This is a genomic window from Anabaena sp. AL93, assembly GCF_001672085.1.
Taxonomy (GTDB): Bacteria; Cyanobacteriota; Cyanobacteriia; order Cyanobacteriales; family Nostocaceae; genus Dolichospermum; species Dolichospermum heterosporum.
This window is the reverse complement of sequence record NZ_LJOU01000008.1, coordinates 1-57671: the sequence shown is the minus strand read 5'-3', so window position 1 is coordinate 57671 and position 57671 is coordinate 1. Positions and strand designations below refer to the sequence as shown.

General features: G+C 39.2%; 44 protein-coding genes and 2 pseudogenes (1 of these 46 running past the window's edge). 25 read left to right on the top strand and 21 right to left on the bottom strand.

Features of this window, described 5'->3' with window-relative positions:
* A protein-coding gene (locus tag AN486_RS03505) for a TOMM precursor leader peptide-binding protein (protein ID WP_053538871.1) crosses the window boundary here: on the bottom strand, positions 1–619 show its 5' portion. 536 nt of this gene lie to the left of the window's left edge; 619 of the gene's 1155 nt are visible here — the first part of the coding sequence; its start codon is at positions 617–619; its stop codon lies off the left edge, out of view.
* Between the two features lie 191 nt (positions 620–810).
* Positions 811–1158: a hypothetical protein gene (locus tag AN486_RS03500; RefSeq protein WP_053538870.1), complete on the bottom strand. Its 348-nt coding sequence runs from the start codon at positions 1156–1158 to the stop codon at positions 811–813.
* A gap of 1033 nt (positions 1159–2191) precedes the next feature.
* Here AN486_RS03500 and AN486_RS03495 point away from each other — a divergent pair.
* From AN486_RS03495 to AN486_RS03485, 3 genes are all read left to right on the top strand, one after another.
* On the top strand, positions 2192–4003 hold the full coding sequence (locus AN486_RS03495; protein ID WP_290599309.1) for an ABC transporter ATP-binding protein: 1812 nt from the start codon (positions 2192–2194) through the stop codon (positions 4001–4003).
* A gap of 97 nt (positions 4004–4100) precedes the next feature.
* On the top strand, positions 4101–5423 hold the full coding sequence (locus AN486_RS03490) for an efflux RND transporter periplasmic adaptor subunit (protein ID WP_290599307.1): 1323 nt from the start codon (positions 4101–4103) through the stop codon (positions 5421–5423).
* A 171-nt stretch (positions 5424–5594) separates the two neighbouring features.
* Positions 5595–6800: an ABC transporter permease gene (locus AN486_RS03485; protein WP_027401440.1), complete on the top strand. Its 1206-nt coding sequence runs from the start codon at positions 5595–5597 to the stop codon at positions 6798–6800.
* On the opposite strand, the gene AN486_RS03480 is transcribed toward AN486_RS03485, so the two are convergent.
* Together AN486_RS03480 and pheA are read right to left on the bottom strand one after the other, a co-directional pair.
* Entirely contained in the window at positions 6801–7538 is a 738-nt protein-coding gene (locus AN486_RS03480; protein WP_053538867.1) for a GDSL-type esterase/lipase family protein, read from the bottom strand.
* A 114-nt stretch (positions 7539–7652) separates the two neighbouring features.
* Positions 7653–8516 (bottom strand): prephenate dehydratase, encoded by an 864-nt coding sequence (gene pheA / locus AN486_RS03475; RefSeq protein ID WP_053538866.1) that lies wholly within the window; start codon positions 8514–8516, stop codon positions 7653–7655.
* Positions 8517–8624: 108 nt separating this feature from the next.
* On the opposite strand from pheA, the gene AN486_RS03470 reads away from it, so the two are divergent.
* Positions 8625–9236, top strand: a complete 612-nt coding sequence (locus AN486_RS03470) for a DUF1997 domain-containing protein (protein WP_053538865.1) — start codon at positions 8625–8627, stop codon at positions 9234–9236.
* 79 nt (positions 9237–9315) lie between these two features.
* Here AN486_RS03470 and AN486_RS03465 read toward each other — a convergent pair whose 3' ends face one another.
* The 3 genes from AN486_RS03465 to AN486_RS03455 form a co-directional block, all read right to left on the bottom strand.
* Positions 9316–9957 (bottom strand): ribonuclease HII, encoded by a 642-nt coding sequence (locus AN486_RS03465; protein ID WP_053538864.1) that lies wholly within the window; start codon positions 9955–9957, stop codon positions 9316–9318.
* A 155-nt stretch (positions 9958–10112) separates the two neighbouring features.
* A complete protein-coding gene (locus AN486_RS03460) occupies positions 10113–12281 on the bottom strand; it encodes an Rne/Rng family ribonuclease (RefSeq protein ID WP_053538863.1) in 2169 nt (722 codons plus the stop codon).
* A 1538-nt stretch (positions 12282–13819) separates the two neighbouring features.
* Positions 13820–16441: a TIGR03960 family B12-binding radical SAM protein gene (locus AN486_RS03455; protein WP_290599302.1), complete on the bottom strand. Its 2622-nt coding sequence runs from the start codon at positions 16439–16441 to the stop codon at positions 13820–13822.
* Between the two features lie 653 nt (positions 16442–17094).
* Here AN486_RS03455 and AN486_RS03450 point away from each other — a divergent pair.
* Positions 17095–17292, top strand: a complete 198-nt coding sequence (locus AN486_RS03450; protein WP_015078743.1) for a hypothetical protein — start codon at positions 17095–17097, stop codon at positions 17290–17292.
* Positions 17293–17367: 75 nt separating this feature from the next.
* Here the strand turns inward: AN486_RS03450 and AN486_RS03445 are convergent, their stop codons facing one another.
* Positions 17368–17724, bottom strand: a complete 357-nt coding sequence (locus AN486_RS03445) for a hypothetical protein (RefSeq protein ID WP_199924416.1) — start codon at positions 17722–17724, stop codon at positions 17368–17370.
* A 272-nt stretch (positions 17725–17996) separates the two neighbouring features.
* Here AN486_RS03445 and clpS point away from each other — a divergent pair, with 272 nt between their 5' ends.
* Together clpS and AN486_RS03435 are read left to right on the top strand one after the other, a co-directional pair.
* Positions 17997–18278 carry an ATP-dependent Clp protease adapter ClpS gene (gene clpS / locus AN486_RS03440; RefSeq protein ID WP_027401430.1) on the top strand — a complete coding sequence of 94 codons (282 nt, stop codon included), beginning with the start codon at positions 17997–17999 and terminating at the stop codon, positions 18276–18278.
* A gap of 64 nt (positions 18279–18342) precedes the next feature.
* Positions 18343–19197 (top strand): type II CAAX endopeptidase family protein, encoded by an 855-nt coding sequence (locus AN486_RS03435; protein ID WP_053538861.1) that lies wholly within the window; start codon positions 18343–18345, stop codon positions 19195–19197.
* Positions 19198–19614: 417 nt separating this feature from the next.
* On the opposite strand, the gene AN486_RS03430 is transcribed toward AN486_RS03435, so the two are convergent.
* Together AN486_RS03430 and AN486_RS03425 are read right to left on the bottom strand one after the other, a co-directional pair.
* The gene (locus tag AN486_RS03430) at positions 19615–19857 is read right to left on the bottom strand and encodes a hypothetical protein (RefSeq protein ID WP_053538860.1); all 243 of its coding nucleotides are present in this window, start codon (positions 19855–19857) and stop codon (positions 19615–19617) included.
* Between the two features lie 419 nt (positions 19858–20276).
* On the bottom strand, positions 20277–20735 hold the full coding sequence (locus tag AN486_RS03425; RefSeq protein WP_053538859.1) for a DUF4079 domain-containing protein: 459 nt from the start codon (positions 20733–20735) through the stop codon (positions 20277–20279).
* Between the two features lie 173 nt (positions 20736–20908).
* On the opposite strand from AN486_RS03425, the gene AN486_RS03420 reads away from it, so the two are divergent.
* The 3 genes from AN486_RS03420 (at position 20909) to AN486_RS03410 (ending at position 27614) form a co-directional block, all read left to right on the top strand.
* A complete protein-coding gene (locus tag AN486_RS03420) occupies positions 20909–21514 on the top strand; it encodes a TIGR02466 family protein (RefSeq protein WP_168636135.1) in 606 nt (201 codons plus the stop codon).
* Positions 21515–21700: 186 nt separating this feature from the next.
* Complete coding sequence (locus tag AN486_RS03415) at positions 21701–25114, top strand: alkaline phosphatase PhoX (RefSeq protein ID WP_290599291.1); 3414 nt, start codon at positions 21701–21703, stop codon at positions 25112–25114.
* Positions 25115–25292: 178 nt separating this feature from the next.
* Positions 25293–27614 (top strand): alkaline phosphatase, encoded by a 2322-nt coding sequence (locus AN486_RS03410; RefSeq protein WP_190383969.1) that lies wholly within the window; start codon positions 25293–25295, stop codon positions 27612–27614.
* 209 nt (positions 27615–27823) lie between these two features.
* On the opposite strand, the gene AN486_RS03405 is transcribed toward AN486_RS03410, so the two are convergent.
* Complete coding sequence (locus tag AN486_RS03405) at positions 27824–28024, bottom strand: hypothetical protein (RefSeq protein WP_053538854.1); 201 nt, start codon at positions 28022–28024, stop codon at positions 27824–27826.
* A gap of 46 nt (positions 28025–28070) precedes the next feature.
* On the opposite strand from AN486_RS03405, the gene AN486_RS03400 reads away from it, so the two are divergent.
* The 3 genes from AN486_RS03400 (at position 28071) to AN486_RS03390 (ending at position 28724) form a co-directional block, all read left to right on the top strand.
* The gene (locus AN486_RS03400) at positions 28071–28226 is read left to right on the top strand and encodes a hypothetical protein (protein WP_190383967.1); all 156 of its coding nucleotides are present in this window, start codon (positions 28071–28073) and stop codon (positions 28224–28226) included.
* An 83-nt stretch (positions 28227–28309) separates the two neighbouring features.
* Positions 28310–28591 carry a type II toxin-antitoxin system ParD family antitoxin gene (locus AN486_RS03395; protein ID WP_053538853.1) on the top strand — a complete coding sequence of 94 codons (282 nt, stop codon included), beginning with the start codon at positions 28310–28312 and terminating at the stop codon, positions 28589–28591.
* A 4-nt stretch (positions 28592–28595) separates the two neighbouring features.
* Positions 28596–28724, top strand: a complete 129-nt coding sequence (locus AN486_RS03390; protein ID WP_257720901.1) for a hypothetical protein — start codon at positions 28596–28598, stop codon at positions 28722–28724.
* A gap of 193 nt (positions 28725–28917) precedes the next feature.
* On the opposite strand, the gene AN486_RS03385 is transcribed toward AN486_RS03390, so the two are convergent.
* From AN486_RS03385 to AN486_RS03365, 5 genes are all read right to left on the bottom strand, one after another.
* Positions 28918–29610, bottom strand: coding sequence for a Uma2 family endonuclease (locus AN486_RS03385; protein WP_290599286.1), 693 nt, complete (start codon positions 29608–29610; stop codon positions 28918–28920).
* Between the two features lie 142 nt (positions 29611–29752).
* Positions 29753–30874: a hypothetical protein gene (locus tag AN486_RS03380; RefSeq protein ID WP_290599284.1), complete on the bottom strand. Its 1122-nt coding sequence runs from the start codon at positions 30872–30874 to the stop codon at positions 29753–29755.
* Positions 30875–30942: 68 nt separating this feature from the next.
* Positions 30943–34356: a molecular chaperone gene (locus AN486_RS03375; protein ID WP_290599282.1), complete on the bottom strand. Its 3414-nt coding sequence runs from the start codon at positions 34354–34356 to the stop codon at positions 30943–30945.
* A 341-nt stretch (positions 34357–34697) separates the two neighbouring features.
* Positions 34698–37256, bottom strand: a complete 2559-nt coding sequence (locus tag AN486_RS03370; protein WP_053538849.1) for a dynamin family protein — start codon at positions 37254–37256, stop codon at positions 34698–34700.
* A 321-nt stretch (positions 37257–37577) separates the two neighbouring features.
* Positions 37578–38303, bottom strand: a complete 726-nt coding sequence (locus tag AN486_RS03365) for a cytochrome b/b6 domain-containing protein (RefSeq protein WP_053538848.1) — start codon at positions 38301–38303, stop codon at positions 37578–37580.
* Between the two features lie 266 nt (positions 38304–38569).
* On the opposite strand from AN486_RS03365, the gene AN486_RS03360 reads away from it, so the two are divergent.
* Positions 38570–39409, top strand: coding sequence for a DNA adenine methylase (locus AN486_RS03360; RefSeq protein WP_053538847.1), 840 nt, complete (start codon positions 38570–38572; stop codon positions 39407–39409).
* A gap of 49 nt (positions 39410–39458) precedes the next feature.
* A complete protein-coding gene (gene trpD / locus AN486_RS03355; RefSeq protein WP_053538846.1) occupies positions 39459–40505 on the top strand; it encodes an anthranilate phosphoribosyltransferase in 1047 nt (348 codons plus the stop codon).
* On the opposite strand, the gene AN486_RS03350 is transcribed toward trpD, so the two are convergent.
* Positions 40435–41493 (bottom strand): retropepsin-like aspartic protease, encoded by a 1059-nt coding sequence (locus AN486_RS03350; protein ID WP_053538845.1) that lies wholly within the window; start codon positions 41491–41493, stop codon positions 40435–40437. The two genes, trpD and AN486_RS03350, sit on opposite strands and share 71 nt — an antisense overlap.
* Before the next feature lie 303 nt (positions 41494–41796).
* On the opposite strand from AN486_RS03350, the gene AN486_RS03345 reads away from it, so the two are divergent.
* The 7 genes and pseudogenes from AN486_RS03345 to AN486_RS03315 all read left to right on the top strand — a co-directional run bounded on the left by AN486_RS03345 (position 41797) and on the right by AN486_RS03315 (position 47844).
* Positions 41797–42279 (top strand): hypothetical protein, encoded by a 483-nt coding sequence (locus tag AN486_RS03345; protein WP_053538844.1) that lies wholly within the window; start codon positions 41797–41799, stop codon positions 42277–42279.
* On the top strand, positions 42266–42661 hold the full coding sequence (locus AN486_RS03340; protein WP_199308551.1) for a hypothetical protein: 396 nt from the start codon (positions 42266–42268) through the stop codon (positions 42659–42661). Before AN486_RS03345 ends, AN486_RS03340 begins: the two co-directional genes overlap by 14 nt.
* Positions 42662–42757: 96 nt before the next feature.
* Positions 42758–43903 carry a glutamine-hydrolyzing carbamoyl-phosphate synthase small subunit gene (gene carA, locus AN486_RS03335; RefSeq protein WP_053538842.1) on the top strand — a complete coding sequence of 382 codons (1146 nt, stop codon included), beginning with the start codon at positions 42758–42760 and terminating at the stop codon, positions 43901–43903.
* A gap of 747 nt (positions 43904–44650) precedes the next feature.
* Positions 44651–45004: an STAS domain-containing protein gene (locus AN486_RS03330; protein ID WP_053538841.1), complete on the top strand. Its 354-nt coding sequence runs from the start codon at positions 44651–44653 to the stop codon at positions 45002–45004.
* Positions 45005–45267: 263 nt separating this feature from the next.
* Positions 45268–45747: a ribonuclease III domain-containing protein gene (locus AN486_RS03325; RefSeq protein WP_053538840.1), complete on the top strand. Its 480-nt coding sequence runs from the start codon at positions 45268–45270 to the stop codon at positions 45745–45747.
* Between the two features lie 896 nt (positions 45748–46643).
* A pseudogene (rlmB, locus tag AN486_RS03320) lies at positions 46644–47429 on the top strand (23S rRNA (guanosine(2251)-2'-O)-methyltransferase RlmB); the annotation flags it as partial.
* A 112-nt stretch (positions 47430–47541) separates the two neighbouring features.
* Positions 47542–47844 (top strand): DUF1816 domain-containing protein, encoded by a 303-nt coding sequence (locus AN486_RS03315; protein WP_027401408.1) that lies wholly within the window; start codon positions 47542–47544, stop codon positions 47842–47844.
* Between the two features lie 66 nt (positions 47845–47910).
* Here AN486_RS03315 and AN486_RS03310 read toward each other — a convergent pair.
* From AN486_RS03310 to AN486_RS03295, 4 genes and pseudogenes are all read right to left on the bottom strand, one after another.
* Positions 47911–48758, bottom strand: a pseudogene (locus AN486_RS03310) (alpha/beta fold hydrolase).
* A 122-nt stretch (positions 48759–48880) separates the two neighbouring features.
* Positions 48881–49459: a CAP domain-containing protein gene (locus AN486_RS03305; RefSeq protein ID WP_053538838.1), complete on the bottom strand. Its 579-nt coding sequence runs from the start codon at positions 49457–49459 to the stop codon at positions 48881–48883.
* A gap of 75 nt (positions 49460–49534) precedes the next feature.
* Positions 49535–50230: a CAP domain-containing protein gene (locus AN486_RS03300; protein ID WP_053538837.1), complete on the bottom strand. Its 696-nt coding sequence runs from the start codon at positions 50228–50230 to the stop codon at positions 49535–49537.
* 654 nt (positions 50231–50884) lie between these two features.
* Positions 50885–51631 (bottom strand): DsbA family protein, encoded by a 747-nt coding sequence (locus AN486_RS03295; RefSeq protein ID WP_168636147.1) that lies wholly within the window; start codon positions 51629–51631, stop codon positions 50885–50887.
* Between the two features lie 217 nt (positions 51632–51848).
* On the opposite strand from AN486_RS03295, the gene AN486_RS03290 reads away from it, so the two are divergent.
* The 3 genes from AN486_RS03290 to AN486_RS03280 all read left to right on the top strand — a co-directional run.
* Positions 51849–52619, top strand: coding sequence for a pentapeptide repeat-containing protein (locus tag AN486_RS03290; RefSeq protein ID WP_290599266.1), 771 nt, complete (start codon positions 51849–51851; stop codon positions 52617–52619).
* A gap of 114 nt (positions 52620–52733) precedes the next feature.
* Positions 52734–54077, top strand: a complete 1344-nt coding sequence (locus tag AN486_RS03285) for an ATP-binding protein (RefSeq protein ID WP_290599264.1) — start codon at positions 52734–52736, stop codon at positions 54075–54077.
* A 220-nt stretch (positions 54078–54297) separates the two neighbouring features.
* On the top strand, positions 54298–57671 hold a 3374-nt coding region (locus tag AN486_RS03280; RefSeq protein ID WP_290599262.1), incomplete at its 3' end, for a ribosome assembly protein 4.

Below are 57671 nucleotides of genomic sequence, written 5' to 3'. Positions count from 1 at the left end.
TAACAATCTCAGTTTGAGTAACTCCACCAATGGCTTCAATTTGTCGAGCCGCTTCCACACCCCGAAAAGCACCAATTTTATTCAATACTGAGCCTGACATCATCAAGGAATCCGACGGCAGGATACAGGCATCATCGCACAAACGGACAAAACCAATACCAGCAGTAGCCAGATTAATTGCTGCTATCAGTCCCGAACCTCCCAGTCCAAAAACAGCAATCCTGGCATTAGCTAAGTGTTTCCGAGCATCTTTTTGGTTAAAGCCTAATTCATGATAAAGACTAATTTGAGGCAGTAAATAAGCACGACTATCTAAATCATCTGGATTTTCCAAAGACTCTTCCACTAGGCGATTGTCCATCAAAAACTCTAAACATTGATTTAGAGAAGAATCGGTCAATTGTTCGCCAATAGCATCGCGGATTTCTCCTATTGTGCGAGAGCCGTCTAGTAAAGGTAAAACAATTTTTTCTACATTATGCAAAGCGTGACCCTGTACTCTCAGGGTTCGCCGTGTCGTATTAAATATCATACTTTCTTCGCCACTGCAATCTGCCGGCATTACATTAATGACAACGTGTTCTAGTAGCCGGAGCCGCTTACCATCATTTAATTTCATAGACTTTATTGCAAAAATTGAATCCTGCTATCAATAGCAATTAAAAGAATTAAAAACCCTGTTTTTGCTAACAAAAAATATTGAGAAAAAACAGGGTTTTTATTACGCTTTTTCAGCCAGATGTTGGGTATCTAAACTCAAAAAACTCGGTTTCTTGAATTACTGAATTGCTGTTCTATCTCTAGGTTTAGTTAGTATCCAAATCCAAGTTCATCAGTGTCTTCCAACACACTTGATACTGTTGCATGACATCCTCCACAACCACCACAAGGTCTACCACAACCACCGCAAGGTCTACCACATCCACCACAAGGTCTACCACATCCACCACAAGGTCTACCACATCCACCGCATCCACCACAGCCACCGCAATGAGCAAACCATCTTTGGGTGGTTTCAGAGTCAAATACTCCCGACATTGCTAATTTTTCTAAAGTTGCTATTTCCTCCTCAGACAACAGAAGTTTCTCTAATTTGTCGGCTTGATCTACCAAACGCATTTCTATTGTTGGTTGATTCAGTGTTTTTTCTGCCAGCATTGTCACTTACTCCTTTTAAATTGAATTCAATAACCTGTTTGCACATCTGTATTTGAGTTTATGAAAAGCTGTGATGATTTTTTGAGTCATTCAGTATTCACAAGTTTGAAGAATAATCAAAAAATCAAGCAATCACTAATGCCTAACTATTATCCCGATACAGATATAGTTAAAAAGCATGAAGACTCATTCTTAAGATTTCACTAGTCCACAAAAGAGCAAAACCAATTTATAATCAATGCGGGGAAGTATCAGATGAGATTTATATTTCGTAAAACCTTGTCTTTTAGGAAAATTGCTCTTGTCAGAATTGCCAATTATGTCTTCATTTGCTTATCCAACTTCTACAAGAATATCTTTTTCTAGACAATTTTCTTCTTTCTTGAGTAGTATTATTTTATCTCTTAATAGATTCAGGCTCAATTTATAAAATTGTGCTAATGATGAATCAAATTCTTATAATTCAAAGTAATTTTGTAGTTAAAGCCAATTTAAAATAATGCTCATAGGTAGGTGAACACAATAAAATCAAAGTGTGTAAAGAAAAGTAAAATCGCCCAAAGCTTCTTCACTCTTGCATGATTGCCTCTTGCCTTCCCATAACGACAATTTTCAATGCTAACCTACTTAGCTGATTTAAAAGCGTAGTTCTATTTCTTTATAGTTACTCCTTTAGTAAGATTGTCAGACAGCATACAGTTGAAAAATTTTAAAATATTCATCCTTAAGAAGTGGAGAACAAAAATTTTCAAAAGTAAGATATTAAGTTAATAGACAGCAAAATCCGAAAAATCTCTGATAAATTTGCTAGTAAATGATTAAACTTCTCCGGTAAAGATTGTAGAGACGTTCCATGGAACGTCTCTACAAGGGTTTCAAACTACGCACTAAAAGGGATGAAATTTGATCACTGCATATTTTATTTTTGAAGAATCTCTCCCAAGTAATAAATCTAGTTATTACTTAGAAAATATCAAACTTTTGGAAATCAGGGAATTATCTAACAGCTTATAAAAAAAATCAGGGTTAATTAATGAGTGATTTAAGAGTTTGGGTGGAAGATTATAGTAGAGTTTTATGGCGTTCCTTACCCTTGTTATGGACAGCAGCACCTCAAGAAATGGTGTTTTTGATTGCTGTAACCTTATTGCAAGGGTTTCTTCCTGGGGTTAGTGTTTGGATTACCAAACTAGTGGTAGATACTGTCGCTACAGCCTTAACAACTGGTAAAGCATTAGATGATTCAATTTTGTGGCTTTTAGTAGCAGCATGGGTGGGAGCTTTGCTATTAGAAAACCTTCTCTATCCTTGGATATTGGCACTTCAAGGAAATCTCAATGATAAATTAGCGGCTCACATTAGTTTATTATTAATGCGAAAAGCTGATAGTTTTTCGGACTTGAGCCGATTTGAAGATCCTGAATTTTATGATGAGTTACAAATTCTTCAACAACAAGTTAGCTATAAACCCTTAAACTTAGTTGAAAATTTGGTGGAATTAAGCCGCTCATTGATTACTTTAATCGTGGTAATTGGGCTATTAATTCCCCTGGCTGTTTGGATACCATTGGTAATTGCGATCGCCACTATACCCCAGATCGTAGTTTCTTCCCAATATGGTAGAGAGATTTGGATCACTTTATTTGAAAACAGTCCCCAATCTCGGAAAATGCAGTATTACACGACAGTAATGCTCACTGATACCTATGCCAAAGAAATCAGGTTGTTTCAGCTAGGTACATTTTTTATGCAGCTTTACGGGCAAGCATTTCAATCTTTACATCAATCTATGCGTCATCTGCGAGGTAAACAAGCATTTTGGTCATCTAGTTTAGCTATTCTCAGTACATTAGGAAACGGATTTTCTTTCTATTGGGTAGTCAAGCAAGCTTTTAGAGGACAGTTAAGCCCAGGAAGTGTCCTTTTATTCGTACAATCATTAACTTACTTCCAGAATAATTTAGAAAGATTTGTCAGTCATTGGTTGGATTTATTCGAGAATATTATCTATATGCAGCAGTTTTTCAACTTTCTCGACAGTCCCACCCCAATGGTATTGAACATACCTGGAGAAAAAATCCCCACTCCGATTCGTGCAGGTATTACCTTTGATCAAGTTGATTTTCACTACCCAGATGGTAGATTAGCACTCAAGGATATTTCCTTTACCCTTTACCCAGGACAAACAGTAGCCATAGTTGGAGAAAATGGCGCAGGTAAAACCACTCTAGTTAAGCTATTAACCAGGCTCTACGACCCCACCACAGGACGGATTATCGTTGATGGTATAGACCTGAGAGATTTGAACTTAGAGCAGTGGCGGCAGCAAATTGCGGGGGTTTTCCAAGACTTTGGACATTACTCGCTCACCCTGGGAGAAAATATCGCATTAGGAAACCTAGCCGCCCTAGAAAATCGAGAAATTCTCAGATATGCAGTAGAAAAAGCCGATATCGTCAAACTAGTGGATGATTTTCCCAGTGGAGAAGATACACAATTGGGTAAACAGTTTGGCGGTACAGAACTTTCTGGAGGACAGTGGCAAAAATTAGCTCTAGCTCGTGCCTTTGTCCGCCAAGAAGCCCAACTACTCCTTCTAGATGAGCCTACCGCAGCACTAGACCCCCGCAGCGAGTGTGATTTTTACCTACGCTTTGTGGAACTAGCGGAAGGGAAAACTACCATCCTGATTACCCACAGATTAGCCTCAGTGCGAATGGCTGACCGCATCTTAGTCCTCAAAGATGGTCATTTAATTGAAGATGGCACTCACCAAGAACTTTTACAACTGGGAGGCGAATATACCGCCCTCTGGAATATGCAGGTAGAACAGTACGGAGTGTAATACAAAAAAACTTAATTCTAGGACTTACGCAGAAATCATCTTCCACTCTCATTTCTCTGTGTCCTCTGCGCCTCTGTGGTTCGTTATTCCATCAGTCATGAACATCAAAAATCCGATTCCTTGGCTCATTGGGCTGACTGCATTTGGTTTATCTGGAATGGGTATTGCTTACTTCAGCCATTGGTATCAACCCAGCAAAAAAGATATTACAGATTTAACAGTCCCTGTGACTACCAGCAACTTAAACATTAAAATCAAAACCAATGGAGTCGTGCAACCAGTTCGCAAAATTAACATTAGCCCAAGAGAAGCCGGTCGAATTGCCAAACTCTATGTAGATGAAGGTAGTTCTGTCCAAAAAGGACAATTAATCGCAGAAATGGAGCGTCAAGCCTTTCAAGCCCAGGTGAATCAGTATCGAGCGCTGTTATGGAAGGCAAAAGCCGAATTACAAGAAAAGCGTAAGGGTTATAGACCAGAAGAAATTGCGATCGCTCAAGCTGATGTACGTAAGTATACAGCCCAAGTCCGGGAAGCTGAATCTCGCTTGGTATTAGCCTCTCAACGAGTTAAGCGTAGGCAATATCCTGTATCTCAAGGAGCAATCTCCCGTGATGAACTAGATGCGGCTTTAAATGAAGAAAAGAGTGCTAAAGATAACTTAGAACAAGCTAAATTTAGTCTGATATCTGCCCAACAACAACTGAAAAAACTACTTTCCGGTTATCAAACTGAGGAAATTACCAAAGCTGGTGCTGAAGTAGCTCAAGCAACTGCCCAATTACAATTTTACGAAAATCAGTTAGAAAATACTTTCATTCGCGCTCCTTTCGCTGGCTTAATCACCCGGCGTTTTGCCCAAGCGGGGGACTTTGTAACTCCAAATACTTCTGTTTCTACTAATGAAGGGGGAACTAGCGCCTCCATTGCTGAATTATCCAGTGGTTTGGAAATAGAAGCTAAAGTTCCCGAAGTAAATATGGCGCAGATTCAGAAAAATCAGCCTGTAGAAATTCGCCTTGATGCTTTTCCTGATCAAGTTTTTCAAGGGAAAGTCCGTTTGATTGCCCCCAGAGGAGTTAAGGAAGAAAATGTCACATTTATGCGAGTCAAGATTGCTTTGGCAACGGGTCAAGATAAACTCAAGGTAGGGCTAAATGTGAAGTTAACTTTTCTAGTAAATGACATTCGCAATGCTTTGGTAGTTCCTTCGGCTGCTGTGGTTTCTGGTAAAGAGGGGCAAGTGGGTGTATTGTTACCAGACAAGGATAATCAAGCCAAATTTCATCCGATACAGGTAGGAATTACTTCTGGTGATAAAACGCAAATTTTGGGCGGACTTTCTGAGGGTGAACGGGTTTTTATCCAACCACCAGCTAATCAATTAATTGATGGTGTTGATCGTCCTATGGGATCTTAGGGATTTCTAATTAAAAAAATACTTAAATAAACGAACCACAGAGACACAGAGAACACGGAGGAATGAGAGTTTAAGAAATTTTTTGCTTTAGGTGGTTGGGTGTTTTTTATTTGCAGGTTTCTTGGTGTAAGGAGTCAGCAGAAGAAATTTATCTTTTTATCGTTTTAAATTATGAATTTGCTAGAAAGTGTGAACATGGCTTTTGCAACTCTCGCTGCTAATAAACTCCGTAGCGGACTAACTATGCTGGGAATAATTATTGGCAATGCTTCTGTTATTAGTATGATTGGGATTGGACAGGGCGCACAAAATCTTGTATTGGGCAAACTTGAGGCTTTTGGCGCAAATCAACTCACGGTATATAGTAATTTTGAAGATGATGAAGGCATGAAATTTCCTGATGCCCAATTGGTGTTATCAGACGCAGAAGCAATTAAAGCTCAAGTTCCTAGTGTTAGCAAAGTTGCTCCTATAGATGAGCAGAAAATGCCAATTAGCTTTAATAATAAATTAACATCCACAACTGTTAAAGGAACTACGTCTGATTTGCTCGCTGTGCAAAATCTTGTTCTTGCCACTGGTAGAATGTTTAATCAAAAACAACAGCAACAACAGGCTCAAGTCACTGTTTTGGGTGCAGAAACTAGCCGCAAGTTGTTCGGTGATGAAAATCCTGTGGGACAAGAAGTGATGATTAATAATATCTCGTTTCAAGTTATTGGTTTATTGCAATCAAAGGGTGCATTTGCTGGGGAGAATTTGGATCAAACTGCAATTGTCCCACTGACAACATTTGCTAATAGATTAGTTGGACGTAGATCAATATCTGATATTCCTCTCAGTTATATTTTAGTGACTGCCAAAAATAGAGATAGTGTTCGCGCGGCAGGTTTTCAAATTACTAATATTCTGGCTCGACTACATGGTAAAAAAGATGTGGCTGTTTTCGCAAATAAAAAGTTTCAAGAATTGGTAGTTCAGGTGACTAGTATTTTATCTTTATTATTAGCTTTAATTGCTGCCATTTCTTTGTTAGTAGGTGGAATTGGTATTATGAATATTATGTTAGTTTCTGTGACTGAACGCACTCAAGAAATTGGTTTACGCAAGGCAGTTGGGGCAACTCAGAATGATATTTTAGCGCAGTTTTTAATTGAGGCAATTATTCTCTCTCTTTCTGGCTGTTTGCTGGGGATAATTTTAGGAGTTGGGGGAACTATCCCCTTGGCATTTTTCACGCCTTTAACTCCTCAATTTCCTCTATATGCGATCGCTGTGGCTGTGACAATATCTGGTAGCATAGGCTTAGTTTTCGGTGTCTTTCCCGCCCGACAAGCTGCTATGTTAGACCCCATTGTCGCCCTCAGAAGTGGCTGATTATCTTAACTCCTGCTGTAATTCTGCCCGATAATCAGCTTGACAATGATATTGGGATAATTCTTTCCAGTTGAGTACGGCTTCTAACAAGTCCTGATAACCCAGTGTGTTGGGGTGCAGTCCGTCACTGGTGAGGCGATCGCTTCTCCATCCTTGACTCCGCTGCATCCATTGATCAAAAATATCTAAATAGGGAATTTGTCTTTGTTCACAAGCTTGTCGTGTTGCTTCTTTGTAGCGGTATTGGTCGGCATGATTATAGAATAAACAATCAAGGAAGGGCATTTTGCTTTCGTCTACGGGAACCATCCCCACAAACAGCACGGGGCAGAGTTTTTGAGATTGATCCAGCAATGTAGCGATTTCTGATTCAAACTGACTAAAATCTGTGTAATTTCTGCCGTTAGGACTTCTTAACCGAGGTGTATCGTTAACACCCACAGACAAAATAATCAAGTCAGGAACACGATTGCGGATTTCTCCCCGGTGACGAAATTCTGCTTCTAAACGTTGGCATATTTGTTGTGTGCGATCGCCCCTTACCCCCAAATTATAAAGCACATGACCCACACTGTCCGGTAACATCCACCACCGTCGCAATTGTTCCACCCAACCGCCTTTCTCTGGATCACCGTATCCATATACTAGGCTATCCCCCAAGGCGACAATCTTTAAAGGTTGACAAAGTTTTGGCGCTACAGATATTTGCATTAAGGTAGAAGTCGGAAAACTTGGCATTTCAAAAAGTAATGTAATGGATATTTCCAGAATATTCTATATATTTTTACACTATTACCACAAAGTAGGGGCGCAGGGCCTGCGCCCAATCATTGATTTTTTGCATTTCCCCAATTATAAATTAATTGGTAACACACTATAACTACCAAAAATTTTCAAAATTTCCGTATAATTTCGCAACTCTTCCAAAGCAGATTTCATAATTTGTGCATTTACATCTGCTTCAATATCCAAATAGAATAAATATTCCCCTAAAGAACGTTTTGTCGGACGCGATTCAATCCGACTCAGATTAATACCCAAATGAGCAAATACTGACAATACTTTCATTAATGCACCTGGTACATTGGCTGGCACGCTAAAGGCTAAAGATGTATGAGTACAATCAACGGGATGATTTTCTTCCCTGCTTACTACCCAAAACCGAGTGCAGTTTTCTGGATAATCATTAATCCCTCTGGCAAGAATAGGTAAATTATACAATTGTGCCGCCCGACTAGAAGATATAGCTGCTGTAGTGACCTCTTCTTCTAATCCCTGTAGTGCTTCAGTGGTTGAATTTCGGGGAATTAAATTGACATTTGGCAAGAACTGTGATATCCATTCTTGACATTGCGCTAACGCTTGAGGATGAGAATAGACAGTTTTAATATTATCTAAACTTGTGGCATAGGAAATTAATGTATGTTGGATTGGTAAAACTAAAGCTAATTGAATTTTTAAATTTCCTAATTGCCATAAGCTATCCATTGTCATGTTGACACTACCCTCAATAGAATTTTCCACCGGAACAACAGCTATGGCTGCTCGTTTATCGGCGATTGCTTGTAGGGACTGAGCAATGGTAGAATATGGACATAATTCAAAGCTTCTTTGAGAATTAATATCCGAATGGGCTTTTAACCAGTTGAGATAAAAAAAAGCCGCTTGTTCGGCATAAGTTCCTGGCGGACCTAAATGAGCGATTTTCTGGTTCATGCTGTTAAATTTGGCGAATTTGATGAATAATAAATTAAAAGTTAGATTTTTGGCAATTCAAATTGTTAAAAAATATTACAATTAAAAAACAAATGGTTTAATTTGCTCATGGTTACTAAGTTTATTGCCTCTCAATCGGTGGAAATTTCCCTTCCTAAGCAATCTATTCCTATTCAACACTACCTGCGGCAGCCTCAACGTTTAGTCAATGCCTTAGCTGATAATACAAGAATTCAACAACTTTCTGAAGAAGGTTTTCGATTAAAAATGCGTCCTCTGTCTTTTATGTCACTGAGTATTCAGCCGACTGTAGACATGAGAGTCTGGGCAGATGCCAGCGGTACAGTTTATTTGCGATCGCTCGGTTGTGAGATATTGGGTTTTGAGTATATTAACGAAAGGTTTGCACTGAATTTAAAAGGCTATTTGTCACCAGTTCAACTCAATGGTGAAACTTACTTGCAAGGGAAAGCTGATTTGGAAGTTTTAGTAGACATACCGCAACCATTTTCCTTTACACCCAAATCAATTTTAGAAACTACAGGGAATGGATTGCTCAAAAGTGTATTACTAACAATTAAGCAAAGATTGTTACATCACCTCTTAGCAGATTATCGTCATTGGGTAATCTCACAAACTCAAAATAACGAAACTGATCATAACATCACTGATAGCGGTAGTGTGGCGCAAGCCATATTACCAAGTTTAAATTTTGAGTAGTTTATGGAAAAATAAGGCAAATTTGGCAATTGTTCTCAAAAACTGGAAATCCAAAATCTCAAATCCAAAATCTCAAATCTCAAATTATTTGGCAGGGACGAAAAGAGCGACGATGTAAAGATGAAGGTCCGTATTTTTGAAGTGCGAGTAAATGACGCGGACTTCCATAACCTTTATTTTTTTCTAGATCATACAGGGAATATTTTAACGCTAACCGTTGCAGCAAATCATCACGCCAAACCTTTGCCATGATACTAGCTGCGGCAATATTAAGCGATCGCTCATCACCTTTGACAACTGTTTCTTGAGGTATTGGCAAATTCTTCACCAACTGATTACCATCAATCAAAAACAGTTCCGGCTTTACCCGCAACTTCAAAACAGCCCGCTTCATAGCCAAAAGAGTCGCCTGTAAAATATTCAACTCATCTATTTCCTTCGTTGTAGCATAACCAATTCTCCAATCTACAGCCAACGTGGCAATTTTTTGAGCCAGTTTAGTTCTCCGAGAACTAGACAACTTTTTACTATCCTTAATGTTATCTAACATCAGTATTGATAAAGCGTCTACTGGTAATATAACTGCCGCCGCTACCACAGGACCAAATAAAGCGCCCCTACCTACCTCATCTACACCCCCAACTGCACCCTGCATATTTGAGTAAGTAGAAAACTCTAACCAACTCGAATTATCCCAGGATGCAGGTTTAATGTCTGCCATTGTCTAAACTATGATTTGTTTGATTTATTTGATGTAGATGATTAATCGGAACTATGATTTATCTCATTGATTTGATTTACCTGATTGATTCATTAATCAATCAATTAATTAATCAATTAATTAATCAATCACAAAAATCACACAAATCATGAAAATCACAGTCCAAAACCATCTGTATCTAAGGCTGATGAACGACGACGACGACGACGATTAGGAATAGAACTACTATTACTATCAGATTCTATTTCTTTTTCAATTTCCGTTTTTTCTTCAACTTTAGTTTCTTTCTCAGGTTCTATTTTTCCTTCAGCTTTAGTTGCTTTTTCTCCAAGAATTTCTGTCAATTCTGGAAATATTACTAATGGTGGAAAGGATGAATCTTCTTCTATCTCAAATTTTGATGTCGGTAGTTTAATAGCGACAACTTCAGGAAGTGTTTTTTCAGTAACAATTGGTTCAGGAACAACTTCAGATTCTTCAATAGGTGATTGTCCTGGTTGCACAACATTGATAATCACCGATCTAGGATTTTTTCCCTCCCGATCTAACTTGAGTAAAGGAGAAATTCCCATTTCAGCATAAGTATCCTGTTCCTTTGCTGACATTTCCACCGTAATCACCTCTGGTGGTTCTACCTTAATCGGGTCTAATTTTACCTTTGTCCGTTCTGGTCTTTCCGTCCAACCTGATTTATTAATAGTTGGGGGAGAGATTTCTGGTATTGGTAATTCAGGTTCTTCTAAGTCTAAATCTGGATCATTAACAAAAGCTAGAGGATTACTAGGTAAGCGGGATTCATCCTTACCGTTACCACCATTCACACTAATGCGGCTACGGCGGGTCCGGGTACGACGCTTATCATTTAATTCTTGGTAACTAGGATGATTGATCAGATGCAGAGAACTAAATTCCGGTTCAGTTTCAAATCCATCACCAAAGCCATCATAGACATCTTTTGGTGTCACTTGTGGCACACTACCGATATCAGGTATGCGAGTAGTGGGTGCAGGTGGACGAGATTCCCTTTGAGGCATGGGTACAAATCGCTCTGGGATGTCCGCAGCCGGGATAGGCAGACGGTTTTCTAGTTCTCCAGGTAATCTGACGGTATGTCCTAAGCCGCCACAAGTAGGACAAGTTTCGCCAAACAATTCATAAATGTTTTGACCTTGACGCTTACGAGTAAGTTCCACCAAACCTAGTTCAGTCAGTTGGGCAATTTGGGGACGGGCTTTATCAGCTTTAAGAGCTTTGTTAAAGTGTTCTAAAACTTGCATTTGATCACGTCGGGATTCCATATCAATGAAATCAACCACAATCACACCTGCAATGTTCCGCAACCGTAACTGACGAGCAATTTCCGCTGCTGCTTCGCAGTTTGTCCACAGCACTGTTTCTCTAGCAGTTGCCGAACGGGTGAATGAACCGGAGTTCACGTCTATGACTGTTAAAGCTTCCGTTGGTTGGATGATCACATAACCGCCTGATGGTAAATCTACCCTCGGTCTGAGGGCTTCACGGACAGCGGCATTGATGCGGAAATATTCTAAAATGGGTGAGCGATCGCGGTGATGATCAATTAACAGTCCTTGGGGTGTTTGTCCACCACTCCAGTTTTGTAAATACTGCTTCACTCGTTTTAAACCAGTGCTGGAATCAACAACTATGCGATTCACATCACTACCATACATATCTCTAAGAACGCGCTGAATAAAGTCATCATCACGATTCAGTAGAGCTGGCGCACGGGAAGTCACTGCTTCTTGCTGGACAATTTCCCACTGCTTTTGCAGCACTTCCAAATCTTCAATAATGGCTTCTTCTGGCTTACCTTCTGCTTCTGTGCGTACCAGTAACCCCATCCCTGCTGGTTTCACTAAAATAGCCAAAGCTCTGAGGCGGTTACGTTCACTTTCGCTTTTAATCCGTCTCGATAAATTTACCCCTCGTCCATAGGGCATTAACACTACATAACGTCCAGGTAATGTGATATTACCTGTGAGCCTGGGACCTTTTGATCCGGTTGGCTCTTTCATCACCTGCACTAAGGTTTTTTGTTGTGGTGTCAACAGTTCTGTGATTGCTGCTGCACTACGTTTCAGCCTTAATGGACCTAAATCAGTGACGTGAATAAATCCGTTGCGTTCTGGATCGCCGATATTGACAAAAGCCGCATCTATCCCAGGTAATACATTTTCTACTACACCCAGATAGATATCACCAATTTGGTGATGACCCGTAGCTACAACTAGTTCTTGTATTTGATCTTCTGAAAATACAGCAGCAATTTGATACTGCTCCGCGATGATAATTTGTTTTGGCATTCAATTTCCTCAAAAATTGGCAGCACCGCTGGGAATTACCAGGAATTTCTTTGTTATCCCGCTTGTCCTAACGGTCGCTGCTACAAGACGCTACTAGTAATAAAAAATTTCAACTTGAGTAGCTCTGCAAAGTTATGAAGAGCTAGTGATACTGTGATTGCGTTTACACGCCGGATTATTCCTGGATAACTGCATATAGTTTAAGAACTTCCATCAACCGCCCTTGGCTGATTTCCCCTACTATACGCTGCTATTTAAACTTTGGATATCCGTAGATATCTGTTTCAAAGTTAAGATTCATTAAGTAAAGCTGACCATATCTAAATATAGCAACACACAAGGTAGTTAGGACATCAATTAATCATGAAACTCATCCCCAACCAGGGTTTTACTCCTGACTCGCTGACTCCTGACTTCTGACATAACACACGCGTGGTAAAAAACCTCTGCGTCTAGACACGGTATCTCTTTGGGTTTACCATCTGCCGATGTAGGGAAATCTGCCTTAATCACTGGATTCACTATCCGTGTTTTTACTAGAAAGTCTAGCTAGGTGCAGATAACTCATGTGGTCATCCTTGTAAGAATTATGGCAGGGTTGTAATCTCTGTCAATACTTGTGTTGTACTTTTACAATTTAACACACTTGCATTCATAGCAATTGCTTAAAAGCCCGCAATAAAAGCAAGTCTTATTTAAGAGATGGACTTGGATCGGTCAATGGAGAAGTTAACGAAAGCTATTGTTATTGACACTCTGCGGTCTGAAGACACGCGGATTCTTTAAGACTTGCTTAAAAGGGACAGTCAAGTATCCCTTAGACACTCAAAACAATTACTAGTACGACAGGTATTGCAATTGTGCTTACTTTTAGATTGATTTAGTGCTTTCCGATGCCATCAGTTTTTAGTGTTAAACGCTCCATGCTTCACCATTGCTTGTTTACCCAGGCTACGGCTATGCCGAGACGAGATAAATCAGGGGTTTCTCCTTAATAAAACACTTCTTTGCGTTGATAGTTACTCCTACTAGCTCATTAATTCTATCATGTCACTGCGAATAAATTCGCCGTTGGCACTTCCTCCATTGTCTAAAGCCAAATGGCTTCCGTGCCATTCGTTATTTCTTGTGATTTGTAATCAGCAGTAGAGTTTCTCTGGGATACAATCTTAGAAGTGACATTCTTACAGCAGAATTCACCGAGTCAGGAGTAAAACTGGCTTGCTGTCCGGCTTTGAATTTAGATCCTGTACCTCATTAATTTGCAATCTACTGTATATCTTTGCCTTCGTTCCTGTGATGATCGCAGGTAGTGAATCAAGTCATTCAATGCAGTGCCAGAAAATTTCTCTTGATCATCATTCTAACGCAACCTTGCCAAAAATCAATTCCTACAATGTTCTAATTTTTGACAACTACTAGCAAGTTAGCCAATAACTAGAAGTTCGTCAAATTTATTTTGACGGGTAATGAGCGGAAAAAACTTCTGTTCTTCCCTCCCCTGCCCCCCCTTGCCTCTCTTCTCCCCCTGCTTGCCTTCACCCGTCATTTTCGGGTTGACAGACTACTAGACGCTGGCGGTGGATATGCAAGATGTGAAATTCTACATTTGCCACTGTTTCCAGCATAGACAAGATTTGCTCAGGACGCAAGATTACTCCATCAGGACGACAGCTACCCAAGTAACGCACAACGGCTATTGAGTCCAATTCTTGGTGAGAGACTGAAATTAATTCTATCTCCCACAGGCGATCGCGCAGATTTATTAATTGCTGTTTACCGGATTTGGTTGTATGTGCCGATAAAATCTCCTCTTGATGTTTAATAGTCTCAATCCAGTTTTGCCATTGTGCCGATTGTCCCTCGCTTTGGGCTGTAGACAATGTGAGTAAATACTCGGCTGCTTCTAGCTTTTGGGTAGCGGAGGGAGACTTAATGTCTATTTCTACCACATTATACACAGGAATGTCAGTAGGTAGTTGTTTAACCAATTGGGTATGAAAAGTTGCCACATCAATTGGTTCAGTCAACTCAAAATCAACTATTTCTCCACTACTGGTAGCACCTAAACTTAAAGCACTGGCTAAAGCAATCCTCGGTCCAGGATGAAAACCACCTGTGAAGGTGATGGGTAAACCAGCACGGCGCATAACTCGATCAAATAGACGCATCAAATCTAAGTGACTGACTAAAGCCATATTTCCTTGTTTACCAAAGCATACTCGCAATCGTTGGGCTTTGGTGGTGTTGGGGACAAAATCGCCGGCAAAGCTGGGAATGGGTGGTGCAGCCATAACCACATTATGACCGAAATCAGTGCCACAGACTCCACAATGAGAACAACCTTCAAAAGAGCAGTCAGGGACAATTGCAGCTTCTAGAGCGCGTTGTAGGTCTTGTTGCAGCCACTTTTTATCAATGCCAGTATCAATATGATCCCAAGGTAAGGGAGTATCCAGAGGTGATAGAGTTTCTTGTTCGTTGTTGCTGACAGCAAACAGATTCCATTCGCCATTTTCCACTTGACGGTATTTCCAGTCTAGACCGGCTTCGGTAATGGCTGTTCCCCAAGCTGTAAAGGCTTTATCTACATTATCAAACCAAGCATCCATGCCTGCACCCAATTTCCAAGCCCGATGTAACACTTTCCCCAGAGTGCGATCGCCTCTACCAATAAAGTCTTCCATCGCCGAGATCCGAAAATCCGTGAAATTTACTTTCACATTCCGCATTCCCCGAAATTCTTCTCTGAGTAGGTTTTGCTTTCTCGCAAACTCAGTTGTGGAAACTGAATGCCATTGAAAGGGAGTATGGGGTTTGGGGGTAAAATTGGAAATGGTCAAAGTGAAGTTTAAGGATCTTCTGCCCTTTTCCCAACATTCTTGCTTTAACCATCTTACCGTTTCCACAATGCCAATCACATCGGCATCTGTTTCACCGGGTAAACCAATCATAAAATACAGCTTAATTTTATCCCAACCTTGTGACCACGCTGTTTTTACACCCCGCAATAACTCTTCATTTGTCAAACCCTTATTAACAATATCCCGCATTCTTTGTGTACCCGCTTCTGGGGCAAAGGTTAACCCACCTTGGCGCGTACCTCCCAGGATATTGGCAATATTTTCATCAAACCTATCTACTCTTTGACTAGGTAAGGTGAGGGAAATGTTGTCATTTTTTAAGCGATTTTTTATTTCCATCCCCACCGCTGGTAGGGCTAAATAATCTGAACAACTTAAAGACAAGAGGGAAAACTCATTGTAACCAGTTTCCCGCATTCCCTTTTCTATAGCTTCTACCACTTTTTCCGGTTCGACATCCCTCGCTGGTCTAGTTAGCATTCCTGGTTGACAGAACCGACAACCGCGAGTACAACCGCGACGAATTTCAATGGTGAGGCGATCATGTACTGTTTCTACATAAGGAACTAAGCCGATAGAATAGGCAGGAATGGGTGTGGCGACTCTTCTGAGGACTCTTTTGGGTACATCTGGAAGCAGGGGATATACAGCCCCACCTACACCCATCTCATAGAACTGCGGCACATAGACACCAGGAATTTGCGCCAAGTCTAATAATAGTTCTTGACGACTCAAGCCTGATTTTTTCCCTTCTTCTAAAACCAAGCCAATTTCGGGAAGTAGTTCTTCACCATCTCCCAAAACCATGAAATCGAAGAAATCTGTATAGGGTTCGGGGTTAGAGGTTGCTGTTTGTCCACCGGCAAAAATTAGCGGGTAATTTCCCTGTAACCGTTCTTCTCTAGTCACGGGGATTCCGGCTAAGTCCAACATTTCTAAAATATTGGTGCATCCTAATTCGTAACTGAGACTAAAGCCTAAAATATCGAAGTCCGTCAACCACCGTTTAGATTCCACTGCAAACAGGGGTGTCTGCGTGGTGCGAAGTTTGGCGGCTAAATCCGCTCCTGGTAGATAAGCGCGATCGCATAACTGGCGAGGCTGGGCATTCAAAATATTGTATAAGATGATATGCCCTAAATTTGATGCCCCCACCTCATACACTTCTGGATAGGTCAAAACCCAGCGGATTGTTGCCGTATCCCAAGGCTTATGGACTGCTAAACGCTCATTACCCAGGTAACGGGCAGGTTTTAAAATATCCGATGTTATTAATTGTTCAACTAAAACAGCCACTTGCTATCTTCTAGCTACCATAAATTACAGCTAACCACCCCAACACTAGCATTAATTAGAGATTTTGACTGGAGTTCAATAATTTTATTTAGGTTATGCCTACACGCTGCGCGTTAACGAAGTTCCTCTGAAAGAGTCACGTGCAGAGGCTTCCAGAAGCAAAGGCGCAAAATTTTAGGAATTATATTGACATTATCGTCTAAGCTTTTATAAGTGTAAATTTGCATCTTGTTTAAAGATCAACTTTTTTTTCTGACTTGGCTACAAGTTTGAAGTCTCTTTACTCAATCTTTATAGCTTGACTGGGTTTATTTAAAGATTGTCATAAGTCAATGGTAAAGTGTAATTATATATACATTTTTTTTTAGCAAGTTAAAAAACAATCTACTTATGCCTTCTGAATGCAGATTAATCATCTGTCCCTATAGCAGTTACTCTTGCTGAAACTGTGAATGGAGGTAGTTCCAGGAAAATTTCTCTGTGATTGTCCACCTTGACTTTTACCCTTGTCATTGATAAAAACAGAGTTATAGAATAACTGGTCTTGATTATTTAGTAGTGATCTAAATCACAGGGTTGAGAGGTATAAATCACCTTTTATACCGAGCATTGTCTTAGATAATGACTAGTAACTGCAATTTGGTTTATTTGTTATGAAAACTCGATACGTGATTCGTCAGTTGGTAGAAAAAGCCCTGCATATCCGCAAGCTAACGCCAGAAATCGAAAATGAGATTAACTCGGAATTAACAAAGCTAGGTCATATCTCTGATGTTGACTATGAAGCTTTAGAATTACTAATGGCAGAGATGGATGCTGGTCGGGTACAGTTAGTTCCTACCTGGGGATAATACTCATACTGGAAGGTACTGACAATGCGTATTGACATCCTGTATTGCTAGTATTACCTATGCAATTAAGTCTCTTTATGTTTCTTGTCCTTGTTGATATGCTTGCCACAGTTGATGAATAAATAAATTAAATTGTTGTTTAGCTACTAAATCAGGCTCAAATTTTAGTTCTTTAGGAAAAAGTTGCCCTAAAAAAGCAATAACTTCTGTATCTAAAGCCGGTTTAAACAAATCTAGTGGCCAGAACAAATCTGATACACCTTGTAAATCAATTACAAGTGGTAATTCTGAGTTAGAGTTCACAAGCAGTAAAGGACGCACCCAACACAATTGTCGGGAAACGACGATTTCAATAACTTCTGCATAAAGATGCTGATGGCTATAATCCAAGGATACAATTTGTCCTGGTTGAAATTTTGGGCTGATATCCATAACTATCTAGAGTATTGACTTCTGTGTGGCAGTTTCCTTAATTTTAATAATTCCCGTTGCCAGTGATGAGATAGAAAATAAGGGAAAATTTTTCTGTCCCAATTATTAATGTAAATTTCTTGTGTTTGTGCTATGATGTCATAGGAAAAGCTTCTCAGCAACGCCAAAGGTATTTTAAGATGGAAATACGGCAATGCAGAAGTAAATAACTGTTCAGCATTTGCTTAACAGGAACATATTCTAGTAAATCAACGATAAAAGAGCAAAGAACCGTGTCAGTCGAAACCATTGAGAAGCGTTCTACATCCCGCAAGCTTGCGCCTCAGTATCGCGTCTTGCTCCATAATGATGATTATAATCCGATGGAGTACGTTGTACAAGTGCTAATGACTACTGTTAATAGCATTACCCAACCGCAAGCTGTTAGTATTATGATGGAAGCTCACCATAACGGGTTAGCTTTGGTTATTACTTGCGCTCAAGAACACGCGGAGTTCTATTCTGAAACCCTCAACAATCATGGTTTAAGTAGTACGATTGAACCAGAAGAATAGTTTTTGGTCATTAGTCATTGGTCATTAGCAGTATATTGTTGACTGATGATAATTGACTAACTTTATGAAAATTAATCTCACTCAACTTACCCAATACCCCGTTCCTGTGAGGCTAGTTTGTTTTATACTGGCCTTACTGTTTTTATGGCTACCCCTAGCTGTACCAATTTATTTGCTAGTCAAAGATACTAATTTAGAAAGTATTTTGACGCTGGTGATATTATATGTAGAGTTTATTTTTCTGCTGAATATTTGGGGTAAGCAAGTTTATCAACAACCAAAAATATTCAGCCATTATGGTTTAGAATTTACGCGTCTTAATGGGGTGAATGTGTTGCAGGGGTTGGCTATTGGACTAACTACTGTTTTAGTTTTATTTGGTTTAGAAGGTGTACTGGGTTGGTTGATATGGCAACAACCACAAGTATTTTTAGGGAGAATAATTTTAGAAGGTTTATTAGTTGGTTTTGGGGTGGGTTTTGCAGAAGAATTATTATTTCGGGGTTGGTTATTGGATGAGTTACAACGAGATTATAAATTAAATATCGCTCTCTGGATAGATGCAATTTTATTTGCTGTATCCCATTTTATTAAACCTTTGGAGGCAATTATTCATACTTTACCCCAGTTTCCGGCTTTGGTGTTGTTGGGCTTAACGCAGGTATGGGGAAAACGTTGGAGAAGGGGACGTTTGGGTTTACCTATTGGTTTACATGGTGGGTTGGTTTGGGGTTATTATATCATTAATGTCGGGCAATTAACTAAATATTCGGGACAAGTTCCTGACTGGGTGACTGGTGTGAATAATAATCCTTTACAGGGAGTTATGGGGGTATTATTTATGGGTGGTTTGGCTTGGTGGATAGGGAGTAAACAGCAGGTGACAGGGAAGAGTATAGAATTTGAACATAAAACCTGATTCAGAAAAAAGCGTTGCTGATTAAGGGTAGGAATTTTAGTCTCACGCAAAGGCGCAAAGACGCAAAGGTAAGAGGTTAAAATTTATCCTGTCAATCCTCAAATCCTGGACATCCTGATTCTGACAATTTAGGCTTGACAAAGCTCAAGTCTTGAGTTATCCTTATGTTATGGGTGGGGAAGTGTGCGCCCATATATATAGACTTTTCAACCACCAATATAATTATGATGATTGTTTGTGGGAATTTGGGATTTTTCAGGATGTTGTTTAATGATTGTTTGTGGGGATTGTGGAGATGATTTTGTCTGAATCAGGATATCCAGGATTTGAGGATTTTCAGGATGTTGTTTAATGATTGTTTGTGGGGATTGTGGAGATGATTTTGTCTGAATCAGGATATCCAGGATTTGAGGATTTTCAGGATGTTGTTGGATGATTGTTTGTGGGAATTTGGGATTTTTCAGGATGTTGTTTAATGGTTGTTTGTTGAGATTTTGGAGATGATTTTGTCTGAATCAGGATATCCAGGATTTGAGGATTTTCAGGATGTTGTTTAATGGTTGTTTGTTGAGATTTTGGAGATGATTTTGTCTGAATCAGGATATCCAGGATTTTCAGGATGGGTAATTGGTAATTGCGAAAATGCTGTAAACTAACCATCTAAAGAAGAGCATAAAACAATCTTTCCATCACATCCTGAAAATCCTCAAATCCTGGATATCCTGATTCAGACTAAAAAAATCACCACTTCATCAAAAACAATCTTTCCATCACATCCTGAAAATCCTCAAATCCTGGATATCCTGATTCAGACATTTAAGCGACAAAAGGATACCCAAATTCTTGAAAGTATGAATCATTTATAAATAAAGACCCTATATATGGGCGAACACTTTTCCACTCGTAACATAAGTGTAATCGAAACTGAGAATTTTGTCAAGGGTTAAAATTGTCAGAATCAGGATATCCGGTTACTGAGCGGAGTCGAAGTACAGGATTTCAGGATTGACAGGATAAATTATTTGTGTATGGTTTGCACAATTTCCCAGCCATAACAGAAGCATGGTGGAAACTGAGAATTAAGGTAAATACTTTTGCACAACAGTCCAACCACTGAGAGATACCCAAGCAAATCCTAATAATAAGCAGAAATTACACCCAAGATGTAATGGTCTAGCCCAAGGTTTGATGGTACTAATTTGAGTGGCACTAAAAGCGGATACTAAAACTAAGATGACGACTATTAAACCAGCGACTAAATGTGGTGAGTGTCCTAGTGAACCGAAGTGTCCTAATGTACCAACAATGCCAACGGCTAGGAGTAGTAATACTAGGCTAACTATAGTTATGCCGATTATATAATGGAGCGATCGCACTTGCGGACGATACGAAGGTAATAGAATACCGAAAGATTCTGGGTTTGTTCTGACCCGTAACATCCAAATACCAGTTATGGCTAAAAATAAATAGGCTAGTAAAGATAATCCCATTGACCAAGCGGCTATTTTCCATAACCATAGAAAGGAAGGTAGGTGCATAAAACAGTTCAGTTCCAGAAAGTTACCTATTGAGCTTAACAGGACTTAGGCTTTTTTCGGTATGCACTTGAATGAAATCCAGAATTTACCTAAAAAACAATCCACCAAAAGACTTTTAATTCTGTTCCCTGTTCCCTGTTCCCTGTTCCCTACTATAAACATAAATCAAAATTATGGCTGGTTCTAGAAATGATTGGTTTCCCACGTCTGTTTGGCATTTTTCCCTAGAAAATTATCAACAATTAAATCCTCCACTCTTACAAACTATCTATGCAGAGGAACGTCGAGATAGTCAGGGTGAGAAGTGGTCAAATATACTAGGATGGCATAGTACAGATAGGTTGCATGAAAGGGATAGTTTTGACAACCTGATACAAATCATTAATCAAAATGTCTTAGAAGTTGCCACATTTTTACAATGGGACTTACAAAAATTTAGTCTCAAAATTACAACTTGTTGGGGAATTATTAATCGTAAACTTGCTTCCAACTCTGTACATAATCATCCCAACTCAATTTTAAGTGGAGTTTATTATCTGAAAACTCCTGAAAATTGTGGTGGCATATTTTTCTCTGATCCGCGACCAGCTTCACAGATGATCGTACCACCATCTATAGAGTTTAATCTCTGGACTTTCCCCAAAATCACTTATAAAGCTCGTGAAGGGACAATGTTAATATTTCCCAGTTGGCTGTTACATGGTGTGGAAATGAATACGAGTAATGAAGATCGGGTGTGTATTAGTTTTAATATTGGCATAGTACCTATAAATAGATAATCTTGCCTTAATCAAAAATTAACTTTTAGAAGGATTTTTAATTAAGAAATAGCCAATTCATAGTGCCTTCTTAACCTCTGAGTGAGAGGCTAATAAAAAGTGATATTCGTATTCGGTAAATATAGGTTTTCCTAAATTTACCAAGCATTGATTCAGTAAGCATTACAAAGAAAACTGAGGGATTTTATGGGTAACACACCATTCGATACAACCCAACCGTCTCAAGTAAAAGGATTAAAGGGTTACACAGTTGACCCAATTTTTACAGTTGGTGACAAAATTGGCAACTATGTTGCTCCTGGGATTCTTGACGGTATTGGCGCTTACTCACTCAACGATACAACTGTTCGTATATTAGTTGTTAATGAGGTAGCGGCTACTGATGGTTATAAGTACACCCTGAAAAATGGGACACAACTCCCCGGCGCAAGAGTTAACTATTTTGATGTTGACAAGCGCACATTGCAAATCGTTGATGCTGGATTAGCCCATGACACAATTATCAACCGCAAAGGTGAAGTTGTTGATGCTGCTGCTGACTTAGAATTTGGTGGTATTCAACGTTTTTGTTCTGCTGCTTTGTTTGAAGCCAATCAGTTTGGTGCGGGTATTGGTTTAGCTGATCGTATTTTCTTCTCTGGTGAAGAAACCAGTAATGGCACACAATTCGCCTTGGATACACAAACAAATACTTTATATGCAGTACCCGCATTTGGTCGCGCTTCGTGGGAAAACGTCACAGAACTAAATACAAGCCGCACTGATAAAGTTGCCTTTTTAATTGGTGACGATAGCAATAACGCGCCTTTATATCTCTATATTGGCGATAAAAAAGCTGGTGGTTTCCTGGAACGTAATGGTTTAGCACAGGGTAAATTGTTTGTTTGGGTAGCAGATGATCCTAGCAGTGCTACTGATGCGATTGAAGCTAATCCTAGCCAGTTCAAAGGCAGTGGTAACAGCACAAACGGTCAATTTGTAGAAATTTCTTACTACAATCCAACAAAAGCAAGTACTACAGGTTATGACGCTCAAGGTTTTGCTACACAAACAAAACAAAATGAGTTAGCTACCGCCGTTAATGCCTTCAGATTCTCTCGTCCTGAAGATATCGCTACCAATCCTTTCGATGGTACTCAAGCTGTTTTAGCCTCCACTGGTATTACTGCAGGTCCTGATGTTTGGGGTACAACCTACAAAATTGATGTTGACTTTAGCCAACTTCTTTCTACTACTGCTACTGTTCCTACAGCAGAAGACACTGCACCCTTTTTACTACCAACAGGATTCACTCAGACAGAAATTGTTGACCGCAACAAAGCTAATCTAGATCCTCAATTTGCTGCCACCTTTGGTAACTGGGACATGGTGGCACTCGATCCCACCAACCGCTACATCTACATTCCGATGGAAGTAGGTCAAGGCGCTGGTTTAGCTCGCTACGACACCCAAACTGGTGACTTTGTTTCAGCCTTGACTGGTCAAGCGGCCTTACCCTACACCACCAATCCTACGGTTTGGGATAAGAATAATGATGATTTTGGTCCTTTTGACCCTGCTGTATATACTCCTTACGGAACAGTTCTTACCGCCGAAGAAAGAACCAATGGTCGTCTATTTGAGTGGCTTAACCCCTTGATGGCTGCTGGTGATCCAGCCAATGTGGTTTGGCGCAGCAATATTCCTGCGGTTTCCCATGAAGGATTGAAGTTTGACACCTCTGGTACTTTGTACTTTATTGATGAGAGCAACACTGGTTCTATCTACAAGTTTGTACCTAAGACTGTTGGTGATTTGAGTGTTGGACAAAGTTTTGTCTTGAAGGTAACTGCCTTTACAGGTAATGCTTCGGAAAACTGGAACTCTACTGCAAATGCAGCTACTACTCGCACTGGTGCAGCTACTTGGGTGGCGATTACCGATGCTAATGGCGTGAAAACCACCACCGCCGATCCCTTTGACTTTAGTAGCACTACTACGGGCGGACGGGCAGCAGCGGATGAAGTTGGTGGTACACCCTACGGTCGTCCAGAAGACTTAGAAATTATTGGTGACATTCTTTATGTAGCTACAACTAGCGAAAACGCAGTTTATGGCATTAACCTCAAAACTAATGAAGTTAAGCTTTTTGCTAGTCGTAGCACAATTGATGGTGGTACTGCTTTAGCTGCGGGTACCAACCTCAATAACCCTGACAACTTGGCTAGTGATGCTGCTGGTAATCTTTACATTATCGAAGACAACGGTCCTGGCGATATCTGGAAAGCATCTGATAGCAATAAGGATGGTGTAGCTGAATCCATCACTCGTTGGGCTAGTTTGGGAGTTGCAGGATCTGAACCTACTGGGTTGATTTCTACAAACAATCCCAATGAATTTATCGTTGCCATTCAACACCCCACATCTGGAAATGATGCTCTGTGGAAGATTACAACTGCACCAGAAATCACTGCAAAAATTGACATCCTTTACGATGGCAACGACGCTGGTAAACAAGATTTCGGTATGCGTAGTCCTGATAACCTCGACTGGGCTGATAATGGCAAAATTTACTTACAAGAAGACCGCGCACTAGGAGCAGATATCTGGGGTGCAACTTCTAAGCAAGAAGCCTCTATTTACGTTCTTGATCCTGCTGCTGCCAATCCAGCGGACAGCTTAACTAAAATTGCACAAGTTGATCGCTCGGCTGTTCCTTCTGGTCAAACTGATTCTAGCCCCACTGATATCGGTAACTGGGAAACTTCAGGTATTCTAGACGTTTCTAGTCTTTTTGGTAACGCTCCTGGTACACAGTTTGTGTTTGATGTCCAGGCGCATAGTATTCGTTCTGGAACAATTATTACCGCCACAAATATTGATGGTAATGGTGATGGCACAAAAACTAGACAAGAAAACCTGGTTGAAGGTGGTCAGTTATCTTTCTTGACTGCGCCTAATGCCAATTTGATTCAGGACACACAATTCTTTGCCGGTACACCTAATGCCGATACAATTGTCGCCAAACAAACTCCTGGCTTTAGTGGTATTAAGGATGTCGTGTTTAGTGGCGCTGGTAATGACGAGATTGATAGTGCGGCTGCGGGCGCTCTTGCCAGTAATAACATTATTGACAGTGGTAGCGGCAATGATACCGTGTTTTTAGCCAGTAGCGATCGCGCTTTTGGTAGTGATGGCAATGATACATTTTTCGGAGATGAAGCCAGTAATTTCCGTGCCTCTGGTGGCGCTGGTAATGATCTGTTCTTCCTGGGTAATGGTTCTAATGGTCGTGCCTTGGGTGGTGATGGTAATGATACCTTTGAAATCGGTCTTGGTGGTGGTCACACCCTAGCTGGTGGTGCTGGTGCTGACCAATTCTGGATTGTTTTTGGTGAATTAACCAAAGCTACTAATACAGTTCTCGATTTCCAAATTGGTACTGATAAAATTGGTATTTCTGGTGCTGCCAGTTTAGGTATCACTACAGCCAATCTGACTTTGACTCAAGTTGGTGCTGATACTGCGATTATCTTTAGTGGTCAAACTTTAGCCACTTTAACTGGTATTCAAGCGAGCGCTTTGAGTGTGGCTAATCCTAATCAGTTTGTCCTGGTTTAATTAAAGCCAGCATTTAATAGTAATTACTTGTAACTAAATACCTTGGCAGACTAGCTTAACCTTTACGTGAAAACCTCAAAAATATTAACACTCATACTCAGCAAATTAGATTTACCTAAGTTTGCCAAAACAGGACTTATTAATTCAGTAAGCATCATCAAAGGAATTGAAGAGTTTTATGGCTAAGAATACAATTATCATGATCGGCGACGGTTTAGGCTGGGAAATGGCTCGCGCTGCGGCTATCTACCAACAAATCAGTGAAGGTAAGACTGGTACAACCCTCAATGACTTTTATACATCTGGCAAGGGAACAGGGCTTAATTTCCAAACCTTGACAGGTTATACACAAGCAACTACCTACGGAACTACAATTGCAGGTAGTAACGGTATATATAACGTATCAAACTCAGCCCTCAATGGTAATACCTTCACTAATGTGACAGGTACAGCACCTATCCGTCCTGGGTTTGAATTTAATCCCACATTTAACCCTGGAACTACCCCTAATGGAGGAGCAAACGCTAACAATGGTGTTGTTGGCAACCTTGTGGGTTACGATCCAGTTAGAGGTGGTATAAATCCTTGGACGGCAGGTATTGATGCTGAGTATATTAAGTACAGCTATCCTGACTCTGCTAACACAGCTACCACCCTTTATTCAGGGATTAAGACCTATAACGCCGCTATTGGTGTTGATATTTTTGAAAATCCTGTTGAAAGTGTGCTTTCTAGAGCGGCATCTCTTGGTAAATCAACTGGTATAGTGTCATCTGTTCCTGTTGATCATGCTACTCCTGCTGCTGCTGCTGCAAATGTCAATAATCGCAACAAGTTTGATGGTGAATTTCCTTCACTAGATAACATCTTGCAGCAAGAACTCCGCATTTTCCAACCAACTGTACTCCTTGGTGGTGGTCATCCTCTTTCTACACCAGGAAATCCTTTACCAGTAGGTGTTGAACCAGATTCAATCAGAACCAACACTTACATTACACAATCAACCTATACAGAGTTACGTACCAAGCCTACCAGCAACATTTACGACTACACCTTTTTGGAACGTGGTGCAAATGCGGCTGAGGTATTGGCGAATACTGCGGCTCAACTTGATCCCGAAAAAGGCGATCGCCTCCTTGGTCTCTATGGTGCGCGTGGACAAGATGGTAACTTGCCCGTTAGTTCTGCCGATGGTGACTACAGCACCACTGGTTTGGGAATGTTCACCGTCTACTCAACCAAGGGTCTAAATCCAGATACCCTGAGACCTCTCAATCCTGGTGAAACAGATACACAGTTCATTGCCAGAGAGACTGACGAAAACCCAACTCTTGATGACCTGACTAAAGCCGCTTTATCTGTATTAGGTAAAGATCCCGATGGTTTCTGGTTGATGGTTGAAGCTGGTGATATTGACTGGGCAGCCCACGACAACAACCTTGACAACCTGATTGGCACAATTTTAGACTTTGACAAAGCGATTGGCTCTACCATTGAGTGGATTAACCAAAATGGTGGTTGGGCGGATAACCAACTGATCGTTACTGCTGACCATGACCATTACCTTACCCTTAATGGCGACTACCCTACATTAGTCAGAAACCTCGGTGCTGAACAATTAACTACCATTGACACAATCTCTGGTTCTGGGCAATTCTGGGGAACTAGCGCCACCGATAAATACGAATGGGGAACCCATACCAACCGTCCTGTCCCTGTTTACTATCAAGGTGTTGACTCTGAAACACTAACAAATTCAATCGGTACAGGTTTTGAATCCTACGGTTTTCAAATCCCCGGTCTTGCTAATACCGTTGATCAAGTCCACATTGCTAAAACTTTGTTTGCCTCAGTAACTGAAGTTAATCAGGAAGACTTTGTTTCTGGAACTACTGGCGCAGATACCTTAATTGCACTTCAAAATATAGATGGGGTTCAAGACACTGTATTTAGTGGTGCAGGAAACGATGAAGTTGATTTAGCATTCAATAGCAATGCTCGTAACAACATCATTGACACTGGTAGCGGTAACGATAAAATCTACGTTAGTCGCAACGACGTAGCCTTCGGCAGTGATGGCAATGATGAATTTGATGCTAGAGATGGTAAAGGTGAGAATCGGATGTCTGGTGGCGCTGGTGATGATACTTTCTATTTAGGTAGCAATGACCGGGCATTAGGTGGTAGTGGTAACGATAAATTCTACGTTGGACTCGGTGGTGGCAACCTGTTATCTGGTGGTATTGGCGCTGACCAATTCTGGATTGTCAACGCTGAACTACCAAAAGCCGCTAACACAGTTCTAGATTTCCAAGTTGGTACTGATGTGATTGGTATTAAGGGTGCTGCTAGTTTAGGCATCACTACCGCCAATCTAACTTTGACTCAAGTTGGTGCTGATACTGCGGTTATCTTTGGTGGTCAAACTTTAGCCACTTTAACTGGTATTCAAGCCAGTGCTTTGAGTGTGGCTAATCCTAATCAGTTTGTCCTGGTTTAATTAAAGCACTTTCCGGTCTTATCAGGTACAAGAACCCCACCCCCAACCCCACCCCCGCAAGCGATGAGGGGGCTAAGATGCACCTCATAAGAGCAGAAACCGCTGTAAAGTTGGGATTTAATAGTAATTACTTGTAATTAAATACCTTGGCAGAACTTGATATTTTTCGAGGTTTTGCCAAGGTTTTTTATGATGGTAGGAGTTAGGAATCACGGAGTCAAACGGGAATTATTTGTAGGTTGATTGATTTGACTTGGGGATAGTTTCAAAGCCGCAATAGGTATTGGAGTCGCTACAATCACAACCGCAATAGATAAAATCACAGCAACAGGTTTACCTCCAAATGTTAATAAGTCTTTGAAAATGGTTTCTGTGGTCAAGCTGAGGAAAATAATGATAATACTCAACAAATACTTTTAAGTCACCTGGCAAAACACACCGCAGGATTAGGTTTAAATGAATGAATTAATTGAGTTGACGGGAATAGATGAAACTGATTTACAGAAAGCTTTAGAAGTTTTGAAACATCATGATGTGATTGTAGAAAATCAGGGACGCTGGAGAATAATCGTAGAACTAGTTCGGCATTGGGTTGTTAATATGTTTTGTTGAACCTACAAACAGATATAAATTTGATTAAAATATGAATTTGGTAGGAAATATTGCTACTATAGAGCAAAATAGAGGTATGACCTATGCCTAACGTCGAAAAACTTAGCATTGCCCTAACACCAGAAATGGCTACTTTGGTTCGTGATGCGGTAAAATCTGGTGAATATGCCAGCAGTAGTGAAATCATCCGCGAAGCACTGCGGGACTGGAAATATAAGCGGTTTATTCAATCCCAAAATATTGAGGAAATACATCGTTTGTGGCAAGAAGGTATTGATAGCGGTACTGGAAAGTATGCAAACATAGACGCTATTAAGCTAGAAGCACGAAAGCGTTTCGCTCAGATTTCTGAGAGGGATGTGTAATTAGATGGCATATTTGCTTCGTACTACCAAAGCGGAAGAGGACTTGATTCAAATATGGTTGTATATTGCTACTGATAATCAAGTAGTAGCGGATAGAATTATTGACCTTTATAACATTACGGAAAACCCATAGCCCGCCTGGGAATGAATTCCCAGTCTAATAGCAAAAGTCATCTGAAGATGACTAAAAATCCCCATAAATCTATAGTTTACTTTAGTAAACTTTGACTATTAGCCATGAAATTCATTTCATGGCGGGTGCGAAAGCCAATAAATAAGACATTTTTCGGTTAAGTTGACAATCTCTAAAAATCATTAAGTCAGATTTAAATACTATCAGGATCTACACCCAAAGCCTTTAACTTTTCTGCTAGTAATTGAGCGCGTGCTTCGGCATTTTTAGCCCGTTCATCACCAGTTAGTAAAATATTACCATTTTGATCACACCAACGTAACCAAGAATCATTTTTACCTTCAAATTCTCCAGTCCATAAAGTTATTCCTAAACCAATATCTTCTAACCAGTTATTTGTAGTTTCTATATAACGTCTACCCTGGATAGAATAAATTCTGAGAATCTCTTCTCCTAAATTTTGATGTGGGTCATAGACAATATAGTAAGAAACTCGCATTTTTTCATAAATTTGCAACTTTTTATCTAGTTCTGCACCTTCTCGATTTGATACAATTTCAATAACAACTTCTGGCGATTTACCAAATTTCCAAACTAGATAACAACGATTTTGTTTTTCCCACCAGTTGTCAGGAGTTTGTACATCAAAACTAACAAATACATCAGGAACGATCGCAGGTTCACCATAAGTATGATAAACACCAACATTGGCTTCAGCTAAAAAAACCTGATTTTGTAAAGAACTGTAAAGAGAACCGACTAGAAGGCGTTGTTGTTTGGCAGATGCAAAATCATCCACAGGTGTATCATCTTCAGTGACTAGCAGGTTGGCATCTGGTACATCACAATCATCAATTTCAGTTTTGATGAGAAGTTGGTCAATCATGATTGTATCCACTAGTTGAGATATGGAAATTATAACACTAAATACAGGAATACTATGGTTGTTTTACAGTTATGAAATAGAATGTTTAATACCTATATTCTACATGGGCAAATACAAGGGAAATTTGGACAAAGTTCTGCCTCTAGCGTAAAGTCCGAAATATCACTCTTCCTGGATACTGTTGCTGATTAATTTTGGCATAGACTCGCAAACAGGTTAATACCTCGCCAGGATTACCACCACAGTCTAATTGCAGGTCATCCTTAGAAAATTCACAAACATCAGCATACAGTCCTGATAATTGTTTGAGTCGGACTTCATTACCTGCTTTAATAGCTTTATCGGCGGCTTTTTTTAACAGATGTCGGGATTCTTTTTGTAATTTTCCCCACCAAGAATAACGTTCCGCAGGGGGGATAAATACTAAGGAATGAATGGCTTCATCTATGTCAATCCAAGCACATAAATTAAGAACTGTATCAGTATTTTCATCTATTCTTTGGATGCGGTGAAAGCGATCGCTTAAAGCATCAATATATTGATAACGTTGTTCCAATTTGGCAGATAAAGAAACTACATCAAAGCTAAAAACACTTTTTAAAGCATGATGTAAATCTGGATCTATTTCTATAAACTTAATATATAAAAGTAAAAATCCGGCGATTAAATATAAATTTTCAGAAAGATGAGTTTGGGAAATTTCTGAATTTATCAAAGCTGTTTGAGATAAACATAGTCCTTTGGCTTGAACTGTACCACTCAACCCCGGATAAATAATTTCATCACGCACAAATGGCAATTCATTCAGATTGATATTATCTACAACTGCCCCTACTTCCTGTGCTAATTCTAAAGCCTTATGTCGCCAAGATGTCGCTACATCTTCAGGAACTCGCAATAGTTTTCTATGAATTTCGTTCCATATTTCCGTATCAGTTTGACCTTGAATATGAGAATTACCTAAATAAGAATTTAATTCTGAATTGTTATTAAAAATTTCTTTTAATTTTAATAATTTTAATTTATTTGTTAATTCAGGTTGTTTGAGATCCCCGACTTCTTTAATAAGTCGGGGATCTGAGGATGATGGTTCTAATAATTGATGAAGTTCTTGTAGAAGTTCTTCGCATACCTGACATCCGGCATCAAATGGATATTCTTGATTTGCTTTTGTTAAAGTTGCAGCTAATCCATATAAATTAAACCGCAATATTTTGGCTAATTCTGAGTTTTCTATAGTTAATAGTTTATGTAGATTCTGCATAATTTCATCAGGATGAAAATAAAAGATTTTAGATCCCCGACTTCTTGAAGAAGTCGGGGATCTTGAACTTAATGAATACCGCAAAAAGGATCACGTTCTTTATCAACTTCATTGGGTTGTAGTTCCAATTCTGCCCGATAAACACATCCTTCTTGTTCGAGACATTCTTGATTATTAGATGTCCAATAAGGAACTGCCCCCGCGTGCATTCTTAATATGCCTGTATTATCAAGAGTTACATGATATTGACAGGGATAATCTGTGATAATATCTGGTCTGCTGAGTGTACCAATCCGTAGCCATTTTTTAGTATTTGTCTCACTATCAGTTTGATAAATGTAGAAAGTATGTTGACCACTTTGAGGAAATGGTGGCAAAGGTTTACTGATTAATCCTGTGCCTGGTTGCTTCACACCATCTTGTAAATAATGAAATGTTTCCATTGATTTACTTTCATTATTATCAATGGCAAATACTAAATGATAAGCATGAGGTTGATCAACTGTGGCAGATTCTAAAACATTGACAGCAATATCACCATCATTTAAGTTGTGTTGGTGGTTTTCTACAGCGATATTCCACTTTAAATTACCATCAGTAAACAAGGCATTTTCAGTAGATTTAGATATGACTGAATTAATATCAATACCAACCACGTCTATTAAATAATGGGGATTACCTCGACATAGTAAAATACTAAATTGTAAAGCTTGGTCAATCTCAAATTGGACTTTGATTTTTTTGAGAAATTCCTGTTCTTCCATGCCCAACTTATCCATCAATATTTTACCGTCGAAACTACCCCACAGACGAAAAGTTCCATTTTCATAATCTTGACGATGGATAATATTAGTTAATTGAATGCCCTGCCAAGGTGTCCGCACTTTAGCAACCGTATCCCAAGGTGCAAGCTGATATAGTTCTTGTCCAGCACTAAAAATGGCTAATGGGTCGTTACTTTGGGTTTTGCGTTTGAAGTTGCAAGGAAGATAATAAAACAGGTTTTTGACATCAATTTCTAATTGATTTGCACCTTTGCGTAATAGACTTTTAGATTCTTCAGGATCAAATCGAAAGCGGCGCAGTTTTTCGGCATAACAAGCACCTGCTGAGGTAGCAAGTTTAGTAAATTCTAAAACAAAAGTAATTCGTTCGGGATTCCAAACAAAATATGGTGATTGACTAAATTCCTCGTAAATTTGTTGTTGCACAAGATCAAGACTACAGGTTTTTCCAGAAAGAATTAACCAATCTACTTTTTGATTAGGTTCTGAACTGAGACGGCTTTCTATTAAACCTTTAGCAATCCCAATTGCTTCTTTAATTGACGAAGTTGCTGCCCGTTCAAATTGCTGATGATCTAAAGTTAAATAAATAGATTCAGAACTTCTAACTTGAAATTTAACAGCACTTTGGGCAAGCAGTTCGCCAATTTGTTGTTCATTTAAAGTGAAAGTTAATAAAGAACCATCTGTGGTTGTTTTTTGTCCTAATTTGAGTTTGGCAGCTTCCGCATGATCCCACAATGTGTAAAAGGTTTGTAGGCGTTGGGGTGCCTGTTGCCAACGAGTTGGTAAGACTTTTTCCGCTGTATCTAGGGCATCTTTAAAGGCAACATCACCTTCAGGATTTTCCTTATCTATACATTTTAATAAACTACCAGTTTTAAATTTTCCATCTTCTAAAAAACGGTCGTTTAATTCGGAGTTAATTAAGTCTTCTAATTTATCGCTTTCGATGTCACCTGTAGTAACTGCGGTAAGGAGAAAATCAGAAATTGCTACTTTTAACAAGCGGAAAATTCGTAAAGTAATTAATTCACCACCTAATTGTAAATGTCCTGAAGAACCTAATAATTTAGGAGTCAGTTTATAGTAACGTCCTCCTAAACCTCGATCTTCATGATCTGCAAAGAAAGGGGTTTTATCTTCGAGGGTAAGTTCAATTAAAGCTAAGTCAGTTGTGCCGCCACCAATATCTAAAACTAGGACATTTTGTGACCATTTATTCCCATTTTGACGACAACGAGTTTTAAAAGATTCAATGCCAATATTCAGATTTCCGCCAAATTCTCGCCACAGGAAAAAGATAGCAACAGACACAGCTTCATCATAGGCTGTTTGCACATCATCAATGCCTAATTCCTGTACCAATTGCTTGATTTCTTTACGAACTACGGGAGGGGCAACGGTGGGATAGGTAACAACTGCTGTTAAAAAATCGCCTTCTGAAAATCTGCGTCTAGCCCGTTGCCGATAATCTTCTGTTAATTCAATTAATTGCGCCCAAGCTGCTTGAATGAGGCGATTAACTTGAATGTTTTCTTCGTCGTCTTCTAAGATAATGGGAAAAGATCGATCTTGTCCAAAATAGCGTTTGGGTGAATGATGAAATCTGCTAATAATTTCTTTGACTGAAACAGTTGTTCCTTGGGCTATGGCTTTTTTTCTATTATCTCTTGCGTCTCTACCCATGCGTAGTTTTAAAGGGATTAATTGCGATACTTCCATTTCACTGGGAATTTCTGTACTGCGTCGGTCAATATCTAAAACTACAGGAATTAAATTTTGTGATTCTAATGTGGGAACACGAAAAACTTCATGATATATAGCATAAAGCTTTTTGCTAACAGCCCGCCGAAATCTATCACTTGTTCCTAGACATAATTCAATTTGCCGAATTGCTTCTAAAAATAATTCTTTGTTATCGCTTTCAAAAATTTCACTTAATTGATCTGATTCTGTTTCTAAGTTTTTGCTAATATCAACCAGGAATTTTTCCCACTCACCACTACTAACATCTGGTAAGGCTAAATCTGGGGAGGAATTAAACCATTCCGCCATACGTTCTCTTAATCTCAGTTCTTGTTCTCTGGGTAAAACTTCGGCAATGGGAACTTCTATGGGGTCAAAAAGTGTCACTGTAGAATTGGAAGTACCAAAATCTAAAGCTAACCAACCAGGAAATCTTTTTCTTTGTTTTTCGTTGAGTTTTTCACTGAGTTGTTGACTTAAATTATGCAAATAGTGATCAAATTGTGAAGTATTCATGGGTGGATGATTTTTTGTAGATGAACTTGATGATGTTTGTAAATTGGGTATAAACCAAAGATCACATTCAGCACATACATGATTAGATATGGACAAATTTGGTTTTCCCGCAGCGTCAGAATCAAAATATTCGACAATTACCTTTAAGATACAATCAACTATTGTGGTTAAAGGTGCATCTAACTGACAGGAGTTTTGTCCTAGTTGAGAAATATTATAAATTTGTTTGGGTGTATCTGAGTGAAATTGTCTATAGCTGCTTTGAATTTTTGCTGCTAATTCATTTGGTGTACCTCTGACTATGCAGGTAATTCGAGAAATGTAGGGAATGTTGCTTTTAATAGGGACAATTTGGATGGTGGGTAGATGCAACTGTGCGTTTTCTTTCATACCTAATTTAAAGCTAGGTAGAAGCTGAATTTCCACAGGCATTTTTATTTTCCTTTTTTGTTTGTTAATATTTCATTGATAGTGCATTTCCCTAAATTTATTTGATAACTAATAGAAGAGTACGGATTATATCAATTCCTATTTCATTGAGGTAGATAAGGAAGATTTTAACCGCAGATGGAGGAGGATAAACGCAGATGAACGCAGATGAATTTGTACTTTATTAGATGTTATACCAATTTTGTATAAAGATGCGCCAAATTTAGAAAGGAACGTTAGCGAAGCGTGGCGTTAGCCATACCACAGAGGCACAGAGAACACAGAGGAGGAAAAGACAAGGTTACAAAATTCAGCGCAGTCTCATAAAGAAATGGTATTACCAATTAAATGCAGGTAAATAATTCTTCTTCATTAATTGTGGCAATATCGGTTAAGATTTCTAGCCAAGCTGGAATGGCTAATTCGGTTTGTGAATCTCTTGCAGCAATATATCTTAGTAGTGCTTCTTTTTTGGAAAGGTTTTGCAAGCTGGGAATAATTTGATCTAAAATTCCATTGATTTCTATATTTACTTGCTGATTGCTTTCACTGACATATTGCACAAGGTGAAGACTAGCACTAGCCGTAATTTCATCTCGCAGTCGTAATACGAAAAGTTGATGATTGACACTTCTTGATGGGTTTTGGTTTCTTTCTGGTGACCAATCAAAAATTTGCCCAACACTGTGTTTTTCGTCTTGTCTAGCTAGGGGAAAAATACTTTCTGGTTTGATGGTTTGATTATGGTTATTGATTTCGGCAATAATTGCTTCTTTCCATTGACGAGGATCAGATCCTAGTAACAGTTTATAAAATAAATCTGCTTCTTCAAGTCCAAATTTTGATTCAATTTCTTGTTCCATTTCTGGCTGAAGAATGGCTTGTAGTTTTTCTCGTTCTAAGGTGATTTGATGTGCCAATGAGCTTAATAAGTCTATCACGGCTTGACGAATGCGATCGCTCGCAAAGTTCTCCAGTTCTCTAACTGTTTTCTCAAAGGCTGGATAAAAGTCATCACTCTTAGTCGGTATGGAGGTATTAACCCGATTTCCTCTATCAAATAATTTCCCCGCTGCACCTTTAAATTCTGCTAAGGTAATTGTGCCATTTTGGATTTTATTAAATAATAATGTCCACTGACTCCAATTCAAAATTTTTAAAGTTAGTTCATCTTTAATGACATCAGTAACTACAATACCTCGGCGGTCTTTCAACTGTTCTTTACCTAAATCTTTTTGAAAGTTTCTGTAGGTTCTATCTAAACTTTCTATAGCTAATCTCAATTCTAGTAAAGCCGGAGTATCAACTGTTGGTATACCTTGTTCGTGAATTTCGGCAATAATTTCTTTGAGATATTCTTGTTGTTGACGAATACCATCAGCCGCCCGACGGGTATCTTCATATAATTGCTTTAGTCCGTGATTAGCAACATGAGTTTGAATTAGTTCTCTTAATTTACTAATACCACCATCTTGAGCAAAATAACCCAATTGTTTCCCTAATTGATTTCTCCCATCTGCTGCTAATAAAGATTCACTTAAATCTCTCCATTTCTGTTGTAATTTTTTCGGTCTTTCCAGATATTCTGGATAATCTAAATTAGCGAGAAATTCCTCAGAACCTGCTTTCACTTGACCAGAACGTTTGGCTAATTCAGCTAATCCTAACAGGGGTGATAATAAAACAATTCTGTCTTTTTGACTGGTAAATGCTTCCGCTCCATCAATAATGGTTTTGAGAACTTTTAATTTTTGGAAAACTGTATTTGTTTGTAACGGTTGAGAATCAGATTGATTATTAATTAATAAATCTAGTTCTCTTTCTCCACCTTCACTTTCTAAAGGCAGTTGATCAAAACGTCCCACACCGACGAGAATTAAATCCTTGAGGTCTTGTCCTGGGCGTTGTTGCTGCATCATTGTGAAGATTTTATGGGCGCGATCGCTCCCCGGTGATTTACCATTCAGTAAGACTAGAATTGTCTGTACTTGTGCCAATTCTCGCAACGATAAAAATGTATCCCTAGCCCCAGAATTAGCAGCACCCAACCCCGGAAAATCCAACAACACAAATTCTTCTGCACCCGTAACATCCCAAATTTCCCGTGATATTTTCACTTCAATATCAACGCGACGAATTAAGAGAAAACTGGTTTGTAATAATTGCGTTCCTAATCGTTGTGGCGCATTTGGTAAGCGAACATTCGCCGCTGGTAAATCCTCAAACTTGAGAGATTGAATCGCCATTGGCATTTCTGCCAGTTGTAAACCCTCACGAGCAGTAATGCCATCAATTTGGTAAAAGCGACCGCATAAAGCCTCACCATAAGCCTGATAAGCCCGCAAAAATAACACTAACTCCCGCACCAAATAACGCAACTCTAAATTATTTGAGCTTTTCCAAACTTCCTCACACCAAATACTGATATCCTTACCGGTTTTAATTTTAGCTACCTGTAAAGGTGTCACCCCAGCGGACGTAGCGCGACGGTTTGCTTCTTTGAGAATGAAGTGTAAGCACTCATTTACCCCTTCATGGGATAAATATTCCACCGTATAATTATTTACTTGAGTAGTTGCAAAATCATCCTGGGTTTTAATATGAATAGCTGTGACATTACCTGTTGTCGGATTTTCACTCACAGGTAAAGCATCTGCATAACCAATCAGACTGCCTAGCAGCAAACTTTTTCCGCTGCTAAACTCCCCCATTACGCCAATTTTCACTGGTGAGTTGGCTAGTTCAACAGTTTTCTGTGCCGCCTCTCGCAGCCGCAACAGACAATCATCAAGGCTAGTGGGAACCCAATCTTCCTCTTGGGAAGGGCGTTGGGGAACTGAGTCAATTTTGCGGAGGATAAATTCACCGTACTCTTTCAATCGCGCCAGCTTGTCTGGTTCCATAGAGTAGTCTTTCGTTTGAGTTCATTTTCACAACTGGGTTATAACACAAAACCCAGAAACCACCACCACTGATACAACAAAAACAGACAAGACTGTTCGGTTAAGGCAATGGTTTACGAATAATCTTTAACAAAAAACATACATGACTTGTTAAAGCAGAAGATAATGTTATTTAGAGAACTCCACAAAAAAGATAATCCAATGTTGTGGGATGGGCATCTTGCCCGTCCTTGTATTATTAGCGGGCAAGATGCCCGCACCACAAGAAATTTTGAGATATTTTTTTAATTGGAGAACTCTTAATTTTGTTCAATTTGTCAATTATTGACCACCAGAAAAAAACAAAGGTAAAATAAATGCTGAGATAATTCCCCCTAAGACAATTACCTCAATAATTTGCAATAATAAACCACCCTTCATAAACTGATTAATTTCTTCCCGAAGATTATGGGAAAAATTACCCAACCAAACACAGAGACGACTATACCAGTTAGTAGGACTATCTTCTGGACGGAATTTCCAGGATAATATTGATAATAATAATGGCGCACCACCAACTTTAGCCGACATCAAAACATGAATTGCTAAACAAAAAATTATGATTACCCAAGCTATGAGATGAGCATAATACCAAACATGATCAAGTTCTCCTAGTGGTAGCCATTCTTCCTTCATCATTCTCCCAGATACCACCACTAAAACAGCAGCAAGCAACATTTTAGTATTCACTAAACGTTGCAGACTTACCCACCAAATTGGTTTACCAAATTGAGTTAGATTTTGGATAGAGTCTGGTTGTAACAGTCGTCTTTTTCCAGCATGAAAACTATAAACAGCAAAAAATGGCAGTAAAATCAAGAAAAATACTGCTAATGTCCCATGAATATCCTGTATAGGATTGATTTTGGGAATTGCGATATATCCAAATCTTTTGTCAAAAGTATTGTAAACTAAGAATCCGCTAATAATTGCACCAATTCCTAAAATCCCGCTTATACCATGCAGGATTCGGAATATTAATGGTTGATAGGGGGCTGAACGATTCATAAGTTGATATAGTAAGTTTCCACAAAAGCTAATTTTAGCTGAGTATATTAAAACATAGGATTTATATTACAGCAAATTGCAGATTAATTAGGTACAGGATCTAAATTTAAAGCCGAACAGTAGGTTGGGTTGAATGAAGTGAAACCCAACATTCGCAGTAATATAGTAAGAGTTTGTTGGGTTTCCTTGCGTCAACCCAACCTACAATAAATGTTGTTTTACTGAATCCTGAATTCTGCTATATTCCCTCTGCAAACTCAAATAACATGAATATCAAAAGTCCTCTCCGTTATCCTGGTGGAAAATCAAGAGCAATTAAAAGCATCGCTGAATGTCTTCCAGAAAAGTTTTCTGAATTCAGAGAACCTTTTGTTGGTGGTGGTTCAGTTTTCATTTATCTCAAACAACGATTTCCCAATTTAAAGATTTCCATTAACGATTTAAACCCAGAATTATTTTTATTTTGGCATTTGGCAAAATCTGATTTACCAAAATTAGTTTCCGCAGTTCGTCAAGTTAAAGAAAATTCTCAAGATGGAAAATTACTTTTTGCCGAATTAGCTCATGTAAATGTTAACACCTTATCAGAGTTAGAAAGAGCGGTCCGGTTTTTTGTTCTGAATAGAATTACATTTTCTGGAACTATAGAATCCGGTGGATTTTCTTTAGAATCTTTTCATAAAAGATTTACCAATTCATCAATAGATAGACTAGAAAAATTAGAAAATATACTAACACAAGATATCAAAGTTACTAACTTAGATTATAGCCATCTGATTAATGAACCAGGAAAAGAAGTATTCATATTTTTAGATCCTCCTTATGTTAAAGCCGAAAAATCTAAATTATATGGAAAAAAAGGAGATTTACATACAGGATTTGATCATCAAAGATTTGCTTCAAATTTAAAACAATGTCCCCATAACTGGTTAATTACCTATGACGATTGCCCAGAAATCAGAGAAAACTTTAAATGGGCAAATATCATTACATGGGAATTACAATATGGCATGAATAACTATAAACAAAAAAAAGCCGAAAAAGGCAAAGAACTATTTATTAGTAATTATCAGATCCCCGACTTCTTAAAGAAGTCGGGGATCTAAACCTCTAAATCTGGTAAAATCACATTCAACATCATAAAAAAGCCGAACAATGGATTTTACTATTTGGTCTAACTTACTCAAACAATTATTGGAACGGCAATCATTATCCCGGACTCAAGCCGCAGAATTGATGCAAGGATGGATAAATGAAACGATTCCCCCAGAACTGTCAGGGGCAATTTTAATGGCCTTGAACTTTAAAGGAATTTGTGCTGAAGAATTAACAGGAATGGCAGAAGTATTAAAATCCCTGTCTTCTATATCCATGAACAAGGGCGGGGAAACACCGTCCCAACGGTTAATTGATACTTGTGGTACAGGTGGTGATGGGGCATCAACCTTTAATATTTCCACCGCTGTCGCCTTTGTAGTGGCTGCTGCTGGTGTACCTGTGGCTAAACATGGTAGTCGTTCTGCTTCCAGTCTCACGGGAAGCGCGGATGTTTTAGAAGCCTTGGGAGTAAATTTGACTGCTGCCAGTGAAAAAGTCCAAGCAGCAGTGCAAGAGGTAGGAATTACATTTTTATTTGCCCCTGGGTGGCATCCAGCCCTGAAAGCCGTTGCCCCATTACGGCGAAATCTCAAAGTGCGGACTGTGTTTAATTTACTAGGACCTTTAGTAAATCCCCTGAATCCTACTGGTCAGGTAATTGGTGTTTTTGATCCTCAACTGATAGAAACCGTTGCTGAAGCCTTAAATCTCTTGGGAACACAAACAGCGGTGGTTCTCCATGGACGAGAAAAATTAGATGAAGCTGGTTTGGGCGATATTACCGATTTGGCGATTTTAAAAGATGGTAAAGTATTCCTAACTACTGTTGATCCCCAGGAAATTGGTGTGATTCCTGCTCCCATTACCGCTGTTAAGGGTGGTGACGCACAAGAAAATGCGGTGATTCTTAAAAAAGTTTTGCAAGGGAAAGGCACACAAGCGCAACAAGATATAGTGGCGTTAAATGCTTCCCTGGCATTGCAAGTAGCAGGTGTAGTTCCCTGGCTAAATCATGCCCAAGGGGTGACTGTAGCTAAAGAAATTTTACAAAGCGGTAGCCCTTGGACAAAGCTGGAACATTTAGTGGATTTTCTGAAGGATTAGCTTCTGAGTGGCCTTGGGGACGAAATTCTACGACATTACGTTTGATAGTTACATCGTAATTACCGAAAAAGTCATGTCCTAAAAGTCCTGTTTCTAATTCTGTACCAGCGATCGCTACTGGGACCTTATTTACGATCATGCCCCCGGCTTCCATAGAATCAAGATAGCCAATGGGGAATTCTACCGCTTTGGCACTGGCAGTATTCGCTTTAGCTTTGCCGACAGTAACTACACCCAAAGCCGCTGCTATCTTCTGGGTAATCACAGTCCCACTCGCCCCCGTATCTACAATCATCTCAAACTGCTGTGTCCCATTGAAAGTAACTTCAATAATTGGTGTACCACCAACTCGCCGTTTAATTGGGGCAATAAATACCTCGTGGTTGCGAGGGAGGGTGGGTAGTGGCGAGAAACTAGGCTTAGATTTAGATAAGGATGGTTTTAGAGCTTTATCAGAGGGACGAGCCGAAATTATCCCATTACCCGGTAGTTGAGGAACCTCAATGACCACTGATTGCGGCTGAGTTACAGAAGATGCTAAATTTTTGGGGTAAGCCTTCCGGCGAGCTAAGGCAACTTGACGGCGGTATTCAAGGATTTGACGTTGAGCAAAGGCAAAATTGCCACTATTGCGCCTAACTTGCTTCATCAGAGCGATCGCATCTTGCCACTGATTCACCACCAACTTCCAATCATCCACAGATACAGCGGATTGGCTGATACTTTTAGCACCAGCAGCTTTATCTAGTGCCATTTCCAAAGAACTTAATTGGGTGGAAGCAGATGCTCGTGGCGTTGAATTTGGACTAGCTAACAGTTGTTTACGTTGACTGGAAGAACGGATAGCTGCCAAACTCCCATTTGATAAAGATTGTTTAGACTCACCAGCTATCTTTGTCTGCTGATCTTGATTACAAGCAACAGTCAAAACCGCTAAACTAACGGAACAAAAAATGAGGGCTGTCCGGGACAAAAAATACTGAAGCATAGTGAATGTTTTAACCGCCCTGGCTGCTCTTCCCAAGTGTACTCCTCCCACCCAATTAAAAATGCTTGACTATTGAATCATTTTAAAATTAAAGTTTTGATTGGGAATTTCTGGTAATTTTATATACATATACATGATTTTTTTGTAAAGGATTGTATAGTAATGACAGGAAGGTTTTGAGTTTTCGATCAATATGTAGAATATATTGTCTATTTGGCATTATCCAGATATTATCCGTGAGGAGTTATATTCTCTAGAAAGGTATTTAAGGTTGTCATTTATATACAAGTAGAGGTATTAACCATGTCTAGCGCAGTGTTAATTGATTTTGAGCAAATTTATCAAGTTCGGGGTAAGAAGGTTGCTTCTACTTCAAAATTTGATGAAATTGCTTCACGTTTAAAGAAAGCATCTAGAGAGATCAAGACTGAATGGAACAATTTATCTTCTGAACAACGTGATTACTTAACAGATTTTGCCTACTCTTTTATTGAACCAACGCAGGGAGCTACAGGGTTTTTGGATATCCTCAAATCAAAAATTTATTTGCTTTTTTTGAATCTTAGCTCCCAAAGAGAATCTTTTGATGCTTGTATTGATGCTATTGATTTCTTGGTTGATACAATTCTTGATTGTATTGAGCAAGATGATCCCGGCTATCAGGCTGTTTTATCTGATACTTTAGAGGAATTGCGTTTAAATTACGAACGGATTCCAGAAGTAAAGCCGGAGGATAGTAGTGCCTGGTTGCGAAATATATTCGATAAGGCCATTGCAGAAGTTTGAGATTAGTCTTGTTAAACTTGTTAAAACTCACTACAAAAAAAATAAAAGAGCTAGAGATTCATTTGAGACTTTGATACAAAAGTATATAGAGACTCTTGCAAAAGATCCGCTTTTTGATGAATCAGATAGCGAGAATTTTCCTAAAGGTGCTTACAAACCAGATTTTGAATTTAGAAAAATTCGGTTTTTGATGCCAGAACTTCAAGGTGCTTCTCGTAGAGGCCGATTTATGTATGTTGTTCATCAAAATTCTTGTTCTGTCTATCCTGTATGGGTTTATACCCATGAAGAATACCCTAAAAGACCTAGCGACCAGGACTTGAAAGAGCAACTGACAATTATAGAAATGAATATTGTAGATATAGACTCTCCACCTTCATAAACCATGAGAAGATATACCTTTGCTGTCTTCTAAAAAAATAAGTTATAGAAGATATAAAACCCTCTTTTCTCTCCAATTACTAATTACAAATGATCTATGTCCTTATCTGACGCAGTACCTGCTCTACTTGTCCTAGCAGATGGCTCTACTTATCGTGGTTGGTCTTTCGGCGCTACAGGAACTGCCATTGGCGAAATCGTGTTCAACACTGGTATGACCGGATATCAAGAAGTGTTAACCGATCCTAGTTACTGTGGACAAATCGTCATTTTTACCTATCCCGAAATAGGAAACACTGGTATTAATTCCGAAGATGAAGAATCAAATCAACCCCATATTAAAGGAGCGATCGCTCGCAATATATGTCATAAACCTAGTAACTGGCGTTCCACCCAATCCCTACCCAACTACCTGCAACAGCACCACATTCCCGGTATTTACGGCATAGATACCCGCGCCCTCACCCGGAAAATTCGGATGTTTGGAGCCATGAATGGCGGCATTTCCACCGCAATTCTCGACGAAACAGAATTGTTAGAAATGGTACAAGCAGCACCCAACATGACAGGCTTAAACCTAGTCAAAGAAGTCACCACACCAACCGTTTACGAATGGATGGAAGCCACAACCACCCCTTGGGAATTCAACCCCGAAGCCGTAGCTAAAATTAGCGAAACCTTCACCGTCGTCGCCCTAGACTTTGGAGTCAAGCGGAATATCTTACGCCGTCTCGCCAGTTATGGATGTCGCGTCATAGTTGTTCCTGCCGATACACAACCAGAAGAAATTCTCAAATACAATCCAGATGGTATTTTCCTCTCCAACGGACCAGGAGACCCCGCCGCCGTCACAGAAGGTATCAACACCACCAGAGCCTTGCTAGAGAGCCAAAAACCCATATTTGGCATTTGCATGGGACACCAAATTTTAGGTCATGCCCTGGGAGCAGAAACCTTTAAACTAAAATTTGGACATCGCGGTTTAAATCAACCTGCCGGCTTACAAGAAAGAGTGGAAATTACCAGCCAAAACCACAGTTTTGCCTTGAACCCAGACTCCTTACCCACAGCCACAGTTGAAATCAGCCATTTGAACCTCAATGATCTGACCGTAGCTGGAGTCCGTCACAAGACCCTACCTGTGTTTTCTGTCCAGTACCACCCAGAAGCCAGTCCTGGACCCCATGATGCCGATTACTTATTTGAGCAGTTTGTACTAAAAATGCAAGCAGCACGGCAATAAATTTTAGATTTGGGATTGCCGATTTTAGAAGAGCATCCGGTAAGCGTAAAGCGAGCGTGTCTTTAGACCTGAGATACAAGCGACACTTCGACAAGCTCAATGACCGCTCGTGCGGTTTTAACCGCATAGAGTCTTTTTTTCATGAAGATTGGTTGAGGTGCGCGAAGTTTTGTTATCTTTGCTCTCAATGGTGTTATACTGTTCACAACAGGAATGGTAATCAACCTGTATAAAAACCTAACTGCCTAACCGCAATCTGTACCTTGACTCTTGTTGATATGGGGTTCTATTCCATAGTTCTAGTGACTGCCCTCCGAATAGGTAAAATCTTCATGGGAGCTAGACGACACAGAATTTAAACTCAATCAAAATTTGCAGTAATGCAACTACCTTCGGGCAGGGGGAAAGTTAACGCTTGGGGAGAGAACCACCTCTGGCTTAGATACCGCAAGGGTTCTAAGTTAAGTGGACTCGTTGAACCAAGAATCTCAGTGGCTTTAGCCAGTGAGAGTGTCAAATTCACAAACTTGGATTCATGCCAGCAGAGGTAAAGCATAAACCCATAAACCCCAAAAAATCTAAAATCTAAAATCTAAAATTCCCAGGTCATGATGGACATTGGTAACTAGTAAAAAATTTTGCCAGTTCCCAACATAGACAAATTGCTCAAAAACCATCTATACTAGAACGTTTACTTTTAGTAAAAAGAACGAGGAGAAAATCATAGCTGAACCATTAAATCTAACCGTGAGCCTGAGAGGTACACGCGAAGTCCGCGATAGCTGTCAGCTATTACGCCTCACAGGTTTATTAGACGCTTTCTCTGAGCCGACATTCACTAAAGTAATTGGCAGTAAAATCGAGGAAGGTCCAAAAAACATCATTTTAGACCTCTCACGTATTGACTTTGTGGATAGCTCTGGCTTAGGTGCGCTTGTAAGACTAGCCAAACTGGCTAAACCTGAATCTCAAAGTGAAGGCAGTTTCCAAATTGTCACTAATGCTCGTGTCACCCAAACGGTTAAGCTTGTTCGTTTAGAAAAGTTTCTCTCCCTACAAGTTTCAGTTGAGGCAGCCCTAGAAAACATCCCAGCAGATTGATTGCTTGAATGGAAAATCTAAATTAAGCTATCCGATGTCAAATCTGGATAGCTTAATTTTTGGATTACAGTAGAAGTTAGGAGTCTCTTTCCGTATGGCTTTTATCTCAGATTCTGGATCTCATTCAACTACACACCCCCATCTCAAAGAAGAACCCCCATTTAATGTATTATGTTGAGAGTTAAATATAATTTAAGTTGTTTTAGATAATGACGGCAAAAATTGTCTCCCGATGTAGTGCTTTCTTAAGGAATGATTAATCTGTGAAGTCCAAGGAGGAAACAGGCGAACACGAAGAAGATGAAACCGCTACACAGCATTCATCAGAGATTTACCCGTGGTTGGTAAATGCGACGCAACTACCCCAGCAAATATCCCCAGCCCAAATAAAACAGATATCTCCTTCAGCATTAGCCTACTTGGGGGACGCAATTTACGAATTATATGTTAGAATGTTTTATCTGTGGCCACAACAACGATTGGAAAATTACCATCGTTCCGTAGTGGATCAGGTAAGAGCAGAAACACAAGCGCTACATTTGCGAATGTTAACTCCTTACTTGAGGAGTAACGAATTAGAAATTGTTCGCAGAGGTCGTAACTCTGCTACGAGTCGTCATAAACGACTAAATCCCGAAATTTATCAACAGGCAACTAGTTTAGAAACCTTAGTTGGCTACCTATATCTTACTGATTACCCCCGTTTAACCGAGCTATTACAAAAACTTCCCCTAGAGAAATAGTGAGAAGCTACATCTGGCGATTGTTACTGATTTGTAATGGTTCATTAAATTGATGTCATCGGGCTGTTCACTCATTTAAATCAAACCTCAATACTGTTATGACAAGTCAACCAAAGAAAAATCATGCCGGCGGACAACCAAAACGTGGTCAGCCAGTGAAAATCAAGGGCAAACGCGTTGTGCCTCAACCTAGCCGTAATCAAGGCAAAAGTGATGGTAAACCCCTTTCCGTTAAACCCCGGACATCTCGCTATGCTTCTGAACCATCTCCAGAAGTTAGAGGAGACAGAGAAGGTAAATCCTATTCTGCAAAACCCCGCTCTCGCTACGGTTCTGAACCATCCCCAGAGGTTAGGGTAGACAGAGAAGGTAAATCCTATTCTGCTAAACCTCGCTCTCGCTACGGTTCTGAACCATCCCCAGAAGTTAGAGGAGACAGAGAAGGTAAATCCTATTCCGCAAAACCCCGCTCTCGCTATGGTTCTGAACCATCCTCAGAAGGTAGAGGAGACAGAGAAGGTAAATCATTCTCAGTTAAACCTCGGACATCTCGCTACGGTTCTGAACCATCCCCAGAAGGTAGAGGAGACAGAGAAGGTAAATCATTCTCAGTTAAACCTCGCTCTCGCTACGGTTCTGAACCATCCCCAGAAGTGAGAGGAGACAGAGAAGGTAAATCATTCTCAGTTAAACCCCGCTCTCGCTACGGTTCTGAACCATCCCCAGAAGGTAGAGGAGACAGAGAAGGTAAATCATTCTCAGTTAAACCTCGGACATCTCGCTATGGTTCTGAACCATCCTCAGAAATCACCTTAGCAAATGAAGGTAAATCCTTCACCAGTAGATATCGTCCTTCTTATCAGTCTTCCCAGGAACTTCCAGAAATTACATCCACAGAAGAGACTGATTTAATCTATGGTCGTCATCCAGTTTTGACGGCGTTGGAAAATGAACGCAGTATTAACCGTCTTTGGATTACTACTCGTCTTCGTTATGATCCCAGATTCCATCATTTGATTTTGCAAGCCAAGGATAATGGCGCAGTGATTGATGAAGTTGAACCAATGCGGTTAGACCAAATTACTGGTCGCGCTAACCACCAAGGAATAGCGGCTCAAATTGCTCCTTATGCCTATATTGAATTAGAAGACCTGATTGCTAAGTCCAAATCTATTACTGATCCTGTCATTGTAGTTGCTGATGGTATTACTGATCCCCATAACTTAGGGGCGATTATTCGCACGGCGGAAGCTATTGGCGCTCATGGTTTGGTGATTCCCCAAAGAAGAGCAGCGGGAATTACTTCTACTGTCGTAAAAGTGGCAGCAGGTGCATTAGAAACCTTTCCTGTATCTAGAGTTGTCAATCTGGGTCGCGCTTTAGAACAGTTAAAAGAACAAGGCTTTTGGATTTATGGAACTGCGGTTACAGGTAGCGAACCATTACAAAGTGTTAAGTTTAGCGGACCGGTGGTTTTAGTTGTGGGTGGTGAAGGCGAAGGTCTGGGGATGTTGACACAACGTTCCTGTGATGTTTTGGTGTCTATTCCCTTACAAGGTAAGACTCCTAGCCTCAATGCGTCGGTGGCAACTGGTATGGCACTTTACGAAATTTATCGTCAAAAATCGCAGAATACACTGTATCTTGATAAACTACAGACAATTGCTTTGAAAAAACAATAGTACAAAAGCTGATCTCGTGGATATTTGTCTGCGAAGTCAGCAACTGTAAAAGACAATAAATTTAATCTATTTGCACACGCCCAGTTATCACGTTTATAAATCGGCGAAAACTATGACAACGATTTGGCATAACTTCCAAGAGAGGTTAATTAGCACATTCAATGGACTCGGTCTTGCTTGGTGGGTAGAAGTTGTTACACAAAATCCCAGTTGTACATACTACTTCGGTCCATTTTTCAGTTCTGCGGCAGCTACTAAAGCCAGCAATGGCTATGTAGAGGATTTGGAAATTGAAGGGGCGCAGGGAATTATAGTGAATATCAAACGCTGTAAGCCTACTGTTTTAACAATTGCTGAAGATTTGGGGGAATGGATTGACCGTAAAGTAAAGCCTGTCTTTAGCGGTCAAAATTAGTCTAATTACCAATTCCAGAGGCTGTTATCGTTCCCAGGCTAATCCTGGGAACGAGTTATGCCTAATTTAAACTTTCATGATTTGGTGGTTATTGGCTAACCAATTGTCAATGTCTCCTAATAACTGTTGGGGTATTTCCCAAGGAAAAAGATGGGCTGTGTTGGGGTAACATTGCCATTGGGAGTTGTTAATGTGTCGGGCTGTTTCTAAACTGGCATCAGCGGTAATGTGGCGATCTTGTTCACCAGCAAGCACTAGGCTGGGACATTGAATTTGCCAAAGGTCTGGGGTGCGATTATAACCTGCTCTAATGGCACTGTAGAGGGCATTTGTAGCGGCTGATGAGGTTTGTAAGTAGGCTGGTAGGGCATCCCTAGCTATGTAATTGTAAGCTGTGGATGTGTGTTGTTGAATCAAGTAGCGAAAGAGCGATCGCTTGCCAAAAGTATTAATATTCCATTGCCAACTGGGTTTTATATAGTTTAATATACCTGCAATTCCTGTATAAATATTGTCTTGCCAAGAAATTCGGGGATGATTGCCCCAAGGTCTAGCGGCTGTGGCTACTAAAATTAAGCCTGTGATGCGTTGGGGTAGACGCATGGCTAGTTCCATCGCTAAAATGCCTCCTAGCGACCATCCCAATACTAAGCATTTTTCTATTTTTAACCGATCTAATAGGGCTTCTATATCGTCTAAATGGTCTTGCATTGCAAATTTACCCTGAAACCGACTTTTGCCGTATCCGCGTAAATCTGGGGCAATGGTTTGGTAGCGTTGTGATAAATGATTGGTGAAGATGGCAAGGCTACGTCCCGAACCAGGATGACCATGTAATGTAAACCAAGTATGGGAAATCCTTGACCTTGGGTGTAGAAGTTAAGTGGTACGGTTCTAGGTGTGTGATTTCCCATAAATGTCCATATAAGTTATGTTTCGCGCAATCTCTCTTAGAGATCCCGCAGGGTAGGCGCAAAGAAGCAAAGGCGCAAAGGTTAACTCTTTATTGGGCGTAGACCCTGCGCCCCTACGTTATTTATTTTTCGATGTAACCGCCAGCGTAAGTAATTACACACATAGTTGCATAGGTGATGTGATTGCCGTAAGCAACGCCAGTTGTATGAAAAGCTGGGTTAAAAATGTTTTTGCGATGGCCACGGGAGGGGACTCCATCATCAATTATCAATTGCATGATGATATCTGGGGCTGTTTTCTGACCATAGCTGATGTTTTCGCCGGCGGTGCTTTGCCATTGACCATAACGATTTAAACGGGTAAAGGGATCACTGCTGTCACTACCATTATGACCGATACCACCTTTTACGCCTTGGTCTTTGACGTGATCTTTTGCGGCTAAAGACATTCCTGTGGAGGGATGTAAGACAATGATGGGAGTGGTAGATTTAAGGAAAGCGATCGCCTCATCAACAGCTACAACTCCTTCTTTGGTTTGTAAATAGGAATTTGCCGCGATTTTGATTTTTGTGCCTTCAAATTTCTGTTTCCAGCTTTCTAGAAGTGGTATATAAGCGGCAGGATTTGTCCGCACCAGGTTCATTTCGGCAATTACTTTCTGTTCTAAATCGGAGAGAATGGTCAAATTTGCCTGAGTCATTGATTACCTACAGGTGGAAGATAGACGCTATGGGTTAATCATAAATCTTCCGTGTAAATCTTGAGAATCAAAAATCTATTTTTCTATATAACCACCAGCATAAGTAATTACACAGATAGTTCTGTACTGTTTATGAGAACCATAAGCCACACCAGTTACCCGAAAAGATGGATTAAAAATATTTTTCCGATGTCCACGAGAAGGTACACCATCATCAATTATTAGTTGCATGACAATATCTTGGGCTGTATTTGGTCCATAACTGATATTTTCCCCAGCAGTGTTTTGCCATTTACCATAACGATTGATGCGAGTGCTAGGGTTACTACCATCACTACCATTATGACCTGTTGCGCCCTTTGGTCTTTGGTCTTTAACATGATCTCGCGCACCTAAAGACATTCCTTTCGAGCTACGTAATGCACCAACGGGACGGACGGATTTTAAAAAAGTTATAGCTTCATCCACAGGTTTTACACCTTCTTGGGTAATTAAATAGGTATTACTAGAAATCTTGACGCGATTCCCCTGAAACCGTTTTTTATAATTTTCTATAATAGGTATATATGAACGGGGATTTGTTCTAACTTTGTTAGTTTCCGCAATTACTTGTTTTTCTAGGGTGGACAGATAATTTGTTTGTGCTAATGAAGTTTGATTATTTTTATTAGCAATCAGTGGCAGAGTAGATTCTGGATGTTTGAGTAATTGATCAGAAAAAGTTGTTGCCAGCGTAATAGGTAATAATACCAAAAATCCCAGGTAACGCATTCATAACCTCGTTTTTTGTTTAATGTAGTGATCTTTTTGGATAACTACTTATTACCTGTTGTAATCTTATTTGCTATTAAATGTAAAGTATGATCGGATTAATAATTTGATTTTTGAAATAGGTGAACACAATAAAACCAATCTGTGTAAAGAAAAGTAAAATCGCCCAAACCCTCTTCACTCTTGCCTCTTGCCTTGCCATAGGTTACTGAGCGAAGTCGAAGTAACGACAATTTTTAACGCCCACCTACTTAATTCATTCTGACTCCTGACTCGGTGACTCCTGCTTCAAAAGAGGAATTGAGAAGCGAAAAGTTATCCTCATCACTCCTCATAAGACTACTCCTTACACTTACTGCAATTAGAACAGTTAATCAATACGTGCTACCTCTAGCTAAAGGTGCAGATTTATTGGCAACAACCATTAAATTGGTATAAATTATTGCCTAACATCAGATTTCAGCTAACGGAATTCAGGAGTCACCGAGTTAGAATACCCTTTCAGGGAAGCAAGGCCGGATGAATAACCGGCGTTTTTGCACCCCACCAAATCATAGATTTAGTGGTCTTTAATCAGTGGCAAGTCCCAATTCTCGACTGATTGCTTCTGACTCCTGACTCCTGACTTCTGACTTCTGACTCCTGACTCCTTCTTCATTGTTTACCTTGCAATATTTCTTCTACTTCTGTGAGTTTTACAGGTCCAGCAAAATTTGGACTGGTGATAATAAAAGATGGTGTACCACCTAATCCTAATTGTTGGGCTAATAATAGGTCTTTTTCGATGGATTTATTAGCTAATTTGCGATCATTGTCAAATTTTGTGAGGTTTAAATTGAGCTTTTTGGCAATATCTAAATATAAAGTCTCACCCAATTGTTTCTGATTGGTAAACAGGGCATCATGATATTCCCAAAACTTACCTTGTTTATATGCTGCTGTAGCTGCTGTAGCTGCGGGTAATGCTTGATCATGAATTTGATAAAGGGGAAAATGTTTATAAACTAAGGTGAATTTATTCGGATATTTTGCCAATAAATCTTTGAGTGTTTGATGTGCTTCGGCACAATAAGGACATTCAAAATCTGAAAATTCTATCAATACCGTTTTTGGTTTGGTTGCACCAATTGTGGGAGAATCACCAATTACGGATTGAGGATTTGCTTGAAAATTATTGATAAATTCTTGCCGTGATTTTTGGATATTCTGTTGCTGTTGCTGCTGATATGCTCCCACAGATTCAATAATTATTTCTGGGTGTTTGCGGATAATTTCTAGAACTTGTTTTTCTAGTTGGGGGTCTATTTTAGTCTCAGCTTGGACGGGAAGTGACCAGCTTAATATCAGACAGATCAAGCTAACAATTGCTAAATTGCGAAAATGAGTAAAAATTTTGAACATTTGTCAAAGATAGATAACTAGCAATGTAATTTTATCAAGTAGCGGAGAAAACAGCAGTTGTAAAAATTATCTCTATGTCTTTTATCATTATCAGTATTATTGGTTTAAACTTGGCTGAATAGGGAAGAGATAGAGGGGTAGGGAGCAGGGGGAAATAATTACCAACTGACAACTGACCACACTAAACCAAAAACTTGGATTAATACAAAAATAAATTATGAACAGTAAAATTTTGGCAACATCTGTATTTTTACTCAGTGTGAGCTTATCAGGTGCAGTTCAAGCTGCAAGTTATGAGGATATTAGGCAGTTATTGGCAAATAAAAAGTGTCCAAAATGCTTTCTTGGTAACGCTGGATTAGTCATGGCTGATTTAGCTGGGGCAAATTTAAACGGTGCTAATCTTGTGGGTGCTAATTTAAGTCGGGCAAATTTAGCCGGTGCGGATTTGCGGGGTGCAAATTTAAGCGGTGCAAGTTTATTTGGTGTGAATTTAAGTGAGGCTAAACTCAGTGGTGCAAATTTAACTGGTGCTGATTTAAGAGATACCTATTTAATGAATGCTGAATTGAAAGGTGCGAATATTACAGGTGCAAATTTTCAAGGTGCGGTAGGAATACCTTCGCAAATTGCTAAATCAGAAGATTTTTATGCTTGGGGTGTAGCAGCAGCAGAAAAGGGGAATCTTAAACCAGCTATTGATTATTTTAGCCAAGCGATCGCCCTTAAACCAGACTATGCCGGAGCATATTTAGCTCGTGGTGTCGCTAGTTACCAAAATTTAGACCGAAAAAACGCTTTGCAAGATGCTCAAAAAGCAATAGAACTATTTGAAAAAGAAAAGAATAGTGAAGGAACACAAACAGCCAAAGCATTTGTTTTAGAATTAAAAACAGCTTATTCAGAAACAATTAATACGGGTAAACCCAGCTTTATGGATTTTGCAGGGAGTTTAGGTTCAGTCTTGTTACAGTTTTTGCCCTTTTAATCCCCATTTTATCCAGAAAATTAGGTTTAAAAGCCTTTTCTAATTACTTAGAAACAAGTATTATTGCCAGTAGGGATACTTGATCACTACCAAGACAATCATACTACTGACAAGATGGATATTAAGGATTTTTATAAAGCTACTAACCCTGCACGGACACTCAAGGCTCAGAATGTAGAAGATCAAAAATGTTATATTGACTTTTCTGAAGTGCGTGGTGAGGATATCATCAGCACTCTTAAAGATAGTATTACAATTTGGAATCCAGATGAGCCTACCTGTAACCTATTTACTGGACATATAGGTTGCGGTAAATCCACAGAATTATTACGGTTGCAGGTAGAATTAGAAGCAGCAGATTTTTATGTTGTCTATTTTGAATCTAGCAAAGACCTAGAAATTACAGATGTAGATATTGCTGATGTATTTTTAGCTATTGCTAGTCGCATTAGTAAAAGTCTTGAGGAAATTGTTCTCGAAGAACCGAAAAAATTTCAGGAATTACTTCAAGGTGCATGGAATATTTTAAACTCTGAAGTTACAGGTGTTAAAGGTAAATTTGCTGGTCAAGATATTGGTTATACTGTTGACGGACAAAAATTATCTTTGTCATTGGGTATTGGGGAAATCACCACCAAAATGAAAAGTGATCCCACATTAAGAACCAAAATAAATCAATATTTAGCACCACAGAAAACAAACTTAATAAAAGCAATTAATCAAGAACTTTTAGAACCTGCCATTTCTAAACTCAAACAACAGGGTAAAAATGGTTTAGTTGTCATAGTTGATAACCTAGACCGCATAGAGAACACGGTTAAACCCTGGGGTCGCACACAACAAGAATATATATTTGTAGACCAAGGTGAATATCTAACTCAACTTAATTGTCATGTCATTTATACCATGCCTTTAGCTTTGAAATTTTCCAATGAATATGGCATACTAACTCAACGATTTCCAGAACGCCCAAAAATATTACCAATGGTTCCTGTTAACTATTCAGATGGTAGCATCCATCAACGGGGATTAGCGCTAATGCGACAGATGATTTTAGCTAGAGCATTTCCTAATTTAGCCCCAGAAGACCGCTTAAATAAAATTACCGACATTTTTGATACTCCAGCAACTTTAGACCGTTTGTGTCAGGTTAGCGGTGGTCATGTGCGCGATATTTTAAAGTTATTAAACCCCTGGATTATGAAAGATAAAAAATTTCCTCTCCAGGGTAACACTTTAGAGCAGATTATTCGTGACCAACGTAACGACTTCTCATTAAGACTTTCTGCTGAAGAATGGCAATTATTACGTCATGTCAAAGAAACTAAAGAAGTTAGTGATGATTTAGGATATCAGAAATTAATCCGCAGTAGATTTGTCTTTGAATATCGAGATCAAGGTGAATTATGGTTTGATATCAATCCGATTTTAGCAGAATCGGAAAAATTGTCTGAATGAGGATTTTGTCTGAATCAGGATTTCCAGGATTAAAGGATTTGCAGGATTAATATTTTGTCAGAATCAGGATTTCCAGGATTTGAGGATTAATAGGATTAAGATATATTATCATAGCCCCCTCCTCGCTTGCGGGGAGGGGGTTGGGGGTGGGGTTCTTATATCTCAATTAACCAATTACAAAGTCAGAAGTTAGGGATCTTTCTTATCACAAATTAACACTATGACCAACTCACAACAACTAGAAGATTTAGCATGGTCTTTAGAAGCTTCTGCGGGAGAATTTAAGCTGATTTTGGCTAAGTGCAATTATATCAATTTACAAAATCAACTTATTCAAGAATTGCAGCAAATATGTCAGATTGAAATTCAGATTTTACGGCTACAAACATCAGAAAGAACATTGTATAATGCTATTCAAGCAGAATTTGATCAGGAAATTGCAGCATTAATGATTGTCGGTTGGGAATCTTTACCGAATTTATCAAAGATGTTTAGTTCAGCTAATCAAGTCAGGGAAGAATTTAGAAATAATTGTCCATATCCGGTAGTGCTATGGATTAATGATGTAATATATCAACAAATCATGGAATCTGCACCTGATTTAGAAAGTTGGGGAATTACTATCAATTTTTCTCTTCCTTTCGATGAATTAATTAATTTACTCAAATCAATAATAGATAAAGTCTTAAATGATGATTTGAATGTAAATCTACAAGAACTTGAATTAGCATTACAAGACTTACAAAAAAATGGTCAAGATTTAGAACCAGAATTTGCAGCTAATTGTAATTTTCTAAAAGGATTTATTGCATATAACAAAAAACAATTAGATACAGCTATTAATTACTATCAACAAAGTTGGGATTTTTGGCAAACAACGGATAATTTAGAAATTCAAGGGAAAATACTTTATAATCTGACAATTTGCAATTATGAAAAATTAAGACCTAACCCCTCAACTCCCTTCCCCGCTAGGGAAGGGGGAGAAGTTGGGAATTATTTACAACGAACGTTAGAAAAGTTTAAAAATGCTCAACGTCTGGATTTAATTGCTAATTCTTTATCAAGATTTGGGTTAATTCTCCAAGATTTACAAGCATGGGAACAATTAAAAATATTATCTCAACAAGCTTTAGAAATACATCAAGCTGAAAATAATATCTTGAAAATAGCGGAAGATTATCTATTTTTAGCAATAGCTAATTTTGAACAATCAAATTTTCAAGAAGCAGCAAAAATTGCTAATCAAGGGATAGGGGTAATTCATGAATTACCCCTACTAAATTATTATCGTCAAAGTCTATTTTTAATTCTAGCACAAGCTCAAGAAAAATTACAACAATATGAACAAGCAATTAGTAATTTAAAATTTGCTAAAGATATTGGGGTTATCAATAATCACCCCAAGCTTTATGTTAAAATTCTCAATCTTTTACAAAAACTATTATTTCAAAAAACAGAATATCTGGAAGCTTTTAATACCAAATTACAATCTCGTTCTATTGAACAACAATTTGGTTTGCGGGCGTTTATTGGTGCAGGTTGGTTAAAACCAGCAAAAAATACATCTTTTGTGAATAAAGAAAATATTTCTCCAGAAATTGAAGCATCTGGACGGAAAATAGATGTAGATGAATTACTAGCAAGAATTGGTAGAACTGATAAAAAAATTATTGTCATTCATGGACAGTCAGGAGTTGGAAAAAGTTCTCTAGTTAATGCTGGGTTAATTCCTGCATTGGAAAATAAAGCCATAGGTTTTCAAGATAATTTACCTGTGACGATTAGAGTTTATAATAGTTGGTTTACAGAATTAGCAAAAGAACTATTAGATGTATTACCAGAAAACTTAAAATCAGAAGATTTAAAATTAGATACTCAGGAACAGTTTATTTTAAAATTGGTAGAAATTGAAAAATACCGAAGAACAGTATTAATCTTTGACCAATTTGAAGAATTTTTCTTTGTGTGTCCTGACGATAAAGCTAGAACAGAGTTTTTTCAGTTTTTAGGGAAATGTCTAAATCATAAAAATATTGGATCTTTGCGAGTAATTTTATCTTTGCGGGTAGATTATTTACATCTTTTATTAGAATGTGATGAAATCACCGACATGAATATTATTGGTGATGGTATTTTGAGTAAAAATGTGCTGTATAAATTAGGGAATTTAACCCCAGAAAATGCTAAAACTACGATTGAGAGTTTAACTAAAAAAACAACTTTTCGGTTAGAACCGGATTTAATTAATCGGCTGGTAGAAGATTTAGCGGGAGAAGTAGGTTCAGTTCGTCCCATTGAATTACAAATTGTGGGAGCGCAATTAGAAACAGAAAAAATTACCACATTAGCCGCATATCAGCAAATTGGTAACAAGCAAAAATTAGTTAAACGTTATTTAGGGGAAATAGTTAATGATTGCGGTAAGAAAAATCAAGAACTTGCGGAATTATTACTTTATTTTCTCACAGACGAACAAGGAACAAGACCGTTAAAGACTAAGGCAGAATTAGAAGAAAATTTACAATCATTATTAGAACGAGATAAAAATGAAACTGAGAATAACTTAGATTTAGTATTAGAAATATTTGTCAAATCTGGTTTAGTGGTGTTGTTACCAGAAACCACCGCAGACCGTTATCAATTAGTTCATGATTATTTAGCAGCTTTTATTCGTCAGCAACAAGAACCACTCAGCCAAAAACTAGAATGGGAAAAACAACAAAGAAAAATCGGTGAAGCTAAACTGAATCGCTTTCTCAAAATTGCCCTTGCAGGTTCAGTAGCCGCAGGAATAGCATTAACCTTGCTAACAGTCACAGCTTGGGATGCTGCAAAGAGGGCAGAAACGCAAAAACAACAAGCTGATATTAATGCAATTCAAGCCTTAACTAAATCTAGTGAAGCCCAGTTTGCCTTAAAAGACACCGGAAACGCCTTAATAGAAGGCTTGAAGGCTGGTGGAAAACTAAAACTGGCATCTTGGGCAAAATCTGATACTCAAGTACCAACGATAGCAGCATTAAGGCAAGCAGTATATTTGCAGCGTGATGAAAAGCCGGAAAATAGAGCCTTAGCAGTTAATACCCTGAAAGGTCATGAGGGTTATGTCAGGAGTGTGGGATTTAGCCCCGACGGCAAAAAACTGGCTTCTGGGAGTAAAGACAAGACGATCAAAATCTGGGACGTGACCACAGGGAAAGTCCTGAATACCCTCAAAGGTCATGAGAGTGAGGTCTGGAGTGTGAGATTTAGCCCCGACGGACAACAACTGGCTTCTGGGAGTAATGACAAGACGATCAAAATCTGGGACGTGACCACAGGGAAAGTCCTGAATACCCTGAAAGGTCATGAGAGTGAGGTCATTAGTGTGGGATTTAGCCCCGACGGCAAAAAACTGGCTTCTGGGAGGAATGACAAGACGATCAAAATCTGGAACGTGACCACAGGGAAACTCCTGAATACCCTCAAAGGTCATGAGAGTGAGGTCAGGAGTGTGGGATTTAGCCCCGACGGCAAAAAACTGGCTTCTGGGAGTAAAGACAAGACGATCAAAATCTGGGACGTGACCACAGGGAAAGTCCTGAATACCCT

Coding starts and splice junctions, on each gene's coding strand:
- pheA (WP_053538866.1), bottom strand. CDS start 8,516: ATGAACCAGAAAATCGCTCATTTAGGTCCGCCAGGAACTTATGCCGAA.
- AN486_RS03395 (WP_053538853.1), top strand. CDS start 28,310: ATGCCTAACGTCGAAAAACTTAGCATTGCCCTAACACCAGAAATGGCT.
- AN486_RS03375 (WP_290599282.1), bottom strand. CDS start 34,356: ATGCCTGTGGAAATTCAGCTTCTACCTAGCTTTAAATTAGGTATGAAA.
- AN486_RS03460 (WP_053538863.1), bottom strand. CDS start 12,281: ATGCCAAAACAAATTATCATCGCGGAGCAGTATCAAATTGCTGCTGTA.
- AN486_RS03365 (WP_053538848.1), bottom strand. CDS start 38,303: ATGAATCGTTCAGCCCCCTATCAACCATTAATATTCCGAATCCTGCAT.
- AN486_RS03415 (WP_290599291.1), top strand. CDS start 21,701: ATGGGTAACACACCATTCGATACAACCCAACCGTCTCAAGTAAAAGGA.
- AN486_RS03385 (WP_290599286.1), bottom strand. CDS start 29,610: ATGATTGACCAACTTCTCATCAAAACTGAAATTGATGATTGTGATGTA.
- AN486_RS03360 (WP_053538847.1), top strand. CDS start 38,570: ATGAATATCAAAAGTCCTCTCCGTTATCCTGGTGGAAAATCAAGAGCA.
- AN486_RS03315 (WP_027401408.1), top strand. CDS start 47,542: ATGACAACGATTTGGCATAACTTCCAAGAGAGGTTAATTAGCACATTC.
- AN486_RS03300 (WP_053538837.1), bottom strand. CDS start 50,230: ATGCGTTACCTGGGATTTTTGGTATTATTACCTATTACGCTGGCAACA.
- AN486_RS03425 (WP_053538859.1), bottom strand. CDS start 20,735: ATGCACCTACCTTCCTTTCTATGGTTATGGAAAATAGCCGCTTGGTCA.
- AN486_RS03470 (WP_053538865.1), top strand. CDS start 8,625: ATGGTTACTAAGTTTATTGCCTCTCAATCGGTGGAAATTTCCCTTCCT.
- AN486_RS03445 (WP_199924416.1), bottom strand. CDS start 17,724: ATGGATATCAGCCCAAAATTTCAACCAGGACAAATTGTATCCTTGGAT.
- AN486_RS03480 (WP_053538867.1), bottom strand. CDS start 7,538: ATGCCAAGTTTTCCGACTTCTACCTTAATGCAAATATCTGTAGCGCCA.
- AN486_RS03430 (WP_053538860.1), bottom strand. CDS start 19,857: ATGGTTAGTTTACAGCATTTTCGCAATTACCAATTACCCATCCTGAAA.
- AN486_RS03345 (WP_053538844.1), top strand. CDS start 41,797: ATGTCTAGCGCAGTGTTAATTGATTTTGAGCAAATTTATCAAGTTCGG.
- AN486_RS03420 (WP_168636135.1), top strand. CDS start 20,909: ATGGCTGGTTCTAGAAATGATTGGTTTCCCACGTCTGTTTGGCATTTT.
- AN486_RS03290 (WP_290599266.1), top strand. CDS start 51,849: ATGAACAGTAAAATTTTGGCAACATCTGTATTTTTACTCAGTGTGAGC.
- AN486_RS03380 (WP_290599284.1), bottom strand. CDS start 30,874: ATGCAGAATCTACATAAACTATTAACTATAGAAAACTCAGAATTAGCC.
- AN486_RS03390 (WP_257720901.1), top strand. CDS start 28,596: ATGGCATATTTGCTTCGTACTACCAAAGCGGAAGAGGACTTGATTCAA.
- AN486_RS03500 (WP_053538870.1), bottom strand. CDS start 1,158: ATGCTGGCAGAAAAAACACTGAATCAACCAACAATAGAAATGCGTTTG.
- AN486_RS03465 (WP_053538864.1), bottom strand. CDS start 9,957: ATGGCAGACATTAAACCTGCATCCTGGGATAATTCGAGTTGGTTAGAG.
- AN486_RS03495 (WP_290599309.1), top strand. CDS start 2,192: ATGAGTGATTTAAGAGTTTGGGTGGAAGATTATAGTAGAGTTTTATGG.
- AN486_RS03370 (WP_053538849.1), bottom strand. CDS start 37,256: ATGGAACCAGACAAGCTGGCGCGATTGAAAGAGTACGGTGAATTTATC.
- trpD (WP_053538846.1), top strand. CDS start 39,459: ATGGATTTTACTATTTGGTCTAACTTACTCAAACAATTATTGGAACGG.
- AN486_RS03450 (WP_015078743.1), top strand. CDS start 17,095: ATGAAAACTCGATACGTGATTCGTCAGTTGGTAGAAAAAGCCCTGCAT.
- AN486_RS03435 (WP_053538861.1), top strand. CDS start 18,343: ATGAAAATTAATCTCACTCAACTTACCCAATACCCCGTTCCTGTGAGG.
- AN486_RS03490 (WP_290599307.1), top strand. CDS start 4,101: ATGAACATCAAAAATCCGATTCCTTGGCTCATTGGGCTGACTGCATTT.
- AN486_RS03485 (WP_027401440.1), top strand. CDS start 5,595: ATGAATTTGCTAGAAAGTGTGAACATGGCTTTTGCAACTCTCGCTGCT.
- AN486_RS03295 (WP_168636147.1), bottom strand. CDS start 51,631: ATGTTCAAAATTTTTACTCATTTTCGCAATTTAGCAATTGTTAGCTTG.
- AN486_RS03410 (WP_190383969.1), top strand. CDS start 25,293: ATGGCTAAGAATACAATTATCATGATCGGCGACGGTTTAGGCTGGGAA.
- AN486_RS03350 (WP_053538845.1), bottom strand. CDS start 41,493: ATGCTTCAGTATTTTTTGTCCCGGACAGCCCTCATTTTTTGTTCCGTT.
- AN486_RS03305 (WP_053538838.1), bottom strand. CDS start 49,459: ATGACTCAGGCAAATTTGACCATTCTCTCCGATTTAGAACAGAAAGTA.
- AN486_RS03285 (WP_290599264.1), top strand. CDS start 52,734: ATGGATATTAAGGATTTTTATAAAGCTACTAACCCTGCACGGACACTC.
- AN486_RS03400 (WP_190383967.1), top strand. CDS start 28,071: ATGAATGAATTAATTGAGTTGACGGGAATAGATGAAACTGATTTACAG.
- carA (WP_053538842.1), top strand. CDS start 42,758: ATGTCCTTATCTGACGCAGTACCTGCTCTACTTGTCCTAGCAGATGGC.